We start from the raw sequence: 56,392 nt of genomic DNA, 5'->3' as shown, positions 1-56,392 counted from the left end.
TCGACCAACCTGATCGCGCTGGAGTTCATGGCCAAGGAGTATCTGGCCAATGCGGACACGCAGGACATGCTGGCGGAGCTGGCGCGGCAGCTGTAGCGCCGGCTGCTTGCTGTGGGAGCGGCGTAGGCCGCGACCGCGGGGCTGCGAAGTGCGGCGCGATCCGGCTGTCGGGACGATGATCGGGGTGGCGAAGCGTTCGCCGGGTATGCGGTGGCGCGATCGCGGCTTACGCCGCTCCCACAGAAGGCCGCCGGACAGTGGGAGCAGAAGGCCGAACGGTGGGCCAGCAGAAGGTCGGACAGTGGGCCAGGAAGCGCAACGCCCGGCCTGGGCCGGGCGCTGCGATGCCGCCGATTCGACCGATCAGGCCGGTTCGACCACCACCGGAATCTTGCCGATCCGCGCCTGCCATTCCTTGGGTCCGGTCTTGTGCACCGACTCGCCGGCGCTGTCGACCGCGACCGTCACCGGCATGTCCTGCACGGTGAACTCGTAGATCGCTTCCATGCCCAGGTCGGCGAAACCGACCACGCGCGAGGCCTTGATCGCCTTCGACACCAGGTAGGCCGCGCCGCCGACCGCCATCAGATAGACCGAGCGGTGTTTCTTGATCGCCTCGATCGCGACCGGGCCACGCTCGGCCTTGCCGACCATGCCGAGCAGGCCGGTCTGCGCCAGTACCTGTTCGGTGAACTTGTCCATGCGCGTGGCGGTGGTCGGGCCGGCCGGGCCGACGACCTCGTCGCGCACCGGATCGACCGGGCCGACGTAATAGATGAAGCGGCCCTTGAAATCGACCGGCAGCGCCTCGCCCTTGTTGAGCATGTCGACCATGCGCTTGTGCGCGGCGTCGCGGCCGGTCAGCAGCTTGCCGTTGAGCAGCAGCACTTCGCCGGGCTTCCAGCTGGCGACTTCTTCCGGGGTGACGCTGTCCAGATCGACGCGGCGGCCCTTGGACGAGTCGTAGGTCAGCTTCGGCCAGTCTTCCAGCGACGGCGGATCCAGCATCACCGGGCCGCTGCCGTCGAGGGTGAAGTGCGCATGCCGGGTGGCCGCGCAGTTCGGGATCATCGCCACCGGCAGGTTGGCGGCGTGGGTCGGGTAATCCTTGACCTTGATGTCCAGCACCGTGGTCAGGCCACCCAGGCCCTGGGCGCCGATGCCGAGCGCGTTGACCTTTTCGTACAGCTCCAGACGCAGCTCTTCGGCACGATTACTGGCGCCGCGCGCCTGCAGTTCGGTGATGTCGATCGGCTCCATCAGCGATTCCTTGGCCAGCAGCATCGCTTTCTCGGCGGTGCCGCCGATGCCGATGCCGAGCATGCCCGGCGGGCACCAGCCCGCGCCCATGGTCGGCACGGTCTTGAGGACCCAGTCGACGATGGAGTCGGACGGGTTGAGCATGGCGAACTTCGACTTGGCCTCGGAACCGCCGCCCTTGGCCGCGACGATCACGTCGACCGTGTTGCCGGGCACGACCTTGACGTTGACCACGGCAGGCGTGTTGTCCTTGGTGTTGCTGCGCTTGCCGGCCGGATCGGCGAGCACGCTGGCGCGCAGCTTGTTGTCGGGGTGGTTGTAGGCGCGGCGCACGCCCTCGTTGACCATGTCTTCCACGCCCATGGTCGCGCCGTCCCAGCGCACGTCCATGCCGATTTCCAGGAACACGGTGACGATGCCGGTGTCCTGGCAGATCGGCCGATGACCTTCGGCGCACATGCGCGAGTTGATCAGGATCTGCGCGATCGCGTCCTTGGCCGCGACGCTTTCCTCGCGCTCGTAGGCGGCGGCGAGGTTCTTGATGTAGTCGACCGGGTGGTAGTAGCTGATGTATTGCAGGCCATCGGCGATGGATTGGATCAGGTCGTCCTGGCGGATGACGACCGGGCCGCTGGAGGCGGCAGGAGACGGGCTGGCGGTCACGGCGGGCTGCGGGCTGGCGGTGGGGATTCCCATTCTACCCGTCGTGCGCAGCGCGGCCGCGCGCAGGCCTGGAAGGCGGCGAATCGCGGCGCATAAGCCCTTGATCCTGGGCCGGAATGGGCGCGTGCCCTGCCCGAGGTCCGGTGGCGATGCTGGCGCGGCCGCAATGGACGCCGGTGCTGGCCGTCCGGGGCCTGTGGCCGCTGCGGCTATGGGCCTGAGCGACCGCAGACGCGGCACAGCTCGCTGCACCACGCTTCCGCGTTCGGAACCTCAGCCGCCGCAGCCGATGCGGCGGCGCTGCTGACAGAAGCTGTCAGCGCCCGGGCTTAGCGTGTCGCAACGCCCACGACCGTATAGGAACAGCCGCATGCCGTATCCCACCACCGTCCTGCTGCACGGCGCCGGCGTCGGCGCCTGGGTCTGGGCCTGCGTGATCGAGCGCATGGCCACGCCGGCGCTCGCTCTGGATGTCCCCTGCCGGCACCCCGGCGCGACGCCCGAGCAATGCGCGCAGGAACTGATCGCCGAACTCGACCGCCGCGGTATCGACGAGGTGGTGATCGTCGCCCACTCGCTCGCCGGTGTGCTGATGCCGGAACTCGCGGCGCGCCTGGGGGCGCGACTGCGGCACTGTGTCTACCTGTCGGCGGTGGTGCCGCCATCGGGCGGCGCGTTCGTGGATGCGCTGGGCCCGGTCGAACGCACGCTGCTGCGGCTGCTGTTCCGCTTCAATCGCAATGGACTCAAGCCTGGGCCTGCAATGATCCGCAGGGAGCTGTGCGACGATCTAGACGAAGCGACGGCCATGCAGGTGGTATCGCGCTATGCCGCCGAATTCCCGGGGCTCTACCTGACGCCCTGTCGCGCACAGCCGGTGCGCGTGCCTTCGACCTATCTGCGCCCGCTGCGCGACCGCAGCCTGGCGCCGTCGCGTCAGGACGCGATGATCGCGCGGCTGCAAGACCCGCAGGTGCGCGACCTCGACGCCGGCCATCTGGCCATGCTGTCGATGCCGGCGCAGGTCGCGCGGCAGCTGACGGCGATCGCGCTGGCGTCCGGCCAGGAGCGCGCCGCGGCCTGATCGCGGCGCGAGCGAGCGAGCGCGCAGACGCATTCGCGCTAGCACCCGACGACACCGACACGGCTATGCTGCGCTCGACACCCAGCCGCGATGCCGCCGCGATGACGCACAGCCTCGACCCCGCCTTGCCCGCTGCGATCGGGCCCCTGCCGCTGGCCATGCGCTACCTGCGCGTGGACCACGCCGGCGAGTTCGGCGCGATCCAGATCTACCGCGCCCAGATCCTGATCGGCCGCCTGCTGCGGCGTCCGTACGTGGCGCTGTTGCAGGACTTCCTGAGCCATGAGCGCACCCACCTGGCCACCTTCGGCGATCTCCTCGCCGCACGCGGCGTTCGACGCTGCCGCAGCTTCCTGCTGTGCGGGATCGGCGGCTACGCACTTGGACTGAGCACGGCGGTACTCGGCGAGCGCGCGGTGATGGCTTGCACGCGCGCGGTGGAAACCGTGGTCAACCGTCATCTGCAGGAACAGCTGGCGCATCTGATCGACACCGATCCGCAGGCGCATGCGGCCGTGGCTTCGATCGTCCGCGATGAACTCGAACACCGCGATGTCGCCGCCGAGCGCGTCGGCGCGGACGGTCCGCTGACCCGCGCGGTCGATGCGGTAGTCGCGATCTCGACCGAGTCGGTGATCTGGCTGGGCCTGCGGCTTTGAGCGCCTGCGCGCACCAGCCTGCTTTCACCATCCGCCAACCGGTCCCAGGCACAATCCGAGCATGTCCTCCCCCGTCGAAGCCGTCCCGCCCTCGTCCAGTCCCAGGACCGACCGTTCCGGAGGCAAGCCGAGTCTGCGCGAACGCTTCGACGCGCTGCGCAATCTGCCGCCGTTCCTGCGCCAGATCTGGAGCACCAGCCCGAGCCTGACCCTGCTCACCCTGGGGCTGCGCCTGGTCCGCGCGTTCCTGCCGATCGCGACCCTGTACGTGGGCAAGCTGATCATCGACGAAGCGGTGCGGCTGGTCGCGGCCGGCGTCGCCTTCGAATCGGTGGGCGCGGCGCTGAGCGGCGGCCAGCTCACCACCCTGCTCGGCCTGCTGGCCTTGGAATTCGGCCTGGCGATCGGCTCCGATCTGCTCGGGCGCATGGTCAGCTACGGCGATTCGCTGCTGTCGGAACTGTTCACCAACGCCACCAGCGTGCGCCTGATGGAGCATGCGGCGACCCTGGACCTGGAAGACTTCGAAGACCCGGACCTGCAGGACAAGCTCGACCGCGCGCGGCGCCAGACCATGGGCCGCATGAACCTGATGAGCCAGTTGTTCGGCCAGGTCCAGGACGCGATCACGGTGATCAGCTTCGCGGTCGGCCTGCTGGTCTACGCGCCGTGGCTGATCCTGCTGCTGGCGGTGGCGCTGATACCCGCCTTCGTCGGCGAAGCGCATTTCAATGCCCTGGGCTACTCGCTCAACTTCGCCTGGACGCCCGAGCGCCGCCAGCTCGAGTACGTGCGCCAGATGGGCGCCAGCGTCGAGACCGCCAAGGAGGTGAAGATCTTCAACCTCCACCGTTATCTCATCGCCAAATATCGCGAACTCGCGGACAAGTTCTTCAAGGCCAACCGTTCGCTGGCGCGGCGGCGCGCGGTCTGGGGCACCCTGCTCGCGGCGCTGGGCACGCTGGGCTACTACGTCGCCTACGCCTATATCGCCTGGCGCACGGTCAAGGGCGATTTCAGCATCGGCGACCTGACTTTCCTGGCCGGCAGCTTCCGGCGCCTGCGCCAGTTGCTCGAAGGCTTGCTGGTCGGTTTCTCGCAGGTCGCCGGGCAGGCGCTGTACCTGGACGATCTGTTCTCGTTCTTCGAGATCGAACCGGAGATCGTGTCGCCGGCGAATCCGCGCCCGGTGCCGAGGCCGATCGCGAGCGGCTTCGTGTTCGAGAACGTCGGCTTCCGCTATCCCGATGCCGAGCGCTGGGCGCTGCGCGGGCTGAACTTCGAACTGCATGCCGGCGAAGTGCTGGCCCTGGTCGGCGAGAACGGCGCCGGCAAGACCACCCTGGTCAAGCTGCTGGCGCGCCTGTACGACCCCGACGAGGGCCGCATCCTGCTCGACGGCCACGACCTGCGCGAGTACGACCTGGATCAGCTGCGCGCCAACATCGGGGTGATCTTCCAGGACTTCGTGCGCTATCACCTCACCGCCGGCGAGAACATCGGCGTCGGCCAGATCGACGCCATGCACGACCAGGAGCGGATCCGCAGCGCGGCCCGGCGCGCGCTCGCCGACCAGGTCATCGATTCGCTGCCGCAGGGCTACGACCAGCAGATCGGGCGCCGCTTCAAGACCGGCGTCGATCTCTCCGGCGGGCAGTGGCAGAAGATCGCGATCGCGCGCGCCTACATGCGCGACGCCCAGGTCATGATCCTCGACGAGCCGACCGCGGCCCTGGACGCGCGTTCGGAATTCGAAGTGTTCCAGCGCTTCAAGGAACTGTCGGACGACCGCACCGCGGTGCTGATCTCGCACCGCTTCAGCAGCGTGCGCATGGCCGACCGTATCCTGGTACTCGCCGAAGGCCGCCTGGAGGCCAGCGGCACGCATACCGAGCTGCTCGCGCAAGGCGGGCGCTACGCCGAACTGTTCGAATTGCAGGCCGCCGGTTACCGCTAAGGAGACTCCCCGCATGCCAGTCCGCCCCCACCGCCTCCCTCTCGTCCTCGTGCTCGCGCTGAGCCTGGCCGCGTGCGACAAGACGCCCGCCCAGAATGCGGCTGCCGCACGGCCCGCACCCGCCAAACAAAGCGGCCAGCAGCTCGCCAGCGAACGCGGTGCGGTCCAGCTCACCCGGATCGCCGAGGGCCTGGAACATCCCTGGAGCGTGGCCCTGCTGCCCGACGGCGGATTCCTGGTCAGCGAACGGCCCGGGCGGCTGCGCCGGATCGGCGCCGACGGCGCGATCTCGGCGCCGCTGGCGAACCTGCCCGAGGTCTGGGCCAAGGGCCAGGGCGGCTTGCTCGACGTCGTGCTGGCCCCGGACTTCGCCAGCAGCAAACGCATCTATCTCAGCTATGCCGAGCCCGGCCCCGACGGCAGCGCCGGCACCGCGGTCGCTACCGCCACGCTGGGCGAATCGGGGCTGAGCGATGTCGCCGTGATCTACCGCCAGCAGCCCAAGCTGGTCGGGCCGAATCATTTCGGTTCGCGCATCGCCTTCGACGGACACGGGCATGTCTTCATCACCCAGGGCGAGCGTCAGGAGCGCATGGCCTCGCAGGACTTGAAGATGCTGCAGGGCAAGCTGGTGCGCCTGAACCTGGACGGCAGCGTGCCGAGCGACAATCCCTATGCCGGCCGCAGCGACGCGCGCGCAGAGATCTGGAGCTACGGCCATCGCAACATGCAGTCGCTGGCGACCGACCCGCGCAGCGGCAAGATCTGGGAGGCCGAACACGGCCCGCGCGGCGGCGACGAGATCAACCTCCCCGAGGCCGGCAAGAACTACGGCTGGCCGATCATCACCAACGGCATCGATTACAGCGGTCTGCCCATCTCCGAAGCCGAAGGCAAAAGCAAGCCCGGCATGGAATCGCCTTACCACGTATGGGAAAAATCGCCGGGCCTATCGGGCATGGCCTTCTACACCGGCCACCCCGGCTCGCCGTGGAACGACAGCCTGTTCCTGGGCGCGCTCGCCGACGGAAATCTGATCCGCCTCAGCCTGGACGGCGACAAGATCGTCAAGGAAGAACGGCTGCTGGGCGAGCTGGGCAAGCGCATCCGCGACGTGCGCGTGAGCGCGGACGGCAAGGTGTATGTCTTGACGGACGAGCAGAACGGCGAGTTGCTGCGCCTGGATCCCCCGGCAGGCAAGCCGTAAGGCGACACACGCCCCACGCCGCGTACGCGTACCCGCGTCAGTTCGAATCCCCGCCATGGCGGGGATTCTTCTATGGGCCGCGGGAGGCGCCTATCGTTTCGAGGCCGCGCGACCGATGCGGTTCGCCTTCGGCTCACCGCATCCTACGAACCGGCGTTCGCGATCAACTCTTTTGTTTGGCCCGCGCGAAGGCGTCGGCCAAGGCCCCGCCCATCGGCGCAGCCGCCTTGCCCGCCGATGCGAACGAGCCGCCGCGCGGTGCCTGGTCGCGGCGCCCGCCGCGGCCGCCGTCGTTGCCACGGCCGCCGCCGCGATCGGCGTTGGCGCGGTCCGCACCGCCGCCCGGCGCGCGCGGCGCCGGCACCGCCTCGTCGAGGCGGCGCGTCAAGGCGATGCGCTTGCGTGCGATGTCGACCTCCAGCACCCGCACCTTGACCACGTCGCCGGCCTTGACCGCCTCGCGCGGGTCCTTGATGTACTTGTCCGACAGCGCCGAGATGTGGATCAGGCCGTCCTGGTGCACGCCGATGTCGACGAAGGCGCCGAACGCGGCGACGTTGCTGATCACGCCTTCCAGGATCATGCCGACCTTGAGGTCCTTGAGATCCTCGACGCCGTCGGCGAAACGCGCGGCTTTGAATTCCGGGCGCGGGTCGCGGCCAGGCTTCTCCATTTCCTTGAGGATGTCGCGCACGGTCGGCAGGCCGAAGGTGTCGTCGGTGTACTGCTCGGGCTTGAGCCCGCGCACGAACTGCGGATCGCCGAGCAACTGCTTCACCTCGCGGCCGCATTGCTTGACGATGCGTTCGACCACCGGATAGGCCTCCGGGTGCACCGCCGAGGCGTCCAGCGGTTGCTCGCCGCCGACGATGCGCAGGAAGCCGGCGCACTGCTCGAAGGTCTTCTCGCCCAGGCGCGGCACTTTCAGCAGGGCCTTGCGCGAGGCGAACGGGCCGTTCTCGTCGCGGTGGCGGACGATGTTCTCGGCGACCGTGCTCGACAGACCCGACACCCGCGCCAGCAGCGCCGCGGAGGCAGTATTGACGTAGACGCCGACCGCGTTCACGCAGTCTTCGACGCGGGCGTCGAGCGCGCGCGCGAGGCGGTACTGGTCGACGTCGTGCTGGTACTGGCCGACACCGATCGCCTTGGGGTCGATCTTGACCAGCTCGGCGAGCGGGTCCTGCAAGCGCCGCGCGATCGAGACCGCGCCGCGGATGCTGACGTCCAGGCCCGGGAATTCCTTGGCGGCGAACTCTGAGGCCGAGTACACGGAAGCGCCGGCCTCGCTGACCACGATCTTGGTCAGGTTCAGCTCCGGCGCGAGCTTCATCAGGTCGCCGGCGAGCTTGTCGGTTTCACGCGAGGCGGTGCCGTTGCCGATCGAGATCAGTTCGACCGCGTGCTTGGCGCACAGCGCGCGCAGCGTGTGCAGCGACTGGTCCCACTGCTTGCGCGGCTCGTGCGGGTAGATGGTGTCGGTGGCGACCAGCTTGCCGGTGGCGTCGACCACCGCGACCTTGACCCCGGTACGCAGGCCCGGGTCGAGGCCGAGCACGGCGCGCGGACCGGCCGGCGCGGCCAACAGCAGGTCCTTGAGGTTGTCGCCGAACACGTCGATGGCTTCGGCTTCGGCCTTTTCGCGGGCCTGGCCGAACAGGTCCAGCAGCAGGTGCAGGTGCAGCTTGGCGCGCCAGGTCATGCGGCAGGCGTCGAGCAGCCAGCGGTCGGCGGCGCGGCCACGATCGGCGACGCCGGCGTGCAGCGCGACCCGGCCCTCGCCGTAGGCATGGCCGGCGGCCGGATCGGCGGTGGGTTCCAGGTCGAGGTACAGCACTTCCTCGCGGCGCGCGCGGAACAGCGCCAGCAAGCGGTGTGAGGGAATCTTGGCCAGGGCCTCGGCGTGGTCGAAGTAGTCGCGGTACTTGGCGCCTTCGTTCTCCTTGCCTTCGACCACGCGGGCGCGGATCACGCCGGTCTGGTGTAGCCAGGTGCGCAGTTCGCCGACCAGCGCTGCGTCTTCGCCCCAACGCTCCATCAGGATCGCGCGCGCGCCGTCGAGCGCGGCCTTGACGTCGGCGACCTGCTTGTCTTCGCTGACGAAACCGGCGGCGAACGCTTCCGGTTGCAGCGTCGGATCGGCGAGCAGCCCGTCGGCCAGCGGCTCCAGGCCGGCTTCGCGCGCGATCTGCGCCTTGGTGCGGCGCTTGGGCTTGTACGGCAGGTACAGATCTTCCAGGCGCGCCTTGCTGTCGGCGGCTTCGATGTCGGCGCGCAGCGCGTCGCTGAGCTTGCCCTGTTCGGCGATGCTGTCCAGCACCGCGGCGCGGCGGTCCTCGAGCTCGCGCAGGTAGCGCAGGCGGGTTTCGAGGTCGCGCAGTTGGGTGTCGTCGAGGCCGCCGGTGACTTCCTTGCGGTAGCGCGCGATGAACGGCACGGTCGCGCCTTCGTCGAGCAGGGCGATGGCGGAACGGGCCTGGGCGGGTTGCGCACCGATCTCGGCGGCGATGGTGCGTGCGATCTGTTCGGCGATCTGCGGTGCGGACTTCGAATTCGTGTCTTGCATTGCGTCCAATCGGTCTGGCACCCGCTGGCTGCGGGCTGACCCGATTGTCGCAACGCCGGGCGGCAGGGGAAACCCGTTGACAGCGGCGGCGGAAGCGGGGCCGATTCCACGGCGGCACTTCAAAGTACGAATCGCGGCACGGGCTAGGCGAATCCTCGCGACCGCGGTCGCCAGGCAGCAGATGAGAGTCACTCTCATCGATCGGCTACAATGCGGCCCCGGCTCCACTCCCCTGCCCCGCATGTCCTCCGCATTTGGCACCGAGACGGTGCTGGACGTCCGTCACTGGACCGACGACTACTTCAGCTTCACCACCACCCGCGACGACGGTTTCCGTTTCGAGAACGGGCAGTTCGTGATGATCGGACTGCAGGTTCCGCAGGCGGACGGTTCGTCCAAGCCCCTGCTGCGCGCGTATTCGATCGCCAGCGCGAACTGGGAAGAGCAGCTGGAGTTCTTCAGCATCAAGGTTCCGAACGGGCCGCTGACTTCGCGCCTGAAGGAAATCCAGCCGGGCGACCAGGTGCTGATCGGGCGCAAACCCACCGGCACCCTGCTGATCCACGATCTGCATCCGGGCCGCAACCTGTACCTGCTGGGCACCGGCACCGGCTTCGCGCCGTGGCTGTCGGTGATCAAGGACCCGGAGACCTACGAGCGCTTCGAGCGGGTGATCCTGTGCCACGGCGTGCGCAGCGTCCAGGACCTGGCCTACCGCGACTACATCGTCAACGAGCTGCCCAAGCACGAGTTCCTCGGCGAGCAGATCGCCAGGCAGCTGCATTACTACCCGGCGGTGAGCCGCGAGACCTTCGACTTCGCCGGCCGCGATCAGCGCGGGCGCCTGACCGAGATGATGGCCGACGGCCGGATGATGGCGCAGCTCGGAATCGAGCCGCTGGACGCCGAGCACGACCGCGCCATGATCTGCGGCAGCCCGCAGATGCTGGCCGACTTCCGCGAACTGCTGGACGGCCGCGGCTTCAGCGCCGCGCCGCGCATCGGCACGCCGGGGCAGTACGTCTACGAGCGTGCGTTCGTCGAGAAATGAGCGCGCGTCCGCTCTCGTCGCTACGCGCCGCGCTAGGCCGGCTGTCGGCGGCCGTGCTGATGTCGCTGTGCCTGGGCGCGGCGCTGGCTCCGGCGGCCGCAGCCGACGACGCGAGCACCTCGAACACCGCGAACACCGCGAAAACAGGCGCACAGGCGCCGCAAGTCGGCGACCTTCCGCCCGACTGGCTGGGCCTGGACCGCGACGGCCGCTCGATACGGGTCAGCCAGTACCGCGGCAAAGTCGTGCTGGTGGTGTTCTGGGCCGGCTGGTGCGAACAATGCCGGCGCGAACTGCCGCAGTTGGCGGCTTTGCAGGCCGGCGTCGGTCGCCAGCGCCTGGAGATCGTCGCGATCAACTACGCCGAGCCGCAGCGCGACTACGACGCGTTCCTGCGCCTGAACCCCAGGCTGGACCTGACCTACCTCCGCGATCCGGGCACGGTCGCGCGCTACTACCGCGTGCGCGCCGTGCCCAACGCCTTCCTGATCGACACCCATGGCCGGATCGCGCACGTGCAGCGCGGCTACACGCCGCAGAAGGTCGAACGCCTGGTGCGCGAGCTGCACGCCCTGTTGCCGCCGGCACCGGCCGGGCGCGACTAGCGCGGCTCAGGCGGCGCGGCGTTCCTGGCGCAGCGCGCCGCGGTAGCGCCGGCTGCACGGGATCCGGGTGCCGTCGCTCATGGTGATGCGCGCGTCGCCGCTTTCCAGCGGCTCGATCTCGCCGACGCAATCCAGGTTGACCATATAGGAGCGGTGCACGCGCACGAAGCGGGCCGGGTCGAGCTGGGTCTCGATCGTGGCCATGGTGGTGCGCAGCGGGTAGTCGCGGCCACGCAGGTGCAGGTTCACGTAGTTGGACGAGGCCTGCAGCCATTCGACTTCGCCGGCGGCGATCAGGAACTCCTTGCCCAGCTTGCGCACCAGGAAGCGCTCGGGACGCTCGGGCATGGCCGGCTCGGGCAGGTCGTCGGGCGGCGCCAGCAGGCTGGCCTCGCCCTGCCAACGCCGCAGCAGCAAGCGGTAGCCTTCGATCCACAGCACCATATAGGTGTAGGAACGCACGTCCTTCAGGTACTCGTAGACGAAGCCCATGCCCCAGGAGCCGAAGTCGTAGGACTCGCCCAGGCCGGCGTAGACCAGCTTGCGCAGGCCGACCATCAGACTCACATGCAGCAGCGACCAGACCACGCTGCCGAGCAGGTGCAGGCCCAGCGCCCGCCGCCAGGTATCGATGTGGAACGGGACCTTGCGGGTGTACCGGACCAGGGCCGGGACCAGGGCCAGCGCGACCGCGCAGCTGGTCGCCTCCCAGATCGCCGGCGCCCAGTCGGGGATGTCCAGCCCGACCCGGTGGATGTCGATGATCGTGGTCAGGGTGCCCGCGACCGCGTTGACCGAGAACAGCAGCACCCAGCTCGCGATTTCGAGGACGCGCCGCCACGGCTGGTAGCGGTCCCAGGCACTGGGCGGGACGAGCGGCTGGGCCGGCGGGATGGCGTTGTCGGCGTCGGCCATCCGGGCCGCGGTCGGTTCGTAGTTCATACCCGCATTCTCGCCTGTGCGGGTGCAGTCGCGGCAACCGGCCGTCCCCGAAGCCCGCGATTCGTCCCCGCGGGCCCACCGCCGGTCACCTCGGCGCTGCGCCGCGGGGCCGTCGCGGCAAGGCTGTGCGCTCCACCACTGCCGCGGACCGACCCATGCAACGCCGCCACGATATCGACGCCCTGCGCGCGATCGCCTTCGCCCTGCTGATCCTCTACCACTGCGCCATGCTCTATGTCGCCGAGTGGGACTGGCATCTGAAAAGCACGCACCTGTCCGAGCCGCTGCAGATCCCGATGCTGTTCATGAACCGCTGGCGCATGGACCTGATCTTCCTGATCTCGGGCCTGTCGGTGCACTTCCTGCTGCGCGGCACCTCGCTGGGGCGCTTCGTGGTCCAGCGCAGCTGGCGCCTGCTGCTGCCGCTGACCTTCGGCTGCCTGGTGGTGGTGCCGATTCAGCCCTATGCCCAGGGCGTGGCCAACGGCCTGGTCGAGCCGGGCTTCGTCGACTTCCTGCTGCGCTACTACCAGTTCCAGCCCTGGCCCAAGGATGCCTTCGACGGCTGGGAGTACGGCTTCACCTGGAACCACCTGTGGTACCTGGCCTACCTGTGGGTCTATACCGTCGTCCTGGCCGCCCTGCTGCCGCTGTTCCGCAACGGCCTGGGCCGGCGCCTGCACGCGCGGGTGGCCGGGCTGCGCGGCTGGAAGCTGCTGATCCTGCCGGCGCTGCCGCTGGCGGTGGCGACCATGCTGCTGCAGCCGCATTTCGAGGAAACCGGCGACCTGATCCACGACTGGTACCGCCACGCGATCTATTTCAGCGTGTTCCTCTACGGCTACTGGCTGGGCAACGACAGCGGCCTGTGGAACGAGCTGGTGCGGCTGCGCAAATGGAGCCTGGGCCTGGCCCTGGGCCTGTTCGGCTTCTACCTGACCCTGGCGCTGGCGTTGCCGGACGACATCCCGGACGTGCTGCAGAAGAGCGTGTGGCTGCTGCGCAACCTGTACATCTGGTTCGCGATCTCGGCGATCCTGGGCTGGGGCCATGCCCTGCTCAACCGCCCGTTCCGCTGGCTGCCCTGGGCCAACGAGGCGGTCTATCCCTGGTACGTGCTGCACCAGAGCCTGATCGTGCTGATCGCGTACTGGATCCTGCCGCTGCACCTGGGCCCGGTGAGCGAGCCGGTGATCGTGGTGGTCGGCACCGTGCTGGGCTGCTGGGGGCTGCACGCGATCATCCGCCGGGTGCCGCTGCTGCGGCCGTGCTTCGGGCTGAAGATGCGGCCGCGGGAGACCGTGAAGGCGGCGGTTCCGGTGCAACTGCAAGCGGCCAACGACGTGGCATAGGCCAGTGTGGGAGCAGCGTGAGCCGCGATGAATCCCAGCCTGGGACGAAATCGCGACTCACGTCGCTCCCCCAGAAGGCAACGGCCGCCGATTTCGACTTGGGGTAGGAGCGGCGTGAGCCGCGACCCGTGAGATCGAGCGGCTGCGAAACTTTCGCTGCGCCCGCGTGTTGCGGTCGCGGCTTACGCCGCTCCTACCCCAAAGCGCGATGCGGGTTTGGGTTCAGGCCAGCGCCTTCTCGATATCCGCCGCGATCGACTCGGGCTTGTCGGTCGGGGCGTAGCGCTTGACGACCTTGCCGTCGCGGCCGACCAGGAACTTGCTGAAATTCCACTTGATCGCGTCGATGCCGAGGAAGCCGCCCTTTTCGTCCTTCAGCCACTTCCACAGCGGATGCGCCTTGTCGCCGTTGACGTCGATCTTGGCGTACATCGGGAAGCTCACCTCGTAGGTCAGCGAGCAGAACTCCTTGATCTCGGCCTCGTTGCCCGGCTCCTGATGACCGAACTGGTCGCAGGGGAAGCCCAGCACTTCGAAGCCTTGCCCCGAGTATTTGCGCTCGAGCTGCTCCAGGCCGGTGTACTGCGGGGTAAAGCCGCACTGCGAGGCGACGTTGACGATCAGCAGCACCTTGCCGCGGTACTCGTCCAGCGAGCGCGACTGGCCGTCGATATCGGTGGCGGTGAAATCGTAGGCGGTAGTCATGGGACGGGCTCCGAGGGGGCTGGACGCACGATAACGCGTTGCGTGCGCGCCAGCCTAGCGAGCCGGCGGTAAAGGACGCGGCAAGGCCGCCGCCCTGCCCGCAGGCCCGAAAAAAAGAACGGCCCGCGCGAGGCGGGCCGTTCGGCTGCTGCATCGGCAGGCGGCGTACCGCCCTGCCCGGCCTCAGAAACCGGCCTTGAACTCCAGGCCCACGATGCGCGGCTCGTTGACGAAGCCGGTCAGGTTGTTGAAGTCGATCGCGCCGACCGCCTGCACCTTGTCGAGGATGTTGCGGCCGTACAGCGCCAGCTCGTACTTGCCGTCGTCCCAGCCGTAGCCCACGCGCAGGCCGCCTTCGAGCAGGGCCTTGCCGCGGAACTCCTTGGCCTCGTACAGGAAGAAGTTCACTTCGCTGCGGTAGGCCCAGTCGGTGTAGACGAAGAACTCGCCGCCGTCGCCGACCGGCAGCGAATAGCGCGCGGTCAGGTTGTAGACCCACTTCGGTGCCTGCGGCAGCGGGTTGCCGTCGATGCGCGCAAGCACAGCACCCGTGATCGGATCAATGACGGGCGGATCGGTGACCGTGCACATGCCGCTGCCGCAGGGCGCGACGGCGAGGTTGGCGTCCTTGATCTCGGTGTCGTTGTAGCTGGCGCCGAGGGTGATCATCAGGTTGTCGGTGACGTAGGCATCGAAGTCCAACTCGAAGCCCTGGCCCACGGTCTTGTCGGCGTTGAGCAGCACGGTCTGGTTACGCGCGCCGCCAACGGCGTTGAGCTGCTGGTTGTCGACGTTGTAATGGAACACCGCGAAGCCCAGGCGCGCGCGCTTGTCCCACAGGTCGGCCTTGACGCCGGCTTCGTAGGAAATGACCTTCTCGGCGTCGGCCACGGACGGCTGCGGCGGCACCTGGAACAGCAGGCGGCCCTGGATCGACGGGGCGCGGAAGCCCTTGGCGACGCGGGCGTACAGGTTCACGTCGGGGGTGACCTGGTAGACCGCGCTGGCGTCCCAGCTGACGTCGTCGACGTCGGTGTGGACCGGGAACGGACCCGACACCGGCGCACCGAACGGCGCGCTCTGCAGCACGCTGGCGGTGAAGTCCTTCTTGTCCTGGGTGTAGCGCAGGCCGCCGCGCAGGGTCAGCTTGTCGGTGACCGCGTAGTCCAGCGAGCCGTACGCCGCCCAGGCCTTGTTGCGCTGCTTCTGCTGCGCCCAGCCGGCCTGCACGCCGCCGCCGAGGGTGTCGTAGTTGAAGCTGTCGACGGTGATGTCTTCGTCGAAGTAGAACAGGCCGGCCTGCCAGTTCAGCGGGCCGCTGTAGTTCGACTCCAGGCGGAACTCCTGGGTCCACTGGCGGTGGTCGGGCAGACCGTCGGCGGATTCGGCGGTGAACGGGATCACGCCGGGGCCGGACGGCGGTGCGAACACCGCGCCCACGCCGCCGTCGATGTCGCCGCGGCTGAGCGAGTCGGCCGACTCGTAGCCGGTGATCGAGTACAGGGTGAGGTCGTTGCCGAAGTCCCAGCTCAGGCGCGCGCTGGCGCCGAAGGTGTCGAGCTGCTGGAAGTTGCGGCCGTCGATGGCGATCTTTTCGTCGTCGAAGCCGTCGACCAGATCGTTGGTGCCCGGCTTGAAGATGTTGGCGCGGAACAGGCGCGCGGTGCCGTTGAGGTGGCGCGCGTGCACGTTGAACAGGGCGTGGAAGGTCTCGCTGCCGTCGTACTGCAGCTGCAGGCGCGCGGCCGACTCGTCGTAGCCTTCCAGCTTGGGATTGGTGCGGGCGTTCGGGTTGGTGTTGGTCACCCACTCGTCGCGGCGCTGGTACAGCACCGAAGCGCGCGCCGACCAGTTCGGGCCCAGCGGGCCGCTGATCGCGCCTTCGATGTTGGTGGTGCCGTGGGTGCCGTAGGCGATCTGGCCGTAGCCTTCGAGTTCGCGGGTCGGCTTGGCCGATTCGAACTTGACCACGCCGGCCGGCGTATTGCGACCGAACAGCGTGCCCTGCGGGCCGCGCAGCAGTTCGACGTTCTCCATGTCGAACACCGGGAAGCCCTTCAGCAGCGGGTTCTCCAGGACGATGTCGTCGTACACCAGCGAGACCGGCTGCGAGGCGTTGAGGTCGAAGTCGGTGTTGCCCAGGCCGCGGATGTAGAAGCGCGGGAAGGCGCGGCCGAACGAGGACTCGATGTTCAGGCTGGGCAGACGGCCGGACAGGTAGCGGATGTCGCCGCCGCCGGAACCGAGCACGTGCAGCTTCTCGGCGTCGACGGTGGTCAGCGCCATCGGCACGTCCTTGGCGCGTTCGACGCGGCGCTGCGCGGTCACCATCAGCGCATCCAGGGTTTTGGCCTCGGATTCGGCGGCGGGCGTCGTCTCGGCGGCGGCGGCGGGCGCGTCCTGCGCGAAGGCGGCGGCGGAAGTCAGGCTGATCGCGACGGCGATGGCCAGGGCATGGCTGCGGGGAGCACGGACGTGCTGACGCATGGCGGGGGTTCTCGATGAAAGCGGCGGCCCGGGATCGGGGCACCTGGGTTCGTAAGAAGCCGGGCTGGGCATGCGCCTGGCATGCGGCTCGGCGACGGGACGACTGCGACGTCGGTCCGACCGTCCCCTGACGGCCGTAGCGCGGACTGCCCGCGCCGGTGGCGGCTCTTTGTCCGGTGAATGTTACCAAATCATTAAAAGAATCAGTACTCGAAGGTATGCGGTTTAGGCATATCCAGTCCACATTCTGGATGCGTTCCCGACTGAGAAATACACCTCAATCCATTGAAATTAATGATATTTGTAAAAATTCAGCGGGTCCCCGCAGAGGCGACGCCTTGGGGTAGGAGCGGCGTAAGCCGCGACCACGAACCCACACCGCGCACCTAAACCCACCTGCCATTCGCCGCTCCTGTGGGAGCGGCGTAAGCCGCGATCGCGACCTATCACGACCCGCGCAGGCCACCGCAGTGCCGCGGTCGCGGCTCACGCCGCTCCTACCCCAAGGCAGAACCGCTTCGCTTCGGGTCGGGCTGCGGCGGTCGTGGTTGCGCGATCGCGGCTTACGCCGCTCCCACAGAAGGCTCGCGGTTGCTGCGCGCTCGCCGCCGTCGATCGCGCCGTCGGCGCGCCGGCGACAGCGGCCGCCGCCATCGCGGCGACGGCCGACCGTGCGGCGCCCTGCGGCTGCCTCGCCCTGCAGCTGCCGCGCCTACTGCGCTACGCCGACCTTCACCGGCGCGGCGAACGGCTTGATTCCGAGCGCCTCGTCGATCTCGCTGGGGTAATAGGCGACCTCGCCCTTGAGCACCAGCGCGACCTTGCGGATGTCGGCGATGTTCGCGGTCGGGTCGCCGTCGATCAGGATCAGGTCGGCGCGCTTGCCCGGGGTGACCGAACCGCGGTCTTCGAGCACGCGCGCGTACTTGGCGCCGTTCCAGGTCGCGACCTGCAGCGCCTGCGACGGGGTCAGGCCGGCCTGCACGTACAGCTCCAGCTCGCGCTGCAGGGTAAAGCCGGGAAGCGCGTCGGTGCCGGCCACGAGCGGCACGCCGGCCTTGTACATGCGGCCGGCGAACTCGACCGCCTTCTCATAGGAGCGGTTGTAACGCGCGGCGGTGGCGTCGTCGGGGATGTTCATCTCGGCCACGCGCAGCCCGCGCTGCAGGTCCGGCGGCAGGTGCTCGGCGACCGCCGCGTAGGCCTGCGACAGCTCGCCCGGGCGCTGGCGCAGGAAGTCGAACGTGGCCAGGGTCGGATCGATCACGATCTGCTTCTTGGCCAGCAGCGCGATGAAGTCCTGCACCGGCTTGGAGTCGAAATCCAGGTCGGCGGTCTTGTCGGCGACCAGGTAGAAACGCGTCAGGGTGCGGGTGTCGGTCTTGTCGTCGACGAAGAAGTTCAGCAGCACCTGGTTGATGTGCTGGATCTCGTCGTAACCCTGCTCGACCACGTCCTGCGCGCGCATGAAGGCCGGCACATGGCCGCTCACGCGCATGCCCTTGCTGTGGGCGTAGGCGGCGGTATCGCGCAGCAGGTCCTTGGGGAAGGAGTTGTAGATCTTGACCTGCGGGTAGCCGTGCTCGGCGTACCAGTCGACCGCCTTCTTGGCGCCGTCCAGGTCCTTGATCACGAAGCCGTTGCGCGCCGAGAAGTTGCTCTCGCCCTCGATGAAGCCGGCCGGCACCACGTCGGGCGACATCAGCTTGCCCTCGCGGATTTCGCCGATGATCTGCTGCAGGGTGGCGTTGTCGTTGCCCATGTCGCGCACGGTGGTGACGCCGGCGGCGAGGTTGAGGCCGCCGTCCCAGCGGCCGACGTGGCCGTGCATGTCGAACAGGCCCGGCAGCAGCACCTTTCCGGCCGCGTCGATGTCGCGGTCGGCCTTGACCTTGATCGCACCGCCGGCCTCGACCGAGACGATGCGGCCGTCGCGCAGCAGCACGTCGGAGACCGGGCCGAGCTTGGCGTGCTCGCTGTCGAACACGCGCGCATTGCGGATCAGGGTGCTGCCGGCGATGGGATGGCCCAGGCGCTTGCGCAGATCGACCAGGGCCTCGCCCTCGGCGAGCTTCTGCTGGGTTTCCAGCGCGTCGGCGTTGCCCTGCCAGCCTTCCTCGATCAGCTGCAGGAAGCCCGGGAAGATGTAGGCGAACAGGCGCGGGTTCTCGCCCTGGGTGGCCCAGGCGAAGGTCGGAGTCAGGCCGACGCCGGTCATCGCGACCAGCTGCACCTTCTGCTTCTTGCCGTCGCGGACGACCTCGGCCTCGCCGATCTTGCGCACGGTCAGGTTGCCGCTGGGGATCAGCGGCAGCTTGCCGTCGCTGCGCTTGCTCAACGCTGCCAGGGCGATGCTGAAACCGGCCGGGGTGCCGCCCAGCGGCGAGTACAGCGCGCCGGGCGCCGCGGCCTGCTCGCCCTGGTCGGAAGTCGACTTCCACCGGGCCTTGCCATCGGCGATCGAAAAGCTTTCGTCCACCGGCGCGCCGAAGGTCGAGCTGCCCTTGACCGCGTAGGTCTTGTAGGTGCCGTCGGCGGCCAGGGTGTAGGTCTCCTTGAGCTCGGGCCCGCGGCCGTTGTCCTTGAAGATGAAATCGACGTTGATCGTGCCGTCGTCGGCACGGGTCACGGTCTGGTGGCCGGCCTGCTTGCCGCCGTCGACCAGGGCCAGGTAGCGGGTGGTTTCGGCGGCCAGCGCGTTGCCTGCGAAGCAGGCGCCCAGGCACAGACCCAGCGCCAGCCGGCCCAGGGAGGTGCGGGAACGGCGCGTTTGCGCGGCGGTGATCGGCGAGGCAGCGGTCAGCATGGAAGTCATCGTCGGTTCGCTCGTCGTTGGAGTGCGGATAAGGACGCGCGCGCGGCGGCGGATGTGACCGCCGCGCGGGCTCACAGGTGGGTGACCATGCAGATATAGCCGTCGGCGTCGGCGACGCGGAACTCGCCGTGCGGACGGTAGAACGGATAGCCGATCGCCCCGACCGTCACGCCGGCCGCGCGCAGGAGCGCGTGCATGGCCGCGACGTCGTCGCAATAGACGTAGAACAGGACGGCCTGGACGCTGTCGTCGACCGGCCCGTCGGCGAGCACCAGCATCAACTCGGCGCCGCCGGGATGCTGCAGCGCGACCCAGACCGGCTTGTCGCCGTGGCGCGGATCGTGGTGCCGGCGCTCGATCCCGAAGCCCATCAGGGCGTAGAAGGCGGCCGCGCGCAGCACGTCGGCGACGTGCAGCATCGGCGTGAACGCGCGTACCGAAGGCGCGCTCATGCCCGCCTCCCTGCCGGACCGCGCGCCCGAGGCGACTGCGGCCCACGACCCACCTCGCGCTGTCCCATGCGCCCTGCCCCGGCCTGTGCGTGCCGGCAGTGTAAGCCAGGGTCGCCGCGGCGCATGTGCCGCAAGTCCCCGGTTCGGGCCTGGCGGCCTTGCCGCAGCGGCCGGTCCGCGGCAACCATGCCTTTAGTCATACGCCGCCCCGGACCCCATCCGGTAGGCTTCGGGGTTCCTTTTGACGAGGTCCGTCCGATGAAGCACCCCCTCGCCCTGGCGCTGGCCGTGGCATTGAGCGTAACCGCCCCCACGTATGCCGCGTCCCCCGCCAAGAAAGCAGACACCGCCGTGAGCGCGCAAACCGCCAATCCGTTCTACGCCGAGAGCCCGCTGCCGCTGCAGTACCCGCAGTTCGACAAGATCAAGGACAGCGACTTCGCCCCGGCCTTCGATCGCGGCATGGCCGACCAGCTCAAGGAAGTCGAGGCGATCGCCAACAATCCGGACGCGCCCACCTTCGACAACACCATCGTCGCGATGGAGCAGTCCGGCCGCATCCTCGGCCGCTCGACCTCGGTGTTCTTCAACCTGGTCGGCACCGACACCAACCCGACCCGCGAAAAACTGCAGGCCGAATACGCGCCCAAGCTGTCGGCGCACCGCGACGCGATCGCGCTGAACCCGAAGCTGTTCGCGCGGGTCAAGAAGCTGTACGAAACCCGCGACTCGCTCGGCCTCGACGCCCAGGGCGTGCGCCTGATCGAGCGCTACTACACCGACTTCGTGCGCGGCGGCGCCAACCTGTCCGAGGCCGACAAGGCCAAGCTCAAGGCGATGAACGCCGAACTCGCCGGCCTGGCGACCAAGTTCAGCCAGAACGTGCTGGGCGAGGTCAACGCCTCGGCGATCACCGTCGACACCAAGGAAGAGCTGGCCGGCCTGTCCGACGAGCGCATCGCCGCGGCCGCCGAAGCGGCCAAGACGCGCAAGCTCGACGGCAAGTACGTGCTGACCCTGCTCAACACCACCGGCCAGCCGCCCGAGACCGACCTCGACAACCGCGCCCTGCGCGAGAAGCTGTACCGCGCCTCGGTCGCGCGCGGCAGCCGTGGCAACGAGTTCGACAACACCGCCATCGTCGCCAAGGTCACCAAGCTGCGCGCCGAGCGGGCCAAGATGATGGGCTATCCGAACTACGCCGCGTTCGTGCTCGAGGACGAGACCGCCAAGACCCCGCAGGCGGTCAACGCCATGCTCGGCCAGCTCGCTCCGGCCGCGGTCGCCAACGCCAAGCGCGAAGCCGCCGACCTGCAGGCCATGATCGACAAGGAACAGGCCGCCAAGGGCCAGCCTTCGTTCAAGCTCGAGCCCTGGGACTGGGCCTACTACGCCGAGAAGGTGCGCCAGGAGAAGTACGCGTTCGACGAAGCGCAGCTCAAGCCGTACTTCGAGATGAACAACGTGCTCGAAAACGGCGTGTTCTACGCCGCCGGCCAGCTCTACGGCCTGAAGTTCAAGCGCCGCACCGACCTGCCGCTGTACCACCCCGACACCGCGGTGTACGACGTGTTCGACGCCAACGGCAAGCAGCTGGCGATCTTCATCGCCGACATGTACGCCCGCGACAGCAAGCGCGGCGGCGCCTGGATGAACTCCTACGTCGACCAGTCCGAGCTGTACGGCACCCTGCCGGTCGTGGCCAACCACCTCAACATTCCCAAGCCGCCGGCCGGCAAGCCGACCCTGATGACCTGGGACGAGGTCACCACGATGTTCCATGAGTTCGGCCATGCCCTGCACGGCATGTTCTCGAACGTGAAGTATCCGTACTTCTCCGGCACCAACGTGCCGCGCGACTTCGTCGAGTTCCCGTCGCAGGTCAACGAAATGTGGGCCGACTGGCCGTCGATCCTGGCCAACTACGCCAAGCACTACCAGACCGGCGAGCCGATGCCGAAGGAACTGCTGGACAAGGTCCTGGCTGCATCCAAGTTCAACCAGGGCTTCACCACCACCGAGTACCTCGGTGCGGCGATGCTGGACCAGAACTGGCACCAGATCGGCAGCCCCGACCAGGTCCCGGCGGCCAAGGACGTGATGTCCTTCGAAGCCGCGGCGCTGCAGAAGGACGGCGTCAGCTACGCGCCGGTCCCGCCGCGCTACAAGACCCCGTACTTCAGCCACATCATGGGCGGCTACGCGGCCGGCTACTACGCCTACATCTGGTCGGAAGTGCTGGACGCGAACACGGTCAAGTGGATCAAGGAGCACGGCGGCCTGACCCGCGAGAACGGCGACCGCTTCCGCGCCACCCTGCTGTCGCAGGGCGGCAGCAAGGACGCGCTGCAGCTGTTCCGCGACTTCTCCGGTCATGAGCCGCAGATCCAGCCGCTGCTGGAGCGTCGCGGCCTGACCGCACCGGCCGGCGGCGAGGTCAAGACCGGCGCCGCCAAACAGTAAACCCGCTTTCGCACCGAATTGCCGCCCGGAGCGATCCGGGCGGCTTTTTTTTGCGCGCTCGTTGGCGCTTCATACGCGACCGGCCGACGCCGCCGCCTGTGGGAGCGGCGTAAGCCGCGATCGCGCCACTCCGCGGCCTGCGCCAGCCGCCGCAGCCACGCATCGCGGCTCACGCCGCTCCCACAGCAAGCCCGCAACCGCGTCGTGCTTTGGGGTAGGAGCGGCGTAAGCCGCGACCGCAAAGCCACCACTGTCGCACCGCACCGGCGCGATGGCGCCGCTCCAACGCTCTGTGGGAGCGGCGTAAGCCGCGATGGCCACTCCGCGGCTTGCGCCAGCGGCCGCAGCCCTGCATCGCGGCTCACGCCGCTCCTACAGAAAGCCCGCAACCGCGTCGTGCTTTGGGGTAGGAGCGGCGTAAGCCGCGACCGCAAAGCCACCACTGTCGCACCGCACCGGTGCGATGGCGCCGCTCCAACGCTCGGTGCGATGGCGCCGCTCCAACGCTCGGTGGGATGGCCGGCTCCAACGCTCTGTGGGAGCTGCGTAAGCCGCGATCGCGCCACTCCGCGGCCTGCGCCAGCCACCGCAGCCACGCATCGTGGCTCACGCCGCTCCTACAGAAAGCCCGCAACCGCGTCGTGCTTTGGGGCGGGAGCGGGACTTGCGCAAACCATCGCCTGCGCCGCTCTAGAATGACGGCATGACCGGCCAGCCCTCCGACATCCAGCCTTTCGACGCCGATGCATTCGCCGCCGCGCAAACGCTGCGCGATTGGCTGGGCGCGCATCGGCGCGTGTTCGTGCTGACCGGCGCCGGCATCAGCACCGGCTCGGGCATCCCGCATTACCGCGGCGAGGACGGCCAGTGGCAACGCAAGCCGCCGGTCACCTACCAGGCCTTCGTCGGCGACGCCGCGATGCGGGCGCGCTACTGGGCGCGCAGCTTCGTCGGCTGGCCCTCGTTCGCAGGCGCGCTTCCGAACCCCGGCCACGCCGCGCTCGCGCGCTGGCAAGGGCGCGGCGGGCTGAAACGCCTGCTGACCCAGAACGTCGACGGCCTGCATCAGCGCGCCGGCAGCACCGAGGTGATCGACCTGCATGGCCGCCTCGACGAAGCGGTCTGCCTGGACTGCGGCGCGCGCCGTGCGCGCGCGGCAGTGCAGGAGGAACTGGCGGCGAACAATCCCGACTGGCGCCATCTGAGCGCGCGGAGCGCTCCGGACGGCGACGCCGATCTGGAAGGCGTGCGCTTCGAGGATTTCGCACCGCCGCGCTGCGAGGTCTGCGGCGGCCTGCTCAAGCCCGACGTGGTGTTCTTCGGCGAGAACGTGCCACGCGCCCGGGTCGCAGCCGCGCACGAGGCCCTGCGCGAAGCCGATGCGATGCTGGTCGTGGGTTCGTCGCTGATGGTGTATTCCGGCTACCGCTTCGCCCGCGCCGCGCGCGAGGCCGGCCTGCCGCTGGCCCTGCTCAACCGCGGCGTGACCCGCGCGGACGACATCGCCACGCTGAAGATCGAGGCCGATTGCGCGGCGACGTTGGACGCCGCGCTGGCGGCGTGACTTCCGATTCCTGCGCGCCGCCTCCTGCGCCGCTCCCACAGAAGTCGCCGATGCGTCGCACTGGATCTGGCGCGATCGCGGCTTACGCCGCTCCCACAGAGAGCTCGAACCCGCTCCTACCCCAAGGCAGGTTTCGATTCGGGCGGCTCGCACCGCCCTGCTCCTAGGCAAAGACAGGGCGCAGCCTCAACGCTCGCGCAGCGGGCGGTGCAGGTCGAGGAAGATCTCGCGCGCGGCGACGCCGATGTCGGGCTGGTCGGTGAAGAAGCCCTGCACGCCCAGGCCGTAGAGCTGCACGGCCTCGGCCAGCGCGGTCTGCGGGATGCCGTTCGGGCTCAAGCTCAGGAACGGTTCTTCGGCGCGCACCGTATACGGATGCACCACCAACCCCGCCTTCAGCGCCCAGGCCAGCATCGGATGGACGACGCCGGTGTTGCGTGTGCCCAGTTCGGCCTTGCCGTCGCCGTCGGCGTCGAGCTTGGGATCCAAAGCCAGGCGCGGCAGCAGGCTGCTCTTGGACGGACCGACGCCGCTGGCGTAGTTCGCCTTCATCCAGCGCAGCACCGGCTCGCTGGCCAGGTCGCCGTAGCGTGTGTTCGCGCCCAGGCCGCCCTCGGCCTGCTGGGCCAGGCCGCCGTAGATCGCGCCCAGATCGGCGCCATGGGCGAGGTTATAGGCCAGGTCGTAGGGCCTGCGGCTCTGGAAGTCGTCGTACAACTGCACCAGCGGCAGATCGACGCCGGCACGCGGCATGATCCGGGTCTTGAGCTCGATCAGGTTCTCGAATTCGAAGCTCTGGATGTAGACCCGGCGCGGGTCGGTGAAGCCTTCGGCGACCAGGGTTTCGATCAGCTTGGCGCCCAGCGAGATCGCGATCGGCGTGCCGTCCAGGCGCCGGCCTTCGCGGGCGAAATAGGTCGGATGCTTGGTTTCCGGATAAATGCCGATGCGGCGGCCGCCGCGACTCTCGCGCTGGGCCAGGCGCACGACCTCGGCGAAGGTCGGTATCTGGTACATGCCGTCGAAGCGCGCGTTGGCCGGACGGATCGCCGGAATGCGCTCCTTGGCGCGCAAGGTCTTGAGTTCGGCCAGGGTGAAGTCTTCGGTGAACCAGCCGGTGACCGCGGCGCCGTCGAGGGTCTTGGTGGTGCGGCGGTCGGCGAACTCGGGATGCGCGGCGACGTCGGTGGTGCCGGAAATCTCGTTCTCGTGGCGCGCGACCAGCACGCCGTCGCGGGTCGCGACCAGGTCGGGCTCGATGAAGTCGGCGCCCATGCGGATCGCCAGGCGGTAGGACTCCAGAGTGTGTTCGGGACGGTAGCCGCTGGCGCCGCGGTGGCCGATCACGATCAGGCCATGGCGGTCGGGGGCGTGCCGGTCGGGCGTACGGTCGGTCACGGCGGGCATCTCGGCGCAGGCGGCGGCGCTGACGGCGGACAGCAGCAACGCGCCGAACAGCCGGGCCAGCTTAGTGCAATGCGGGGTCATGGCGGGCAACCTCGGGCATGGGGGAAGGCCGGCTCCCCTGCGTGCCGGCATCGCCATGCTCGCCGGCGAAGATTGCGCGGACTTGACCGTCGTCCGCCGCGATCGCCGGACTGCGACCGCGCTCGCATTCCGCGCCAGCCGCGGCCGCGCACGGCGACAACGCACGCGGCCGCGGCCGGCCCTGCCTCTTGGCGGCCCGGCATCGCGCCGGGCCGCGCCTGCCTTCAGTGCGCGCTCTTCCAGGCGTTGATCGCGGTCACCGTGCCGTCGCAGACGGTGATGCCGAGCCGGTCCTCGCTGCGCTTGCCGCTGGGATAGATCTCGATGCCGTTGGCGCTGGTCGCCCATTTCTGGGCGACGATCCCGTTCTGCTTCAGGATCAGCAGCCATTGGTTGACCTGGTCGCCGTCCACCGGCTCGGTTTCGGTGCACAGGGTGTCGATGGTCTGCAGCGTCGCCTCGGCGGCGACCGGATTGTCGAGCTTGGAGATCTTCTTGTCGGTGACATCTTTAACGTATTCGTAGGTCATGGTGCTGGCTCCGGGCGCACGGCGCCCTTGCGATGGACTAAGCGGTGGAGGCCGCGACCGCCACGGCGGTCGCGGATGCGATCACTCTTCGAGCACCGAGAAGTGGGTCTGGCCCGGCCATACGCCCGACATCTCGATGTGGCGCTGGCCGCTCAGCCACTGCCCCAGCGGCCGCGCCCAATGACGGCGGTAGTGATCGGAATTGACCAGGCCGACGAAGGTCACGTGGAGATCGATGTCGGTGGCGTCGAGCGGGATGTTGCCGATCGTGCGCGACAGGCCGCCGCTGATCTCGAACTGTTCGCGGCGCTGGCCGTTGGGCGTGTTGTAGGTCAGCAGGATGCGGGTGATGTAGGTGCTGCCGGGACGGTTGTTGAAGAAGATCTGGAAGCCGCCGAGCTTGCCGATCCAGTTCGGCATCAGCAGGCGTCCGTCGAAGGAAGCGAACGAATAGGCGATCGGCACCGGTTCGACCGGCCGCGTGTTGGCCTGGTCCGGCCACAGGTGGCGGTCGACGTCGCGCGCCTTGCGGATCGAACTGAACGAGCCTTTGCCGCTGGCGCCGCCGAGCATTTCCTGGACCGCGCTGGCGCGGCCGGCGATCGAGAACGAGGCATCGTCGGACTGCGAGCCGACGTTGAGGCCGCTGTTGGCGAAAATCACGTTGGTGACCACGCCGAAGCCCTGGGCGATCTCGCCGCGCCCGCCGAAGCCGACCGACGCGGCCTGCTCGGCCAGCCAGTCGACGCTGCGCTCGACCACCGTCATGTCGTTCAGGAAGGACTCCTGACGCAGCGAGAACTCCGAGGCGATCGAGTTGCTGTTGGCCATCGACCAACTCACTTCCAAGCCGGCCTCGCCCTTGATGCCGGAGTCCGGATCGGTGGCCTCGGCGCTGACGTCGACGCTGGCCTCGGTGCGCGAGACTCTTTCCGACGTCAGCTGCCAGGAGCTCGAGGTCGCGGTGTGCCGGATATCGACATCGGGCAGCCGCTCCCGGACCAATCGGAAGTCGCCCGACTCCGGATCGACGATGCCGACCGCACCGGGTTGGATCTGGGCGTTGAGCGCCCAGTTGCCCCAAAATGCCGGGCGGCTGCGCCGGATCAGGTCGGAAAAGGTGCGGTTCCAGCGGATGCTCATTGAATCTCTCCTGTCGTGGCCTGTTGGCCCGGTGACAGGAAAAACGAACCACGCCCGCGGTTGTGACGCGCCCGGAGTGGCCGCATGCAACCGCCCATGCGCCACCGTCCGGCGCGGCAGCGGCTATGATGCTGCGATCACTGGGGAGGACAGCGGATGAGCCTGTTGGCGCGTATCTTGCGGCACAAGTCGGTGGAACAACTTCAGGCCGACATCGGCAAACGTTCGGATTTCCGCCGCGTGCTCGGGCTATGGCAGCTCACCGCGATCGGCATCGGCGGCATCATCGGCGTCGGCGTGTTCGTACTGGCCGGCCAACAGGCAGCCGAGAACGCCGGTCCCGCAGTCGCGCTGTCGTTCCTGATCGCCGGCATCGCCAGCGCCGCGGCGGCGCTGTGCTACGCCGAATTCGCCGGCATGATTCCGGTCACCGGTAGCGCCTACACCTACAGCTACGCCACCCTGGGCGAGCTCGCGGCCTGGCTGATCGGCTGGGACCTGTTGCTGGAGTACGCCCTGATCGTGGCGGTGGTGGCGATCGGCTGGTCGGGCTATGTGCAGGTCCTGCTGGAAGGCGTCGGCATCCATTTGCCGGTGTGGGCGCAAGGCGCGATGGGCACCGGCGAAGGCCGGGTGTTCAATGTGATCGCCGCCGGCGTCACCCTCGCCGTCTCGGCGCTGCTGGTGTTCCGCACCGAGTGGGGCGCACGCTTCAACACCCTGATCGTCGCGATCAAGGTGCTGGCGGTGCTGCTGGTGATCGGCGTGGGCGTGTTCTACATCGACACCGCCAACTGGACGCCGTTCATTCCCGAGCGCGTGATCGGCGCCGACGGCGTCGGCCACTTCGGCTTCGCCGGTGTCGGCACCGCGGCGGCCGTGGTGTTCTTCGCGGTGTTCGGCTACGACACCCTGACCACCGCGGCCGAGGAATCCAAGAACCCGCAGCGCGACCTGCCGCGCGCGGTGCTGCTGTCGCTGGGCGTGTCGATGGTCCTGTACCTGGCGGTGTCGCTGGTGCTGACCGGTATCGCCCACTACTCGACCCTGGGCGGCGACGCGCCGGTGTCGGACGCGTTCGCCGCGCTGGGCCTGCCGTGGATCGCCAAGGCCATCGCGTTCTCGGCGGTGATCGGCATCGCCAGCGTGCTGTTCGCCTTCATGCTGGGCGCGGCGCGGATCTGGTTCTCGCTCGCGCGCGACGGCCTGCTGCCGGGCTGGTTCGCTAAGATCCACCCGCGCTACGGCACCCCGCACCGCCCGACCATCGCCCTGGGCGTGTTCACCGCCCTGGTCGCCGGCCTGCTGCCGATCGGCGAGGTCGCCAAGCTGGTCAACATCGGCGTGCTGTCGGCCTTCATCGTGATCTGCGCCTCGGTGTGGCTGCTGCGGGTGCGCAAGCCGGGCCTGCACCGTGCGTTCCGCACCCCGCTGGTCCCGCTGATCCCGATCGTCGGCATCGGCTTCTCGATCTGGCTGTTGTCCGAACTGCAGGCGATCACCTGGCTGATCTTCGTGATCTGGCTGTCGCTGGGACTGCTGGTGTACTTCGGCTACGGCATCCGCCACAGCAAGCTGGCGCAGGAACAGCAAAGCGCCGGCTGAGTTTCGCTGGGATGGAGACGGCGGCTCTGCGGGGCCGTCGTCGTCGCTGGGTTTTCGCGATCGCGGCTTACGCCGCTCCCACAGAAAGCGGTGCGACTCTCACCGTGGGAGCGGCGTAAGCCGCGATCGCGCCACCACGACACACCGCGCACGCAAGGCACGCTGCCCGCTGGCCGCTAGCGCGGCGCCACATACCCGCCGGGCACCCCTTCCGGCGACAGCACCAACTGCCACAGCTGCGCATGACGGCTGCGGAAGCTGGCCATGGCGCCGGCCAGGTAGAAGCGCCACATGCGCTTGAAGCGCTCGTCGTAGCGCGCGTCCAGCTCCGGCCAGGCGCGCTCGACGTTGCTGCGCCAGGCCTGCAAGGTCAGGTCGTAGTCGGCGCTGAAGTTATGCCAGTCCTCGATCACGAAGCGCTGCTCGACCGCCGCGGCGATCTGTTGCGCCGAAGGCAGCATCGAATTCGGGAAGATGTACTTGCCGATCCACGGATCGGTGTGGGTAACCGACTGGTTGCCGCCGATGGTGTGCAGCAGGAACAGGCCGTCGGGTTTCAGGCAGCGCCGCGCGGCGTCGAAATAGACGGCGTAATTGCGCACGCCGACGTGCTCGAACATGCCCAGCGAGAACACCCGGTCGAAGCGCGGGTCGGCCTCGCCGCTACCGCTGTCGCCCAGCGCGCCCTCGCCCAGATCGCGGTAGTCCTGCAACAGGATCTCCACCGGCAGCCCCGCGCACAGCTCGCGTGCGTACTCGGCCTGCTCGCGCGAGATGGTCACGCCGACGCCGCTCACCCCGTAGCGTTCGGCGGCGAACTTCAGGCCCTCGCCCCAGCCGCAGCCGATGTCGAGCACGCGCATGCCCGGAAGCAGGCCCAGCTTGCGGCAGACCAGGTCGAGCTTGGCCTCCTGGGCGGCGTCCAGATCGTGCAGCGGCGCGCCGTCGCGGTCGCGCCAGTAGCCGCAGCTGTAGACCAGGCGCGAGCCCAGCATGGCCCGGTAGAGGTCGTTGCCCAGGTCGTAGTGGCGTTCGCCGACGGTGAAGGCGCGCTTGCGGCTCTGCAGGTTGATCAGATGCGCGCGCAGGCCGTCGAACAGCGCGCTCCAGCCGTGCACGCGTTCGTCCACGTGCGCGCGCAGCAGGCGGAACAGCATCCCGTCCAGCGACTCGCAGCGCCACCAGCCGTCCATGTAGGACTCGCCCAGGCCCAGGGAGCCCTGGGCGATCACGCGCGAAAAGAAATGCTCGTCGTCGACCTGGATGTCCCAGGGCCGATCGCCGCCGACGCGGACGTCGGCTAGCGCCAGCAAGGCTACGACGCGATTGCGCAACGTGGCGGGCATGGGGGCCTCGGGGGGGCGGGGCTAGCGGCTAGCTAGTACTAGTAAATAGTCGCTAGGAATTAGTAATGGTAGTGAGTGGCGAGAGTGGGAATGGCTGGCGGGGGGCTATTTGCTATTTGCTATTTGCTATTTGCTATTTGCTATTTGCTATTTGCTATTTGCTATTTGCTATTTGCTATTTGCTATTTGCTATTTGCTATTTGCTCGTTACTGGCCCCGGCGAACAGCGTCTTGTAGGCCGGCGCCACGAACGGCAGCAGCACGCTGGCCGGCACTTCCACGGTCTGGGTGCCGTCGGAGTACGGGCCGACCTCGTAGGGCGGGAACACGAAGCGCAGTGCGGTCATCTTGCCGTCGACTGCGACCACCGGTTCGAACAGGGCGAAGTTGGCCGGGTCGGCGCCGGTGCCGTCGTCGATCATGCGGCCGGCGTTCTCGACGACTTCGGCGCGCTCGGCCGGCGCCAGGTCGTCGGCATCGACGCGCTGCGACAGCGCCGAATGCAACTGCTCGCGCACGTAACGCGAGATCGCGTCCCAACCCTTCTTGTCCGGCACCAGGTCGGTGGCCCGGAGCAGCTTGTTCTGCTGCGGCAGCCACACGAAGCGTGCGATCAGCGGCGAGCCGTGAGCGCCGCCGGTGTAGCTGCTGCCCTCGGCGGCGACCGCGACCAGGCTCGGCGAATCCAGCACCTCGGTGAAATTCAGCGACAGGTCGTAGGGCGCGCTGCCCTCGCCTTTCTTGCGCGCCTGCGCGGCCTCGATCAGGTCGGTGCGGGCGGCGTCGGCATAGCGCTTGAGCTCGGTCGCCAGGCCCGGGTACTTCGCGGCCGGGGTCTGGTAACTGATGCCGATCACGTAGTCGGGCGTGGTCTCGGCCACGTCCTTGAGTTCGACCTCAGGCACGGCCGCGGCGGTGGCGGCGGCTTCGGGCGTCGTGCCCGGCGCCGTGGCGGTCGTGGGGGTGGCGGCCTCGCGCTTGCACGCGACCATGGCCAGGCAAAGCACGGTAACGGCGACGGCGCGCCGGGCGACGACATACTTCATGGGGGGCAGTCCTTTGGTGTTCCGCGGACATTATCGTCCAAACCGTGATGCCCACATGTAAATGCGCGACGAAATTGCGCTACGCGCGGCGACCGGTCACCACTGGGTGCGGTGCGGCAGCAGCCCCTGCAATTCGGCGTCGGTCAGGTTGCGCCACTGGCCGGGCTTGAGGTACGCCAACTTGACGTTGCCGATGCGCACCCGCATCAGCTGCTTGACCCGGAAACCGAAGTACTCGGCCATCAGCCGGATCTGTCGGTTCAGGCCCTGCACCAGCACGATCCGGAAACCGAAGCGGTTGAGCTTGCCGGTCTTGCACGGCAGCGTGATCTGGCCGTGGATCGGCACCCCGCGGCTCATGCCGCGCAGGAACTCCGGGGTGACCTCGTGGTTCACCGCGACCAGGTATTCCTTCTCCAGCTTGTTCTCGGCGCGCAGGATCTCGTTGACGATGTCGCCGTTGCTGGTCAGCAGGATCAGGCCCTCGGACTCCTTGTCCAGGCGCCCGATCGGGAAGATCCGGCGCTCGTGGCCGACGAAGTCGACGATGTTGCCCTTGACCGAGGACTCGGTGGTGCAGGTCACGCCGGTCGGCTTGTTGAGCGCGATGTAGACGTGCTGGCGCTGGCCCTTGATCGCGGCGCGGGTGCGCAGCTTCTGGCCGTCGACCAGCACCTCGTCGTCCTCGCCGACCTCCGCGCCGATGCGGGCGCGGACGCCGTTCACGGCCACCCGGCCCTCGGCGATGAGGCGGTCGGCCTCGCGTCGCGAGCAATGGCCGGTGTCGCTGATGTGTTTGTTCAGGCGCATGCGGGAGTGGTCGCGGGGGGCGCGGGTCGGGGACGGGCGCGCATGCTGTCACACCTTGGGCTGCGCTGCAGCGTCGGCTCAGCCCAGCAGGTCGGAAAATTCAGGATGGCGCTCGATCCAGGCCGCCGCGTAGGAGCAGGCCGGGCGCACCTTGAGGCCGGCGGCACGGGCGTGTTCGAACGCCGCCCGGACCAGGTGTCCGGCGATGCCGCGGCCGCCGATGGCGTCCGGCACCCAGGTGTGGGTGATCACCAGGTGGTCGCCGTCCAGGCGCGAGTCGAGGTAGGCGATCTCGCCGTCGACGGTGGTGGAGAAGCGGCCTTGAGCGGCGTCGTGCTGGATGTCGGGCATATAGGTTCCTGGTGGGGGGGACGGAGCCCGCGCCTGGCGGGCTCCGTATACGTCGGCTCAGCGATTATCGCGCTTGCCCTGGTTACGTCGATCCTGGGTGCCGATACTGCCCTGGATCGCCTGCATCCGGCTCTCGGCGGCGTGCAGTTCCTCGGCCTTGGCCTCGGCGCCCGGCGATTGCGCGCCCTGCTTCGGGACTTGGCCGTGCTGCGAGTCCAGCTGCTGCCAGGGCGGCGGTTGGCGGTCGTGCTCCTGCTTGGCCTCGAGCAGCTGGCGGGTGTTGGCCAGGGCCTGCTCGGGGGTGATCGGACTGCCGCGCTCGGCCTCGCTGGCCTCGGCGTTCGCGGCTTCCTCGCCCGATGCCGACGCCGCGGGCGCGAGCGGCTCCGAACGCGGCCGGGTCGGCACCGGTGCCGAGGCGGTGGCCGGCTTCTCGACCGGAGCCTTGGCGGCCGGCGCGCGCGCGGCGACGGTCGGGACGGCGACGGCCGAGGTCGCGGCGGGCGCGGTGGCGCTCGGGGTCACGGCCGGGCCGGCCGGGCTGCGACGCGGGGCCGGCTTCGCCGCGGGCGCGGCGCTGGGCTGCGCTGCGACCGGCGTCCGGGACGGCGCCTGCTTCGGCGACGGCTTGGCGGCGGCCCTGGGCACGGGTGTCTGCGGCGCGGTCTTCTTGAGCTCGGGCTTCGGTAGCGCCTGCTTGGCGACGGGCTGCCTGGCGACGGGCTTCTCGGCTACGGGTTTCTTGACGGCCACCTTCTTCACAGCCGCCTTCTTCACGGCCGCCTGCTTGGCCATGGGCTGCTTCGACGCCGCTTTCTTGGCCACGGGTTTCTTGACGGCGGCCTGCTTGGCGGTGCGCTTGACGGCCTTCTTCGCCGTCTTGGCGGCCGGCTTGGCGACCGCGGTGCGCTTGCTCGCCGTCTTCTTCACGACCTTCTTGGCCGCTTTCTTCACGGTCTTCTTGGCCGCCGGCCGGGCGGCCTTCTTCACGGCCTTGCTCGTCGCCGGTTTCGCAGTCTTGCGCGCCGGCGCCTTTGCGGCGGTCTTGCGGACCGTTTTCTTGGCGGCGGCCTTGCCGGCCGCGGCCTTCTTGACGGTCTTGGCGGCTTTCTTGGTCGCCATGCCTTGCCTCCTGTCGTGTCTCCGAACGGACGGCGGCGCGGTGCCACCGCTACCCAGGTGGTAGCACGCGGGGCATTCAAGCCGGGTGAGCGAGGACCCGGCCGACACGCCCCATCGCGTCAGCCCCGGCGGGCCCTGGACGGCCAGCGTTGACGCCGTGCGTCACATATTCGGGGTGATGGAGGCCCCAAACGCTGGCACAGTTTCTGCGTCGTTCCCGTTACCAGAGGGAAAGCGAACGAGAGGAAAGGGCCATGTCGATGAACCTGCCCATGAACGCCGTCAGCGATGACGTCCTGGTCACCCGCCTGTACGACCTGGTCCGCGCCGGCGAAGGCGATGCCCAGGAACTGATGCAGCTCGACGCCGCCATCTACGGCCGCCTCGCCGAAGCCTATGGCGAGACCATTCCGGAACTGGAAACCCTGCCCCGCATCGAAAACCGCTGGGCCGCCTGAACCCGTCTACGAGGGACGGGCGCGATCAGCGGAATTGGGGGTTTGTTAGCTGCTGCAGGAAGAACGGGCCGATCCGCGAATCCACCAGCAGCATGAACAGCACGCCGTAGATCGCGCCCGATAGATGGGCGCTGTGGTTGACGTTGTCGCCGCCGCGCCGATCCATCCAGAACGAATAGCCCATGTAACCGACCGCGTACACGATCGCCGGCATCGGGATCGGTATGTAGATCAGCGTCCAGGGCGCCAGCAGGATAAAGGCGAACAGCACCGCCGAGACCCCGCCCGAGGCGCCCAGGCTGCTGTAGTTGGCGTCGTTGCGATGGCGCAGGTAGGTCGGCAGGATCGCGACGATGATCGCGGTCACATAGAAGAACACGAAGCCCAGCGGCCCTATCAGCGTGTCCAGCACCGGTTCGATCTGGCTGCCGAAGAGGTACAGGGTCAGCATGTTGAACAGCAGGTGCGGCCAGTCGGCGTGGATGAAGCCGTGGGTCAGCAGGCGCTCGTACTGGCGCTGCCGCTCCACCGCCGGCGGCCACAGGATCAGCCGCTGCATCAGTTTGGGTTTATCGAACGCCAGCCACGACACCAGCACGGTCACGGCGATCAGGACGAAGGTCAGCATCGGGCGGAATCTCGCGCTTGCGCTCAGGCGGCTCGGTAGTGGTCCTGCATCGGGTAGCGGCGCGCGTATAGAGCGAACGCGGCCGCGGCGACGAAGGCGAAGCCGGCGAAGAAGAACATCAGGAACGCGTTTTCGCTGAGCCCGGTGCCGGCGATGTGCGAGGTCACGGCCGGGTTGCGCACCGCGGCGTTGGTCAGCATCACCCACAGGTTGCCGAAGGTGCTGGTCAGGTACCACAAGGCCATGATCACGCCCTTCATCGCATGCGGTGCCTGGCTATAGGCGAATTCCAACGCGGTCGCCGAGACCAGGATCTCGCCGAAGGTCAGCAGGACATAGGGAACGACCTGCCAGGCCAACGACATGGGGTGGCCTGCGTCCATATACAACTGCAGCACCGCCGCGACGATCCAGGACAGGCCCGAGATCGCGATGCCGAAGCCCATGCGCCGCAGCGGCGTGGGATTGAGGCCGACCCGGCGCAGCGCCGGATACAGCAGCAGGTTGTTGAACGGGATCAGCAGCATCACCAGCAGCGGATTGATCGCCTGCATCTGCGAGGCCGCGGCGCGCGCGCCGCCTTCGGCGGAGATCAGCCAGCTGGGCCACCACCATAGGTCGGTCGGCACCACCATCTTCTGGCCCTGCAGCACCCAGGTCGACGCCTTCTGGTCGAACAGCGACCAGAACGGGGTCACCAGGGCGAACACGATCACGATACGCAGCACCGCGCGCACGCCGTCGACGGCTGCGTCCGCATGCTTGCCGCGCGCGCGGTCGAGCTGCAGCGAAATGCCGTAGCCGCCGAAACCGATCAGCAGGCCCAGCGCCAGGCAGGCGCTTTTGACGAAGCCCATCGCCGGCACGAAGCTCAGCGACAGCGCGCCGATGGCCAGCGCCACGCCCAGGCCGGCCACGATCGCGCCGGGGTTGCCCTGCCCGGCGACCTTGCCGCTCAGCGCGGTGCGGGCGACGTTGAAGAACGAATCCGGATCGGGCGCCTCGCGGGTAGGCGGTACCCGCACGTAGCGGTTCCGGCCCAGCCAGAAGATCAAGGTGGCCAGGAACATCAGCGCGCCGGGAATGCCGAAGGCGATGCTGGGGCCGTACTCGCGCAGGAAGATCGGCATCAGCAGGGACGCGAACAGCGAGCCGAAGTTGATCGTCCAATAGAACGCGTCGAACACCAGCTTGGCCTTGTGCTTGTTGCTCTGGTCGAACTGGTCGCCGCAGAACGACACCACCAGCGGTTTTATCCCGCCCGCGCCGAAGGCGATCAGGAACAGGCCGGTGTAGAACCCGGTCTGGCTGTGCTCGAACATCGCCAGGCAGGCGTGGCCGGCGCAGTAGATCAGCGAGAACCAGATGACGGTGTTGTACTTGCCGAAGTAGCGGTCGGCCAGCCAGCCGCCCAGCAGCGGGAAGAAGTAGGTGCCGATCATGAAGCTGTGGAACACCTCCTTGGCCAGGTGCTCGCGCTCGGCCAGGTCGGAGGTGGACGCCAGCAGCAAGGTCCCGACCAGGAACGAGGTCAGGATGTTGCGCATGCCGTAGAAGCTGAAGCGCTCGGCCGCCTCGTTGCCGATGATGAAAGCGATCTGGCGGGGCATCCGCCCCTGCGAATCGGCAATGGCGGTGGCGGCTTGGCTCATCTACGACGGTCCTGCGGTTGCGGTCCGCTAAGCCTAACCGATCGTCGCAGCCGCACCGCCGGGGCCGGGGCCGCCCTTCGGCGGGCGGCGGCGGACGGCGCCGCATCCGGCCCGATGCGGCACAGCCCGGCTCGGGCCGGCTTGTCTGACCAGCAGGTCAGGCCGGCTTTTCAGGCCGCGCTCAGGCCCATTCGCTCAGGCCTTCGCGCTCGTACAGGGTCCGGAACGAAGGCCGCGCCTTCATGCGCCGGGCCAGCTCCCCCAGGTGCGGCCAGTCGTGCGCGGGGCGCGGGGTGTTGCGGCTCCAGCGCATCAGCATGGTCAGGTAGAAATCGGCGATGCCGGGCGCCTCGCCCAGCAGGTAGGGGCCGTGCTCGGCCAAGTGGGCGTCGATGCGCTGCCAGGCCGCCTCGACGCGCTCGGCGATCGAGGCGCGCACCGCATCGGGCTCGGCGCCGGCGATGTCGCCCGGGTACCACCACAGCCGCAGCGGCGACTGCACGGCATTGGCCAGGTACAGCATCCACTGGTAGTAGCTGCCGCGGCGCGGGTCGGACGGCAGCGGCGCGAAGCCGGCCTCGGGATGGCGGTCGCCGAGCAGCAGCAACAGGCCGGCGGTTTCGTGGAGCGCCTCGCCGTCGACGATCAGGGTCGGAATGCGGCCGGCAGGATTCAGCGCCAGATAGTCGGGACGCCGGTGCGCGCCGCTGTCGATGTCGGTCAGGCGCAGTTCGTGCGGCTGGTTCAGTTCGATCAGCAGCCAATGCACGACCAGACTGGCGGCGCCGGGCGAATAATAGAGCGCGTACATGCGGTCGATCCTGCAGGCGGCGGAGCAGTCTATGCCAGCCGCGCATCCGTACGCACGCGCGTGGAACGCGACCCCGCATGTGCTGACGCCGGCTGTCAGTAGTGTGCAAGCGATGCACAGCTGCGGCAGCAAGGCTCCGTTACCATTCGGGCTGACCTGGGAGACCCCGCATGACCCGCACGCTACTGCTCGCCGCGCTGCTCGCCACCGCCCTGCCCGCCGCGGCCGATACCTCGCTCAGTACCGTTGCCGAACGCAGCGGCTTCATCAAGACCGGCCGCTACGACGAGGTGATCGCCCTGTGCGAGGCCTATGCCCAGCGCTACCCGGACGCGGTGCGCTGCAGCGACTTCGGCAACTCGCCCGAAGGCCGGCCGATGAAGGTGCTGATCGTGTCGCCGGCCGGCGCCTTCACTGCGCAGGCGGCCAAGGCCAAGAACCTGCCGGTGACCCTGATCCAGGGCGGCATCCACTCCGGCGAGATCGACGGCAAGGACGCCGGCTTCCTGGCCCTGCGTCAGGCCCTCGACGGCGAGGCGGCGCCGGGCGCGCTGGCCAAGCAGGTGCTGCTGTTCGTGCCGGTGTTCAACGTCGACGGCCACGAGCGCTACGCGCGCTGGAACCGACCCAACCAGCGCGGTCCGGAGGAAATGGGCTGGCGCACCACCGCCCAGAACTACAACCTCAACCGCGACTACCTCAAGGCCGACAGCGCCGAGATGCAGTCCATGCTCAAGCTGGTCGGCGAATGGGACCCGCTGGTCTACGTCGACCTGCACGTCACCGACGGCGCCAAGTTCGAACACGATGTTTCGATCCAGGTCGAACCGGTGAAATCCGGCGACCTGCCTTTGCGCAAGGCCGGCATCGCGCTGCGCGACGGCGTGATCGGGCAGCTGGCCAAGCAGGGCTCGCTGCCGCTGCCGTACTACCCCTCGTTCGTGCGCAACGACGACCCCTCCTCCGGTTTCGAGGACGCGGTCGCGCCGCCGCGCTTTTCGCACGGCTATTTCCAACTGCGCAACCGCCTGGGCATGCTGGTCGAAACCCACTCCTGGAAGGACTACCCGACCCGGGTGCGGATCACCCGCAACACCATCGTCGCCGTGCTCGAAGGCGTCGCCGCCAACGGCGCGGCCTGGCAGCGCGAAGCCGCCGCCGCCGACCAGCGCGCGGCCAAACTCGCCGGCCAGCCGGTGGCGCTGGACTACAAGGCCGGCGCCAGGACCCGCACCGTCGCCTTCCGCGGCTACGCCTACACGCGCACGCCGTCGGAGATTTCCGGCGCGCTGATGACGCGCTACGACGAGAACACCCCGCAGGTCTGGAACCTGCCGATGAAGGACGACGTCCAGCCCAGCCTGACCCTCAAGGCGCCGCGCGGCGGCTACCTGGTGCCGGCCGCGCACGCGGCCTGGGTCGCGGCCAAGCTCGACGTGCACGGCATCGCCTACCGTCGCCTCGACGGCGCCCTGCCCAAGGCCCGGGTCGAAACCTTCCGCGCCGACCAGGCCGACTTCGCCGCGCAATCGGTCGAAGGCCACCAGCGCCTGACCGCCAGCGGCGATTGGAAGCCGGAAGTCCGCAACGTCGCCGCCGGCGCCTTGTTCGTGCCGATCGCCCAGCCCAAAGCGCGCCTGGCGATGGCGCTGCTGGAACCGCAGGCGCCGGACGCGCTCGCCGCCTGGGGCGAGTTCAACAACGCCTTCGAGCGCAAGGAGTACATGGAGGACTACGTGGCCGAGGACGTCGCCCGCGAGATGCTCGCCGCCGATCCCAAGCTCAAGGCCGCGTTCGAGCAGAAGCTGAAGTCCGACCCGGCCTTCGCCAAGGACCCGCAGGCGCGGCTGGAGTTCTTCTACCGCCGCCACTCGTCCTGGGACGACAGCTACCGCCTGTACCCGGTGCTGCGCATCGGCACGGTGCCGCGTTGAGCCAGCGGGCGGCCAGCCGGCCCGCGCTGCGCCACCTCGTCGCGCGGCTGCTGACGACCGTCGCCGTGCTGGCGGCGGTCGCGGCCGCGCCGGTCCATGCCGCCGGACGCAAGGCGCATTCCTCCGGTCGCGACCCGGCAGACCGCATAGGCTCGGCAAGCATGCTCTCCGTCGTCACCCTCAACCTCTGGCACGACAAGGGCGATTGGCCGGCGCGGCAGCGCCAGATCGTCGCCGAACTGCGCCGACTGCAGCCCGACGTGATCGCGCTGCAGGAAGTGCTGCAGCACGAGAACCTGCCCAACCAGGCGCAAACCCTGGCCGACGCCCTGGGGTACCGCGCCTACTTCGTCTCGGTCGACACCGCCGACGCGCCGCGCCGCTACGGCAACGCGATCCTGAGCCGGCGCCCGCTGCTGGCGCTGGACTGGAAGCCGCTGCAGCCCGCCGACGACTACCGCACCGTCGCCCATGCCCGCATCGCCGTGGACGGACGCACGGTCAATCTCTACGCCACCCACCTGCACTACAAACCCGAAGGCGGCGCGATCCGCAAACGCCAGATCGACGACCTGCTGGCCTACATCGACGCCAGCGCCGACGGCGCGCCCAGCCTCGTCGCCGGCGACTTCAACGCGCCCGAGCACGCGCCCGAGTTCGCCCAATTCCGCCAGCGCTTCGATAACGCCTACGGCCGCCTGCACCCGGGCATCGCCGACGACGCGCGCGAGCACAGCACCCTCAACCTCAACCAGTACGCGCCGCTGCGCATCGACCATATATGGTACGAACCGGCGGCGTTCGCGGCCGAATCGGCGCAGATCCTGTTCAGCGCGCCCGACGCCGACGGCGTCTGGGCTTCCGACCACTACGGGGTGCATGCCCTGCTGCGGATGCTGCCGCCGCCGGGGCGCTGAGCGAGCGCTCGTAGGACGCTGACAGCCGCGGTTGCGCCGCGGGGCGATGGCCTCCTCGCTTTCTGTAGGAGCGGCGTAAGCCGCGACCGCGCCATCGCAACTACGACGAATGGCGCAGTGCAGCGAGGGATGCCGGTCGCGACTCACGTCGCTCCTACCCCGAAGCGGCAAGCGGTTTCGATGGCGTCGTCGCGCGCACGACGCCCTCCTCCCGATCAGCGCTCCATGTATTTCCAGTTGCGCTGCTTGCCTTCGGCCAGCCATTCCACCGTCTGCTCGACGCGCTTGAGCCGGGTCGCCTCGCGCTTGGCCTCGGTGATCCATTCCACGTACTCGCGGCGATGGCTGGGCGCGAACGCATCGAAGGCCTTGCGCGCCTTGGCGTTCTTCTTCAGCGCCGCGGCCAGGTCCGGCGGCACCTCCACCGGCGGCTTGGGCGTCGCGCTCTTGCTCGAAGACCGCTTCACGCCGGCGTCGATCAGGGCCATGGCCTGCTTCACATAGCCGGACAGCACACGCTTGCCCGGCAGATCCTTCACGCCGGTCAGGCGTCCGAACTGGCCCATGGCCTCGTCGCCCTTGCTGCCGTCCGGACCGACAATATGGGCGCCCTGCCAGAAACCGAAGCTGGCGTGCTGCTTGAACGCGGCCATGCCGCACAGGATCCGGCCGTGGTAGACGAAGCTGGGCATGCCCCACTTCACGGTCTCCTCGACCTCGGGGCAGGCGCTGCGGATCACGCCGCGCAGATGGGTGAGCAGCGGCCGGGCGAACTCCGCCGATCGGGCGATGTAGGCGTCGATGCGCGGATCGGGCTGGCCCATGACGGCCTCCGTGGCGAAGACGGCCTTATTCTGCCCCGCTCACTCCGCCAACGGCCACTGCCCCAGCACAGTGTAAGCGTTGCGGCTGCCGAGCTGGCTGTGGATCAGGGCGAAATCCGCGACCCGCCAGCGGATCGGCTCGACCGCGACCGGCGGATGCAGCGGGCCGGCGGCGTCGCGCACGATGGTCACGTGCGGCGTCAGGCCATGCCCGCCCTCCACCCGCACGCCGCGTTTGGCCAGGGCCACGCCGAGCCGCTCCCACAGCGCCTGCAATCCGGCCGGCGTGCGCTCGCAGCCCAGCCACCACGGAATCAAGCGATTGCGGAAACTGCCGGCGCGGTCCAGGCACAGGTCGAACGCGTTCGCGGCGACATCGGCCGCGGCCGCCTGCGCGGCTTGCGCGCGCTCCTCCTGGAAACGGTCGGCATCGCCGAGGAACTGCAAGGTCAGGTGATAGCGATGCGCGCCGATCAGACGGCCGCCGGCGTCGTGACGCTGACGCAGGGCCGAGGCGAGCTCGGCCATGCGTTCGCGCGTGGCCGCATCGGGCAGCAGGGCGAAGAACAAACGGTGGATATCGGCAGACGCCGCGGGCGCTGCGCCGAACAGGTTCTGTTGCATGTCCGGCAGTTTAGCGCCCGCGGCCTGCGACCGACTCAGCTCTTCGGCGCGGCAGCGGCGACCACCGGCGTTTCCGCCTCGCGCTTGCGCGTGTCCTCGATCAGCACATCGCGCGCGGCGCGGCGCAGCGACTCGGGGTCGGACTGGCGCAGATCGCCGCTGGCCGGCAGACCGAGCTTGGCCTGCACGTCGGCGATCACGCGCTTGTTCGCGTACGGATGCGGGTGATCGGGCTCATCGTCCTGGCTGCGGTAGAAGCGGTCGATCAACTTGATCCGGGTGTTGTCGGCCTTGGCCAGCTCGACCAGCTTGGCGCGGTATTCCAGCGCCCACGCCGGCATGTCGGGCCAGCGCTTCATGTCGGCGTAGTGCTGGGATTCGTGGCCGAGAAAACTGACCTGGAAGTCCTCGCCCTTCAGGTCGCCGTAGGCCGAGCGCACCGCGTACAGGCCTTCGGGCTTGGCCCAACCGGCCGCGCCGGTGGAACCGCAGGCGCTGTAGTGGGCCCAGCCGCGGCTGAGCCAGCCGTCCATCACGAACACCTTGACCGGTTGTTGTTCGCCGCCGGGCAAGGCGACGGTGTAGTCGCGCTCCTCCTGCTCGCCCCACAGGAACAGGTCGTACAGCGGCGGCGTGCGGCCCTGCAAAGGATGCAGCCCGCTGGCGCGCAATTTGACGTTGATCCGTTCGCTCAAGGCGTCGAAGGCCTCGTCGCCGTCGGCCGGCGGCTGCTCGCCGATCGCGGCGGCCAGATCGGCCTTGAGTTTGGCGTCCTCGGCGGGCCGCTGGGCCGGGTCGCGGACCGCATGCCACCAGTAGCGCTGATAGATATCGAGCACGCGCCGGGCCAGCGGATCGCTGACCTCGCCGGCCGGCGGCGGCGGCGAATTGCGCTCGTGACGATCGAGCATGCAGCTGCGGAACGCCGTGTCCTTGGCGTTGAACTGTTCGGCCGGCGCCGCCTTCAAGGCCGTCAATGCGGTCGGCACGTCGGCGCGCAGCGAGGCGCCGATCGCTTCGCTGACCGCCTTGGCGGCGAGCGGGCCGCTGGGCTCCGGCGTCGGCGCCGGGGTCTCGGCGGAACCGCCCAGCGCCCAGGCCATCAGCAGGGGCAAAGCGGTGGCGGCGGACAACAGGGAAAGTTTCATCGCGAAGACTCCAAAGGCGCGGGGGGCGCGTTGGAGCCATTAGGCCGCGATGGCGGCGTGCCGGTCTTGTACGTACTTGATCTGCAGCCGCAGCCGCGCCGGCGTGCAGCCGGCATGGGCGACGACGATCCGGTGCAGATGGCTCTGATCGGCGAAACCCGCCGCCGCGGCCACCTCGGCCAGTGGCAGCGCGCCGCCGAGCAACTGCAGGGCGCGACGCCAGCGCGCCTCGCGGCGCAAGGCGCGCGGCGACATGCCATAGCTGCGGCTCAAAGCGCGGCTGGCGTGCTCGGCCGAGACGCCGAGCCCGCGCGCGAGCACGGCGATGTCGTGTTCGGACTCGGCCATGGTGCGCAGCAGCTCGCCCTGCCAGTCGGGCAGTTCGACGGCGGCTTGCGGCCGGGCGCAGGCCAGCAGTTCCGACAGGCGCTGCGGGCAACGTTCGAACACCTCGGCCGCCTCGCGCAGGTCGTGCACCTGCCAGGCGCTGGCGGCGAATTCGAAGCTTCCTGGCGCGAGTTCGATATTGATCGCGCTCGCGCCGAGTCCGCCGAAGCGGTCGCCGTGGGCGTGATACGCCGGATGCAGGACCAAGGTGCCGGGTCGGCACGGCAGCGGGCCGTCGATGCTGGATTCGGTGTAGTCGCCGTCCAGCACCAGGGCGGCGTAAGGCGCGCTATGGCGATGCGTCGCCAGGGTCGCTCCGCGCTCGTGGCGGGTGCGGTAGGCCGCGCCGGCAGGATTCACTCGCTCGGCTCCGAGGGTGTGCGTTGCGTGTTTTCGGTTTGGGAACCGCTGCGCTGCGAACCGGCGCGCTCGCCGCCGGAAGCACCGGCACCAGCACCGGCTGCGCCCCAGCGGTTACCCGGCTTGCGCAGGTAATCGGCCAGACCGAGCAGTTGCAGCCCCTGGACCTTGTCGACCACCGGCGCGAATTTGCTCAGATCGTCCGGCGTGTAGCCGCCGGCGCGATAGCTCAGGGTGATGCGGGTGCCGCCGCCGTCGGCCGGCGCCAGGCGGAATTCCATCGCGCCGCTCAGTCCCATGCCCTGCAGCGGGCCCAGCCCGCCGAGCAGGCGCAGGGTCTTGCCGGGATCGACGAAGGCCACAGTCATGTGCAGCGCCTGCCGCTGGCCGTCGAGATTGGCTTCGCAGAAGCAGCCGCCGGCACGCGGCTCGATCGAGAGCCTGGATTGCGCGCCCCACCAGGTGTGGTCCTTCGGCCACCAGCGATCGACGTCGCCGACCAGCGCCTTCCAGGCCGTCGCCTGATCGACCGGCACGACCTGCTCGTTCTCGATGCTGAAACCATTCGCGGCGACATCCTTGACCGCGGCCGAGGCCGCAGCGCTGGTCCCCAGCAGCAGCGCCGCCGCGCATGCTATTGCGATCCGATCCATAGCCGCCATCCTCTCGCCGAGCCCGCGCCGGGCCGATGCGGCGATTAGGAACCGGCGCCGTGCCGGCGCGCAAGCGACGGAAGTCGGGGGTGCCGCATCGGTGGACGTCTGTGGGAGCGGCGTAAGCCGCGATAACGCAGTCGCCCGTCGCTGTGCCCGCCCGGGAAAATCGCGATGACGGCGACGCGACGCTGACTGCGAACGAAACCGACGCGGTGAGTCGGGATGCGCGTCGCGGCTTACGCCGCTCCTACCCCAAGGCCGCTCAACCTTCGAGCAGATCGACCGCTTTGGGGTAGGAGCGGCGTAAGCCGCGATTGCGTAACACCGATCGCGGTGCCATCCAGAGCAAACCGCGACCCAGCACCCTCACCTACCGCCGAGCCCGCTCAGCCCTCGAGCTCGCTCCAACGGCCATAGGCACGGTCGAGTTCGGCCTGGGTCTTGGCGAGTTCGGCGTTGTGCGCCGCCATCGCCGCGGCATCGCGCTGGTAGAACGCGGGCTCGTTCATCTGCGCGGTCAATGCAGCGACGCGTGTTTCCAGGGTTTCGATCAGCGCCGGCAGTTGCTCCAGCTCACGCGCTTCCTTGTAGCTGAGCTTGCGCTTGGCCACCACCGGCGCGACGGCTTCGGCCTTGGCCGGCTCGGCCTTGCTCGCACCCGCAGCGGCCGCGCCCGGCTTGCCCGCGCCGACCGACGCCAGCGGACGCTGGCGCAGCCAGTCGGTATAGCCGCCGACGTATTCGCCGACCCGCCCCTCGCCTTCCATCACCAGGGTCGAGGTCACCACGTTGTCGAGGAAGTCGCGGTCGTGGCTGACCAGCAGCAAGGTGCCCGGGTAATCGCCGAGCAGTTCTTCCAGCAGCTCCAGCGTCTCCACGTCGAGGTCGTTGGTCGGTTCGTCCATCACCAGCAGGTTGGACGGCTGCGCGAACAGCTTGGCCAGCAGCAGGCGATTGCGCTCGCCGCCGGACAAGCGCGTGATCGGCGCGCGCGCACGTTCGGGCGTGAACAGGAAGTCCTGCAGGTAGCCGATCACGTGCTTGCTCTTGCCGCCGACCTCGACGAACTCGCGGCCCTCGGCGACGTTCTCGATCGCGTTCCAGTCCTCGCGCAAGGTCGCGCGGTACTGGTCGAAATAGGCGATCTGCAGCTTGCTGCCTTCGCGCACTTCGCCGGACTTGGGCTGCAGCTCGCCGAGCAGGATCTTGAGCAAGGTGGTCTTGCCGCTGCCGTTGGGTCCGATCAGGCCGATCCGGTCGCCGCGGAAGATCGTGGTCGAGACGTCGCGCAACAGCGGCTTGCCGCCGAAATCGAACGACACCGACTTGGTTTCGACGACCTTGCGGCCGGAGGCTTCGTTCTGGGCGAAATCCATGCGCACGTTGCCGACGGTGTCGCGCCGGGCCTGGCGCTCGACCCGCATCGCCTTGAGCCGGCGCACGCGGCCTTCGTCGCGGGTGCGGCGGGCCTTGATGCCCTGGCGAATCCAGACTTCTTCCTGCGCCAGCAACTTGTCGAACCGGGCGCTCTCCTGGGCCTCGGCGTTCAGGCGCTCCTCGCGGCGACGCACGTAGTTCTCCCAATCGCCGGGCCAGCTGGTGACCTGGCCGCGATCGATCTCGACGATCCGGGTCGCCAGCGCGCGCAGGAAGCGGCGGTCGTGGGTCACGAACACCAGCGCGCTCTGCCAAGACTTGAGGAACTGTTCGAGCCAGTCGATGGCTTCGATGTCGAGGTGGTTGGTCGGCTCGTCCAGCAGCAGCAGGTCCGGTGCCGACACCAGCGCGCGCGCCAGCAGCACGCGCCGCTTCATGCCGCCGGACAGGCCGGAGAATTCGACCTCGCCGTCCAGGTCGAGCCGGGTCAGGGTCTCGGTGACGCGCTGATCCAGGCCCCAGCCCTGCGCGGCCTCGATCTTGGTCTGCACGTTGGCGACCGCATCGGCGTCGTAGGTGTCGGCGTGGGTCAGGTGGTGGTATTCGGCCAGCCAGTGGCCGAGTTCGCCCAGGCCGTCGGCGACCACGTCGAAGACGGTGCCGTTGGCGCCGGGCGGGACTTCCTGTTCGAGCCGGGCGATGCGGGTATTGCCGTCGCGGCGTCCGCCGTCGACCAGGATGCGGCCGTCGTCGGGCTGGATTTCCCCGGCGAGCAATTTCATGAGCGTGGACTTGCCCGCGCCGTTGCGACCGATCAGGGCGATGCGCTCGCCCGGTTCGATGGACAGTTCGACGTTTTCGAGCAGGAGCGGGCCGCCGACGCTGTAGTCGACGTTCTGAACGGTGATCAAAGGCATCCGACCATTGTAGCCGGCGCACGCCCCTGGGCGCCGTCCGGACGCGCACCGGACGCCGGCGCGGCGCATACTGCGGCCTAGCCGCCGGCATCGGGCCGCGGCCACCGCCACCGAATCGAGGAGCCTGCCATGAGCAAGGGCTTGGACCGCAAGAAGGAAACCAAGAAGAAACCGACCAAGACGATCAAGGAAAAGCGCGCCGAAAAGAACGAAAAGAAGGCCACCAAGGGCTTCGCGCCGACCTGATCGGGTCGATCCGATCCGTCGCCACCCGCGCCCGCGCGTTCGCGCGGGCCGCGTACCGGGCCCGCCCGCCTACACCGGCACGCCGCCCACTTCCTCGAACAAGGCCACCAGTTTGGGCCGCTGCAGCAGCCGGCCGGTGTACGCCTGCAAGCTCTCCGGCAGCGCCACGCCGCTGAGCCGTCCCCAGATCAGGGTGCCGCCGATCATCACATCGGCCGCGGTGAAGCGTTCGCCGAACAGGAAGGGGCCATGCCCGAGCTGGCCCTCCACGAACGCCAGCTCCTGCGCGACCGTGCCCCAGCCCACTTCGACCGGCACGGTCTTGCGCTTGAAGATCCAGTCCGAGATCGACGGATCCAGCGCCGCGCTGGCGTGCACCATCAGGGCCAGGTAACGCGGCCGTTCCGGCTCGTCGCCGGCCAGGGCGAGGCGGCCGGTCGAATAGCGGTCGCCCAGGTACAGGCAGATCGCGGCCGTCTCGTTCATGACCTGGCCGTTGATCTCCAGCGACGGAGTCTTGCCCAGCGGATTGATCTTCAGATACGCCGGCTGCTTGTGTTCGCCCTGCTCGCGGTCCAGGCGCACCAGCTCGTAGGGCTGTTCGAGTTCTTCCAGCAGCCAGCGCGGCAGCCAGGAACGTCCGGGAATGAAGTACAGGCGCAGCATCGCCGCGGCTCAGCGATGGCCCAGGTGCAGGGTTTCGTGCTCGGACAGGTCGGTCGGGTCGTTGCTGACCGCACTGATCAGGAAATTCAGCGCATTGCCGACCAGGGTGCCCGGCCCGTCCCAGTATTCGGCGGTGTCGACCGCGACCCGGATCAGGCGCAGTTGCGGGTCGTCCTTGCCGCCGGGGAAGAACAGCTTCATCGCCGGCGACCATATCTCGTCGATCTTGGCGCGGTCGTCGACCAGGCTGGCGGTGCCGGACACCGAGACGTAGACGTTCTTGCCGCGCGAGGCGTAGGCGACATTGACCCGCGGATCGTCGGCGATCTCGCGCGCCTTGGCGCTGTCGGCGGCGGTCGCGAACCACAGGTCGCCGTCGAACTCGACCTGCTGCGTGCCCAGCGGACGGCTCACCAGGCGGCCGTCGGCGGCGTGGGTGGTGAACATCGCGATCTCGACGTCCTCGATCAGGGCGGCGAGCTTGCGCACCGCGGCATTGCGCTCGGTCATGACGGTCTCCTGCGGCGACGCGACGCATCGCCGTGTCCGCATCAGACCGCGGCGGCGGCTAAGGCCGGGTGAAAAAACCGTAGCCGGCGTCGCTAGGCGCCTGTGGCGCGACGTGGCACGATCGCGCCGATGAACAGCCGACCCGCCGCGGAGCAGCACCTGCGCGACCTCGCACGCCTGCGCCGCGTCCGCGACCGGATCGACCGCGAGTACGCGCAGCCGCTCGATGTCGAGGCATTGGCCCAGGGCGTGCACATGTCGGCCGGGCACCTCAGCCGCCAGTTCAAGCTGGCCTACGGCGAGTCGGTCTACGCTTACCTGATGACGCGGCGCATCGAACGGGCGATGGCGCTGCTGCGTTGCGGCGAGCTCAGCGTGACCCAGGTCTGCTTCGCCGTCGGCTGCTCGTCGCTGGGCACCTTCAGCACCCGTTTCACCGAACTGGTCGGGGTATCGCCCAGCGTCTACCGGCGCGAGCAGACGCTGGCGACGCAGGGCATGCCGGCCTGCATCGCCAAACAAGTGACGCGACCGGTCAGGAATCGAGAAGCATCGGCCCCCGAACCCGACCTAGCATGAGGTCTCACCCACCACCTCAGTGACGACACCATGGACCTGCGCATTCACGCCAGCTTTCTTCCCCACTCCGATCCGGAGGCCGCGCTGGCCTTCTACCGCGACACCCTCGGCTTCGAGGTCCGCAAGGACGTCGGCTACAAGGGCCTGCGCTGGATCACGGTCGGCCCGAGCGGCCAGCCCGGCACCTCCATCGTGCTGCACCCGCCGACCGCGACCCCCGGCATCACCGACGAGGAGCGTCGCGTGATCGCGGAGATGATGGCCAAGGGCACCTACGCCATCATCACCCTGGCCACGCCCGATCTGGACGCCACCTTCGCGCGCCTGCAGGCCGGCGGCACCGAGATCGTGCAGGAACCGACCGACCAGCCCTACGGCGTGCGCGACTGCGCCGTGCGCGACCCGTCCGGCAACCTGATCCGGATCAACCAGCTCGCCTGAGCCATTCCACCGAGCCGTACGGCGGCCGCGATCGCGGCCGCCGCAGGCGCCGCTCGCCGGCGGACGCCTACGAACTGCACGACAGCATCGAGCAACCGGCGCGGTCGCGCGCCCACTCGGGGCGGCGCTGCGCATAGGCCTCGCGCCCCGGCTGGTCGTCGTAGGGCCGGCGCATCACGTCCAACAGTTCGTGCACGCCGTCCAGGTCGCCCTGCTCGGCGCGGTCGATGGTCTGCTGGGCCAGGTAGTTGCGCAGCACGTAGCGCGGGTTGGCCGCCCGCATGCGCGCGCTGCGCTCGCCCGCGGGCCATGCGTCGGCGGCGATGCGGGCGCGGTAGCGCAGCAGCCAGGCCAGCAGCGCGGGTTCGTGCTCGGCGCGGCGTTCGGGGCTGTAGAACGCCTGCGCGAACGGCTGCAACGAAGGCTCGGACGACGCTAGGTCGAGATCCGACAGGGCGCGGAACCACAGCGTCATGTCGATCTCGGCCGCGCGCATCAGCTCGCGCAGCGCGTCCATCAGCGCCAGATCCTCGTCGCCGCAGTCGCGCAGGCCGAGCTTGCGCGCGACGACATCGCGCTCGGCCGCGTTCCAGGCTGCGACGTAACGGCGCAGGCCGTCCTGCAGCGGCGCCACGTCGGCGAACAGCGGCGACAGCGCGCCGGCCAGGCGCGACAGGTTCCAGTACGCGACCTGCGGCTGCGCCCCGAAGCGGTAGCGGCGTCCGCCGGCGTCGGTGGTGTTCGGGGTCCAGTCCGGATCGTAGTCGTCGATCCAGCCGTAGGGGCCGTAGTCGATGGTCAGGCCGAGGATGGACAGGTTGTCGGTGTTCATCACCCCGTGCACGAAGCCGACCCGCATCCAATGCGCCATCGTGATCGCGGTGCGCTCGCAGACTTCGGCGAACCAGGCCGCGTACAGGGCTTCGCCGGCGCCGGACAGGTGCGGGAAGTCGCGGCGGATGCAGAATTCTGTCAGGCGCCGCAGCAGGTCGGTCTCGCCGCGCGAGGCCGGCAGTTCGAAATGGCCGAAGCGCAGGAACGAGGGCGCGACCCGGCACACGATCGCGCCGGGTTCGGCCTTGGGGTGGCCGTCGTAGAACATGTCGCGGACCACCTCCTCGCCGGTGCCGACCAGGCTCAGCGCGCGCGTGGTCGGCACGCCCAGGTGGTGCATGGCCTCGCTGCACAGGAACTCGCGCACCGACGAGCGCAGCACCGCGCGACCGTCGGCGGTGCGCGAGTACGGGGTCGGGCCGGCGCCCTTGAGCTGCAGCTCCCAGCGCTCGCCGGCGGCGTTGACGACTTCGCCCAGGCCGATCGCGCGGCCGTCGCCGAGCTGCCCGGCCCAATGCCCGAACTGGTGGCCGCCGTAGTTGGACGCGAACGGCTGCATGCCAGGCAGCAGCGCATTGCCGCCGAACACCCGGGCGAACTCGGGCGAGCGCACGGCGGCCTCGTCCAGGCCCAGGCGCGCCGCCATCTCGGCCGAGTACGCGAGCAGGCGCGGCGCCGCCACCGGCGTCGGCTGCACCCACGAGTACAGCGCGCCGGCGACCTGGCGCACGCCCGGGCCCGGCTCGGGATCACCGGGCAGGTCGCGCACGAAGGCGTTGTCGAAGTCGAAACCGAACATCTCAGCCGAGCACGTCGAAGGGACCGCCGCGCTCCAGTGCGCGCTGGTAGGCGGGGCGCGCGTGGATGCGCTCAAGGAAGGCGCGCATGCGCGGACGGCCGCCGCCGCCGCGCGCGACCGCGGCCTCGACCGGGAAGCTCATCTGGATGTCGGCGATGCCGAAGCGCTCGCCCGCGAACCAGGGGTGGCGGCCCAGTTCGGCCTCGATGTAGTCCAGGTGCAGTTTCAGCTGCGGGCCGACGAAAGCCGCCATCGTCTTGTCGGCGATGCCGCGCGCCACCGGCTTGGCGAAGAACGGCATCGGCGCGCGCTTGATCCGCGCGAACACCAGGCTCAGCAGCAAGGGCGGCATCGCCGAACCCTCAGCGTAGTGCAGCCAGTAGCGGCAGCGCAGCCGCTCCGGCGCGTCGGCCGGCAGCGGCGGCGGCGAGAACCGGTGTTCGCCGTCGTAGCGCTCGGCCAGGTATTCCAGGATCGCGGCCGACTCGGCCAGCACCCGGCCCTCGTCCTCCAGCACCGGCGACTTGCCCAGCGGATGCACCTGGCGCAGCTCCGGCGGCGCCAGCATGGTCTGGGCGTCGCGCTGGTAGCGCACGACTTCGTACGGCAGTTCCAGCTCCTCCAGCAGCCACAGCACGCGCTGGGAACGGGAGTTGTTCAGGTGGTGAACGCGGATCATGGGCGGCTACGCGGTGGGGTCGGCCCCCATGGTAACGGTGCCGGCGCGCCCGGGATTCGGCCCGAAGGCCGCGCATGGCCTAGACTGGCGGCATTCCCCATCGAGAACGCCATTCATGGCCAAGCCCAACTACTCGTTCGAAAAGCGCCAGCGCGAGATCGCCAAGAAGAAGAAGCAGGACGAAAAGGCGGCCAAGAAGGCCGCAGCCAAGGATTCGGGCACGGCGTCCGACAGCAGCGGCACCCCGCCGCGCGACGGCGAACGCGGCAACGGCTGAGCCGCGCAGCGCCCAGGCGGCCGCTGGCGCCCGACCCGGCGCCGCCGCTGCCGGCGCGCGGACCCTGCGTCCGCCCCGACACCCCGGGCCAGGCCATCGCGGCCGTGCCCTGAACTCGCCGCCATGACCGACACGCCCACCCCTGCCCCGCAGATCTGGGTCGACGCCGACGCCTGCCCCGGCGTGATCCGCGAGATCCTGTTCCGCGCCGCCGAACGCGCGCGCGTCCAGGTGACCCTGGTCGCCAACCAATGGCTGCGCACGCCCGGTTCGCGCTACGTGCGCGCGATCCAGGTCCCGTCCGGGCTGGACGTGGCCGACACCGAGATCGTGCAGCGGGTCGCGCCCGGCGACCTGGTGGTCACCCAGGACATTCCGCTGGCGGCGCTGGTGCTGGAAAAGCGCGCGGTCGCGCTGAACCCGCGCGGCGACCTCTACACCGCCGACAACATCGCCCAGCGCCTGTCGATGCGTAACTTCATGGACGAGCTGCGCGGCGCCGGGGTCCAGACCGGCGGCCCGCCGGTGTTCCACGCGCGCGACCGCCAGGCCTTCGCCAACCAGCTCGACCGCTGGATCGCGCAGCGGCCGCGCTGAGCGACCCGGCGAGCGCCGCCGCGCCGTAACGCACACGGCGGGCTCGCCGCCGCGACACCGCCACGCCAGGCAAACACCGAGCCGCCCGACGCGCCCGCGGCGCCGGGTATGCTCGGGGCTTCGTGCCCAGCCGACCCGACCCGATGAGCCCCAGCGCGCGCCGCCGTCCCTTGTCCCGCCTCTCCTGGTGCATGCCGGCCGCGCTCGCCTGCGCCGTCCTGGCCTGCCTGCCGCTGGCCGCCGCCGCGCAAACGTCCGCGCAGGCATCCACGAAAAACGCCGACTGGACCCTGGTCCACGCCGGCCATCTGCTCGACCGTCCCGGCCAGGCCCCGCGCGGCGCCAGCACCCTGCTGCTGCGCGCCGGCCGGGTCGAAGCGGTGCGCGACGGTTACCAGGACGCCGCCGCGTTCGCCGGCGTGCCCGCGGACGCGCAGGTGGTCAACCTGCGCGACCGCTACGTGCTGCCGGGCCTGATCGACTGCCACGTGCACCTGGTCTCGGACAAGGCCGGCGTCGAAGGCCAGCTCGACAGCGTCGCCGGCAGCGTCGCCGACCACGCCTACGAGGCCGCGGTGAACGCGCGCAAGACCCTGCATGCCGGCTTCACCACCGTGCGCAACCTCGGCGACGACGACGGCGTAACCCTGGCCCTGCGCGACGCGGTCGCGGCCGGCAAACTGCCCGGTCCGCGCATCCTCGACGCCGGCTCGGCGATCTCCACCACCGCCGGCCACATGGACCCGACCCTGGGTTTCCGCGAGGAACTGCACGCCGCGCTCGACGTGCACGGCAACACCTGCGACGGCGCCGACGACTGCCGGCGCGCGGTGCGGCGCCAGGTCGCGCGCGGCGTCGACGTGATCAAGATAGCCACCACCGGCGGCGTCAACAGCCGCATCGGCGCCGGCCTGGGCCAGCAGATGTTCGACGACGAGGCGCGCGCCATCGTCGAGACCGCGCACCTGTACCGCAAGAAGGTCGCCGTCCACGCGCACGGCGCCGACGGCATCGCGGTGGCGCTGCGCGCCGGCGCCGATTCGATCGAGCACGGCACCCTGCTCGACCGCGAGGACATCGCCCTGTTCCGCAAGACCGGCGCCTACTACGTCCCGACCTTGTCGACGGTCAACGGCTACAAGGAACGCCTGGCCCGCAACCCCGACGCCTACACCGGCGAGGTCCGGACCAAGATCGAATGGCGCATCGGCATCACCGGCAAAACCCTGGAAGCGGCGGTGCCGGCGGGCGTCAAGATCGCCTTCGGCACCGACGCCGGGGTCAGCCTGCACGGCCGCAACGCCGACGAGTTCGAACTGATGGTCGCCCATGGCATGACCGCGCCGCAGGCGATCCAGGCCGCGACCGTCAACGCCGCCGACCTGCTCGGCCTGTCCGACCAGGTCGGCAGCCTGGAACCGGGCAAACGCGCCGACCTGATCGCGGTCGCCGGCGACCCGCTGCAGGACGTGAGCGTGCTCAAGCGGGTCGAGTTCGTGATGAAGGACGGGCGGGTCGAAAAGGACGCGCGGGCGCGCTGAAGCCGGCGGCCCCGGGGATCTTCCTCCTGCTGGGACTTGCTTCCTGCTGGGCCTTGCTCCCTGCCGGAACCTGCTCCCCTGTTGGAACTGGTTCCCTGCCGGAACCTGCTCCCCTGCTGGGCCTTGCTCCCTGCCGGAACCTGCTCCCTGTGGGAGCGGCGTAAGCCGCGATCGGCCCGCCGGGAGGCGTACGCAGGCGCGCGGGGCCCAATCGCGGCTTACGCCGCTCCCACAGGGCTCCTACAGGAATCCCATTGGACTCCCGCAGCCCCGCAGCCCGCGGCCCCGAACTGCAGCCGCCCTTCACCCTATGCCGAACCCGCCCGATCCCGCACAATCCGCTGTATTTCCCGCACGCTGAGCCGGTGCTCCACCCACGTCCGGTACACTAGGCGGTCTTCCGACCGGCCTCCGCCGGCGCTGCCGAGCCGCCCCATGAGCGCCGAGACGCCCAGTTCCAACGCTTCCGATCCCGCTTCCACCCCCGACGCCCCGTCGCTGAAATTCACCGACCTGGCCCTGTCCGAGCCGCTACTGCGCGCGCTGTCCGACGTCGGCTACGAATCGCCCTCGCCGATCCAGGCCGCGACCATCCCGCCGCTGCTGGAAGGCCGCGACGTGCTCGGCCAGGCCCAGACCGGCACCGGCAAGACCGCCGCGTTCGCGCTGCCGATCCTGGCCCAGATCGATCCCAAGCAGTTCAAGCCGCAGGCCCTGGTGCTGGCGCCGACCCGCGAGCTGGCGATCCAGGTCGCCGAAGCGTTCCAGAAGTACGCCGTGCACCTGCCTGGCTTCCACGTCCTGCCGATCTACGGCGGCCAGAGCTACTACCCGCAGCTGCAGGCGCTCAAGCGCGGCGTGCACGTGGTGGTCGGCACCCCGGGCCGGGTCATCGACCACCTCGATCGCGGCACCCTGGACCTGTCCGAACTGCGTTGCCTGGTGCTGGACGAAGCCGACGAAATGCTGCGCATGGGCTTCATCGACGACGTCGAGAACGTCCTCAAGAAGACCCCGGAAACGCGCCAGGTCGCGCTGTTCTCGGCGACCATGCCGGCGCCGATCAAGCGCATCGCCCAGACCTACCTGAAGCAACCGGTCGAGATCGCGATCAAGGCCAAGACCACCACCGCGGCCAACATCCGCCAGCGCTACTGGTCGGTCAGCGGCGTGCACAAGCTCGACGCCCTGACCCGCATCCTCGAAGCCGAAACCTTCGACGCGATGATCGTGTTCTCGCGCACCAAGCTGGGCACCGAGGAACTGGCCGAGAAGCTGTCCGCCAGGGGCATCTCCGCCGCCGCGATCAACGGCGACGTGCAGCAGGCGCAGCGCGAGAAGACCATCCAGAACCTCAAGGACGGCAAGATCGACGTCCTGGTCGCCACCGACGTGGCCGCGCGCGGCCTCGACGTGGAGCGCATCAGCCACGTGCTGAACTACGACATTCCCTACGACACCGAAAGCTACGTCCACCGCATCGGCCGCACCGGCCGCGCCGGGCGCAAGGGCGAAGCGATCCTGTTCGTGACCCCGCGCGAGCGCGGCATGCTGCGCGCGATCGAACGCGCCACGCGCCAGCCGATCGAGCCGATGGAGCTGCCCAGCGTCGAGACCGTCAACGAGCAGCGCGTGTCGCGCTTCCTCGGCCGCATCAGCGACGCCCTGGAAAGCAGCGACCTGAGCCTGTTCCGCGACATGGTCGAGCGTTACGAGCGCGAGAAGAACGTGCCCGCGGTCGAGATCGCCGCGGCCCTGGCCAAGCTGGTGCAGGGCGACAACCCGCTGCTGCTGACCCCGCCGCCGGCCGCGCGCTACCAGCGCGAGGAACGCGACGGTCCGCGCGAACACCGCGGCGCGGCGACGCGCAAGTTCGTCGAGCGCGACAACGCCTCCAATGCCGGCGCCCATCGTCGCGAGCATCCGCGCGCGGACGCGCCGCGACCGCCGCGCGACAGCGGCTACGCACCGCGCGAGGACGCAGCGCCGGCACCGCGCCACGAGACCCGCCAGTTCACGCCGCCGTCGCCGTCGCGTTCGGTCAACGCCGCCGAGTCGTTCTTCGACGACGAGGCGCCCGCGCCGCGCGTCGAGCGCGAGCGCGCGCCGCGTCCGCCGCAGGCCGGCGCCGAAGTCGGCATGGAGACCTTCCGCATCGAAGTCGGCCACAGCCACGGCGTGCAGCCGGGCAACATCGTCGGCGCGATCGCCAACGAGGCGGACCTGGAAAGCCGCTACATCGGCCGCATCGACATCCGCGACGAATACACCCTGGTCGACCTGCCCGAAGGCATGCCGCGCGAGCTGATGGAGCACCTGAAGAAGGTGCGCGTGGCCGGCCAGCCGCTGCGCATCCAGCGCGCCGAACCCGGCGACAGCGAAGGCGGCCGCAGCCGCCGTCCCAGCGGCCCGGGTGGCCCGGGCGCGCATCGTGGTCCGGGTGGCCCTGGCGCGTCGCGCGGCCCCGGCGGCCCGCGTGGTCCCGGCGGTCCGCGGCCGGCCGGCGGCAAGCCGCACGGTACCGGCCCGCGCAAGCCGTTCAAGCCGCGCGATCCGCGCTGAGCGGGAACGTCCAGTAGTCCGCCGCCCCTTCTCCCGCTCGCGGGAGAAGGTACCCGAAGGGCGGATGAGGGCCCGGGTTGAGGTGCTGCTGCATGCTTGCGCCGCCCTCCCAACCCCTCTCCCGCCAGCGGGAGAGGGGCTCAACACCACGTAACTTTTGATCCTCCCGTCTCCCGCTCGCGGGAGAAGGTGCCCGAAGGGCGGATGAGGGCCCGGGATGAGGCGGTGCTGCGCGCTCGCGCCGCCCTCACCCCAACCCCTCTCCCGCCAGCGGGAGAGGGGCTCAACACCTGACTTCGATCCTCCCTTCTCCCGCTCGCGGCGCCCGCAGGGTGTCCAGAGGGGAGAAGGTGCCCGAAGGGCGGATGAGGGCCGCTTTACCAACTCACCCCGTCAAGCAACCAATCGTCATAAGCCCGCCTCCCCCGGCGCGGCCCGGCTTTGGCATAGTCCCGAGGTAAGCCGCCGCCTCGCCGTCCCATGCCCCGCATCCTGGTCTTCCAACACGTCGCCGCCGAGCCCCTGGGCACGCTGGATCCCTTGATCCGCCGTCGCGGCCACCGCATCCGTTTCACCAACTTCGAGCGCGACCCCGAGGCCCAGCCCAACGTCGACCGCTACCGCGGCCTGATCGTGCTCGGCGGGCCGATGAACGTCGAGGATCAGGCCCAGCGCCCGCACCTGCGCACCGAGCT

49 protein-coding genes (2 of these 49 cut by a window edge) are annotated in these 56,392 nt (G+C 69.2%); 21 read left to right on the top strand and 28 right to left on the bottom strand.

The annotated features are described in order from the left end of the window. A protein-coding gene (locus tag ASD78_RS13195; protein ID WP_056102133.1) for a patatin-like phospholipase family protein crosses the window boundary here: on the top strand, window positions 1-96 show its 3' portion. Its footprint begins 861 nt before the window's first position; 96 of the gene's 957 nt are visible here — the last part of the coding sequence; its start codon lies beyond the left edge, outside the window; its stop codon occupies window positions 94-96. A gap of 267 nt (window positions 97-363) precedes the next feature. Here the strand turns inward: ASD78_RS13195 and ASD78_RS13190 are convergent, their stop codons facing one another. Further along, a complete protein-coding gene (locus tag ASD78_RS13190; protein ID WP_235565861.1) occupies window positions 364-1,956 on the bottom strand; it encodes a fumarate hydratase in 1,593 nt (530 codons plus the stop codon). 337 nt (window positions 1,957-2,293) lie between these two features. Here ASD78_RS13190 and ASD78_RS13185 point away from each other — a divergent pair, with 337 nt between their 5' ends. The 4 genes from ASD78_RS13185 to ASD78_RS13170 all read left to right on the top strand — a co-directional run bounded on the left by ASD78_RS13185 (window position 2,294) and on the right by ASD78_RS13170 (window position 6,830). Further along, window positions 2,294-3,007, top strand: coding sequence for an alpha/beta fold hydrolase (locus ASD78_RS13185; protein WP_056102132.1), 714 nt, complete (start codon window positions 2,294-2,296; stop codon window positions 3,005-3,007). A gap of 65 nt (window positions 3,008-3,072) precedes the next feature. After that, entirely contained in the window at window positions 3,073-3,666 is a 594-nt protein-coding gene (locus ASD78_RS13180; protein WP_056102129.1) for a demethoxyubiquinone hydroxylase family protein, read from the top strand. A 61-nt stretch (window positions 3,667-3,727) separates the two neighbouring features. Then, on the top strand, window positions 3,728-5,623 hold the full coding sequence (locus tag ASD78_RS13175; RefSeq protein ID WP_056102126.1) for an ABC transporter ATP-binding protein: 1,896 nt from the start codon (window positions 3,728-3,730) through the stop codon (window positions 5,621-5,623). Between the two features lie 13 nt (window positions 5,624-5,636). Next, window positions 5,637-6,830 (top strand): PQQ-dependent sugar dehydrogenase, encoded by a 1,194-nt coding sequence (locus ASD78_RS13170; RefSeq protein ID WP_056102123.1) that lies wholly within the window; start codon window positions 5,637-5,639, stop codon window positions 6,828-6,830. Between the two features lie 163 nt (window positions 6,831-6,993). Here ASD78_RS13170 and ASD78_RS13165 read toward each other — a convergent pair whose 3' ends face one another. Next, window positions 6,994-9,396, bottom strand: coding sequence for a Tex family protein (locus ASD78_RS13165; protein ID WP_056102120.1), 2,403 nt, complete (start codon window positions 9,394-9,396; stop codon window positions 6,994-6,996). 241 nt (window positions 9,397-9,637) lie between these two features. Here ASD78_RS13165 and ASD78_RS13160 point away from each other — a divergent pair, with 241 nt between their 5' ends. Both ASD78_RS13160 and ASD78_RS13155 read left to right on the top strand, forming a co-directional pair. Then, complete coding sequence (locus tag ASD78_RS13160) at window positions 9,638-10,447, top strand: ferredoxin--NADP reductase (RefSeq protein ID WP_055906228.1); 810 nt, start codon at window positions 9,638-9,640, stop codon at window positions 10,445-10,447. Continuing rightward, complete coding sequence (locus tag ASD78_RS13155; RefSeq protein ID WP_056102117.1) at window positions 10,444-11,052, top strand: TlpA disulfide reductase family protein; 609 nt, start codon at window positions 10,444-10,446, stop codon at window positions 11,050-11,052. Before ASD78_RS13160 ends, ASD78_RS13155 begins: the two co-directional genes overlap by 4 nt. 6 nt (window positions 11,053-11,058) lie before the next feature. Here ASD78_RS13155 and ASD78_RS13150 read toward each other — a convergent pair whose 3' ends face one another. Continuing rightward, complete coding sequence (locus tag ASD78_RS13150; protein ID WP_235565860.1) at window positions 11,059-11,994, bottom strand: LytTR family DNA-binding domain-containing protein; 936 nt, start codon at window positions 11,992-11,994, stop codon at window positions 11,059-11,061. A gap of 155 nt (window positions 11,995-12,149) precedes the next feature. Here ASD78_RS13150 and ASD78_RS13145 point away from each other — a divergent pair, with 155 nt between their 5' ends. Beyond that, window positions 12,150-13,346, top strand: coding sequence for an acyltransferase family protein (locus ASD78_RS13145; RefSeq protein WP_056102114.1), 1,197 nt, complete (start codon window positions 12,150-12,152; stop codon window positions 13,344-13,346). Window positions 13,347-13,568: 222 nt separating this feature from the next. Here the strand turns inward: ASD78_RS13145 and ASD78_RS13140 are convergent, their stop codons facing one another. The 4 genes from ASD78_RS13140 to ASD78_RS13125 all read right to left on the bottom strand — a co-directional run bounded on the left by ASD78_RS13140 (window position 13,569) and on the right by ASD78_RS13125 (window position 19,805). Then, window positions 13,569-14,051, bottom strand: coding sequence for a glutathione peroxidase (locus ASD78_RS13140; protein ID WP_055906216.1), 483 nt, complete (start codon window positions 14,049-14,051; stop codon window positions 13,569-13,571). 183 nt (window positions 14,052-14,234) lie between these two features. Beyond that, entirely contained in the window at window positions 14,235-16,538 is a 2,304-nt protein-coding gene (locus tag ASD78_RS13135; protein WP_056102110.1) for a TonB-dependent receptor, read from the bottom strand. 712 nt (window positions 16,539-17,250) lie between these two features. After that, on the bottom strand, window positions 17,251-19,353 hold the full coding sequence (locus tag ASD78_RS13130; RefSeq protein ID WP_235566499.1) for an amidohydrolase family protein: 2,103 nt from the start codon (window positions 19,351-19,353) through the stop codon (window positions 17,251-17,253). 71 nt (window positions 19,354-19,424) lie between these two features. Beyond that, window positions 19,425-19,805: a VOC family protein gene (locus ASD78_RS13125; RefSeq protein ID WP_056102106.1), complete on the bottom strand. Its 381-nt coding sequence runs from the start codon at window positions 19,803-19,805 to the stop codon at window positions 19,425-19,427. Between the two features lie 258 nt (window positions 19,806-20,063). On the opposite strand from ASD78_RS13125, the gene ASD78_RS13120 reads away from it, so the two are divergent. Together ASD78_RS13120 and ASD78_RS13115 are read left to right on the top strand one after the other, a co-directional pair. After that, window positions 20,064-22,268, top strand: a complete 2,205-nt coding sequence (locus tag ASD78_RS13120; protein WP_056102104.1) for a M3 family metallopeptidase — start codon at window positions 20,064-20,066, stop codon at window positions 22,266-22,268. Between the two features lie 703 nt (window positions 22,269-22,971). Next, window positions 22,972-23,832: an NAD-dependent protein deacetylase gene (locus ASD78_RS13115; protein WP_082575619.1), complete on the top strand. Its 861-nt coding sequence runs from the start codon at window positions 22,972-22,974 to the stop codon at window positions 23,830-23,832. 186 nt (window positions 23,833-24,018) lie between these two features. Here ASD78_RS13115 and ASD78_RS13110 read toward each other — a convergent pair whose 3' ends face one another. From ASD78_RS13110 to ASD78_RS13100, 3 genes are all read right to left on the bottom strand, one after another. Further along, window positions 24,019-25,320 carry a glycerophosphodiester phosphodiesterase family protein gene (locus ASD78_RS13110; RefSeq protein ID WP_082575618.1) on the bottom strand — a complete coding sequence of 434 codons (1,302 nt, stop codon included), beginning with the start codon at window positions 25,318-25,320 and terminating at the stop codon, window positions 24,019-24,021. Window positions 25,321-25,544: 224 nt separating this feature from the next. Continuing rightward, a complete protein-coding gene (locus ASD78_RS13105; RefSeq protein WP_056102101.1) occupies window positions 25,545-25,850 on the bottom strand; it encodes a hypothetical protein in 306 nt (101 codons plus the stop codon). An 81-nt stretch (window positions 25,851-25,931) separates the two neighbouring features. Beyond that, window positions 25,932-26,993: a hypothetical protein gene (locus tag ASD78_RS13100; protein ID WP_200944198.1), complete on the bottom strand. Its 1,062-nt coding sequence runs from the start codon at window positions 26,991-26,993 to the stop codon at window positions 25,932-25,934. Between the two features lie 156 nt (window positions 26,994-27,149). Between ASD78_RS13100 and ASD78_RS13095 the strand changes: the two genes are divergently transcribed. After that, the gene (locus ASD78_RS13095; RefSeq protein ID WP_055906198.1) at window positions 27,150-28,598 is read left to right on the top strand and encodes an amino acid permease; all 1,449 of its coding nucleotides are present in this window, start codon (window positions 27,150-27,152) and stop codon (window positions 28,596-28,598) included. A gap of 176 nt (window positions 28,599-28,774) precedes the next feature. On the opposite strand, the gene cfa is transcribed toward ASD78_RS13095, so the two are convergent. From cfa to ASD78_RS20765, 5 genes are all read right to left on the bottom strand, one after another. Next, complete coding sequence (cfa, locus tag ASD78_RS13090) at window positions 28,775-29,944, bottom strand: cyclopropane fatty acyl phospholipid synthase (protein ID WP_056102098.1); 1,170 nt, start codon at window positions 29,942-29,944, stop codon at window positions 28,775-28,777. A 182-nt stretch (window positions 29,945-30,126) separates the two neighbouring features. Next, a complete protein-coding gene (locus ASD78_RS13085) occupies window positions 30,127-30,990 on the bottom strand; it encodes a DUF3298 and DUF4163 domain-containing protein (RefSeq protein WP_056102096.1) in 864 nt (287 codons plus the stop codon). Between the two features lie 96 nt (window positions 30,991-31,086). After that, complete coding sequence (locus tag ASD78_RS13080) at window positions 31,087-31,800, bottom strand: pseudouridine synthase (protein WP_055906188.1); 714 nt, start codon at window positions 31,798-31,800, stop codon at window positions 31,087-31,089. 78 nt (window positions 31,801-31,878) lie between these two features. Further along, on the bottom strand, window positions 31,879-32,151 hold the full coding sequence (locus tag ASD78_RS13075) for a GNAT family N-acetyltransferase (protein WP_055906185.1): 273 nt from the start codon (window positions 32,149-32,151) through the stop codon (window positions 31,879-31,881). Between the two features lie 57 nt (window positions 32,152-32,208). After that, a complete protein-coding gene (locus ASD78_RS20765) occupies window positions 32,209-33,273 on the bottom strand; it encodes a hypothetical protein (RefSeq protein ID WP_056102093.1) in 1,065 nt (354 codons plus the stop codon). A 254-nt stretch (window positions 33,274-33,527) separates the two neighbouring features. Between ASD78_RS20765 and ASD78_RS13065 the strand changes: the two genes are divergently transcribed. Further along, window positions 33,528-33,731: a hypothetical protein gene (locus ASD78_RS13065; RefSeq protein ID WP_056102090.1), complete on the top strand. Its 204-nt coding sequence runs from the start codon at window positions 33,528-33,530 to the stop codon at window positions 33,729-33,731. Window positions 33,732-33,756: 25 nt separating this feature from the next. Here the strand turns inward: ASD78_RS13065 and ASD78_RS13060 are convergent, their stop codons facing one another. From ASD78_RS13060 to ASD78_RS13050, 3 genes are all read right to left on the bottom strand, one after another. Continuing rightward, window positions 33,757-34,359, bottom strand: a complete 603-nt coding sequence (locus ASD78_RS13060; RefSeq protein WP_056102086.1) for a rhomboid family intramembrane serine protease — start codon at window positions 34,357-34,359, stop codon at window positions 33,757-33,759. Window positions 34,360-34,382: 23 nt separating this feature from the next. Continuing rightward, window positions 34,383-36,011, bottom strand: a complete 1,629-nt coding sequence (locus ASD78_RS13055) for an oligopeptide:H+ symporter (RefSeq protein WP_056102083.1) — start codon at window positions 36,009-36,011, stop codon at window positions 34,383-34,385. A gap of 181 nt (window positions 36,012-36,192) precedes the next feature. Next, window positions 36,193-36,822 carry a glutathione S-transferase gene (locus tag ASD78_RS13050; protein WP_056102080.1) on the bottom strand — a complete coding sequence of 210 codons (630 nt, stop codon included), beginning with the start codon at window positions 36,820-36,822 and terminating at the stop codon, window positions 36,193-36,195. A gap of 170 nt (window positions 36,823-36,992) precedes the next feature. On the opposite strand from ASD78_RS13050, the gene ASD78_RS13045 reads away from it, so the two are divergent. After that, a complete protein-coding gene (locus tag ASD78_RS13045; protein WP_056102075.1) occupies window positions 36,993-38,756 on the top strand; it encodes a M14 family metallopeptidase in 1,764 nt (587 codons plus the stop codon). Further along, window positions 38,753-39,673 (top strand): endonuclease/exonuclease/phosphatase family protein, encoded by a 921-nt coding sequence (locus ASD78_RS13040; protein ID WP_056102072.1) that lies wholly within the window; start codon window positions 38,753-38,755, stop codon window positions 39,671-39,673. The genes ASD78_RS13045 and ASD78_RS13040 overlap by 4 nt, the downstream gene beginning before the upstream one ends. 215 nt (window positions 39,674-39,888) lie before the next feature. Here ASD78_RS13040 and ASD78_RS13035 read toward each other — a convergent pair whose 3' ends face one another. From ASD78_RS13035 to ASD78_RS13000, 8 genes are all read right to left on the bottom strand, one after another. After that, entirely contained in the window at window positions 39,889-40,497 is a 609-nt protein-coding gene (locus ASD78_RS13035) for a YdeI/OmpD-associated family protein (protein WP_056102069.1), read from the bottom strand. A gap of 39 nt (window positions 40,498-40,536) precedes the next feature. Beyond that, complete coding sequence (gene thpR / locus ASD78_RS13030; RefSeq protein WP_056102066.1) at window positions 40,537-41,121, bottom strand: RNA 2',3'-cyclic phosphodiesterase; 585 nt, start codon at window positions 41,119-41,121, stop codon at window positions 40,537-40,539. Between the two features lie 35 nt (window positions 41,122-41,156). Beyond that, window positions 41,157-42,269, bottom strand: coding sequence for a hypothetical protein (locus ASD78_RS13025; protein WP_056102063.1), 1,113 nt, complete (start codon window positions 42,267-42,269; stop codon window positions 41,157-41,159). Between the two features lie 39 nt (window positions 42,270-42,308). Then, window positions 42,309-43,016: a helix-turn-helix domain-containing protein gene (locus tag ASD78_RS13020; protein WP_055906149.1), complete on the bottom strand. Its 708-nt coding sequence runs from the start codon at window positions 43,014-43,016 to the stop codon at window positions 42,309-42,311. Next, window positions 43,013-43,669 (bottom strand): SRPBCC domain-containing protein, encoded by a 657-nt coding sequence (locus ASD78_RS13015; RefSeq protein WP_200944196.1) that lies wholly within the window; start codon window positions 43,667-43,669, stop codon window positions 43,013-43,015. Before ASD78_RS13015 ends, ASD78_RS13020 begins: the two co-directional genes overlap by 4 nt. Window positions 43,670-44,058: 389 nt before the next feature. Next, a complete protein-coding gene (locus ASD78_RS13010; protein ID WP_056102060.1) occupies window positions 44,059-45,966 on the bottom strand; it encodes an ATP-binding cassette domain-containing protein in 1,908 nt (635 codons plus the stop codon). 315 nt (window positions 45,967-46,281) lie between these two features. After that, a complete protein-coding gene (locus ASD78_RS13005) occupies window positions 46,282-46,878 on the bottom strand; it encodes a glutathione S-transferase family protein (RefSeq protein ID WP_055906144.1) in 597 nt (198 codons plus the stop codon). A 9-nt stretch (window positions 46,879-46,887) separates the two neighbouring features. Beyond that, window positions 46,888-47,388, bottom strand: a complete 501-nt coding sequence (locus ASD78_RS13000) for a pyridoxamine 5'-phosphate oxidase family protein (protein WP_056102058.1) — start codon at window positions 47,386-47,388, stop codon at window positions 46,888-46,890. A 129-nt stretch (window positions 47,389-47,517) separates the two neighbouring features. Here ASD78_RS13000 and ASD78_RS12995 point away from each other — a divergent pair, with 129 nt between their 5' ends. Together ASD78_RS12995 and ASD78_RS12990 are read left to right on the top strand one after the other, a co-directional pair. Beyond that, window positions 47,518-47,967, top strand: a complete 450-nt coding sequence (locus ASD78_RS12995; protein ID WP_055906137.1) for a helix-turn-helix transcriptional regulator — start codon at window positions 47,518-47,520, stop codon at window positions 47,965-47,967. Between the two features lie 30 nt (window positions 47,968-47,997). Continuing rightward, window positions 47,998-48,408: a VOC family protein gene (locus ASD78_RS12990; protein ID WP_055906134.1), complete on the top strand. Its 411-nt coding sequence runs from the start codon at window positions 47,998-48,000 to the stop codon at window positions 48,406-48,408. Window positions 48,409-48,475: 67 nt separating this feature from the next. Here ASD78_RS12990 and ASD78_RS12985 read toward each other — a convergent pair whose 3' ends face one another. Continuing rightward, entirely contained in the window at window positions 48,476-50,041 is a 1,566-nt protein-coding gene (locus tag ASD78_RS12985) for a YdiU family protein (protein WP_056102055.1), read from the bottom strand. Window position 50,042: 1 nt separating this feature from the next. Then, the gene (locus ASD78_RS12980; RefSeq protein WP_056102052.1) at window positions 50,043-50,720 is read right to left on the bottom strand and encodes a glutathione S-transferase; all 678 of its coding nucleotides are present in this window, start codon (window positions 50,718-50,720) and stop codon (window positions 50,043-50,045) included. 115 nt (window positions 50,721-50,835) lie between these two features. Between ASD78_RS12980 and ASD78_RS21230 the strand changes: the two genes are divergently transcribed. The 5 genes from ASD78_RS21230 to ASD78_RS12960 all read left to right on the top strand — a co-directional run. Further along, on the top strand, window positions 50,836-50,997 hold the full coding sequence (locus ASD78_RS21230; RefSeq protein ID WP_200944194.1) for a hypothetical protein: 162 nt from the start codon (window positions 50,836-50,838) through the stop codon (window positions 50,995-50,997). 123 nt (window positions 50,998-51,120) lie between these two features. Next, window positions 51,121-51,594, top strand: coding sequence for a YaiI/YqxD family protein (locus ASD78_RS12975; RefSeq protein ID WP_055906125.1), 474 nt, complete (start codon window positions 51,121-51,123; stop codon window positions 51,592-51,594). A gap of 170 nt (window positions 51,595-51,764) precedes the next feature. After that, entirely contained in the window at window positions 51,765-53,135 is a 1,371-nt protein-coding gene (locus ASD78_RS12970; RefSeq protein ID WP_235566498.1) for an amidohydrolase family protein, read from the top strand. 435 nt (window positions 53,136-53,570) lie between these two features. Then, entirely contained in the window at window positions 53,571-55,697 is a 2,127-nt protein-coding gene (locus ASD78_RS12965; RefSeq protein WP_082575616.1) for a DEAD/DEAH box helicase, read from the top strand. A 480-nt stretch (window positions 55,698-56,177) separates the two neighbouring features. Continuing rightward, on the top strand, window positions 56,178-56,392 hold the start of the coding sequence (locus tag ASD78_RS12960) for a gamma-glutamyl-gamma-aminobutyrate hydrolase family protein (RefSeq protein ID WP_055906122.1). The gene runs 541 nt beyond the window's last position; the window shows 215 of its 756 coding nt (coding positions 1-215); it begins with the start codon at window positions 56,178-56,180; its stop codon lies beyond the right edge, outside the window.

The sequence above is a fragment of the Lysobacter sp. Root667 genome, from assembly GCF_001427715.1.
Taxonomy (GTDB): domain Bacteria; phylum Pseudomonadota; class Gammaproteobacteria; order Xanthomonadales; family Xanthomonadaceae; genus Lysobacter.
Note: the sequence above shows the minus strand (reverse complement) of the source record. Positions and strands in the feature narration are given on the sequence as shown.

Bases quoted from the DNA above. Each gene is read 5' to 3' on its own strand.
- ASD78_RS13190 (WP_235565861.1), bottom strand. From the start codon at position 1,956: ATGGGAATCCCCACCGCCAGCCCGCAGCCCGCCGTGACCGCCAGCCCG.
- ASD78_RS13185 (WP_056102132.1), top strand. From the start codon at position 2,294: ATGCCGTATCCCACCACCGTCCTGCTGCACGGCGCCGGCGTCGGCGCC.
- ASD78_RS13180 (WP_056102129.1), top strand. From the start codon at position 3,073: ATGCTGCGCTCGACACCCAGCCGCGATGCCGCCGCGATGACGCACAGC.
- ASD78_RS13175 (WP_056102126.1), top strand. From the start codon at position 3,728: ATGTCCTCCCCCGTCGAAGCCGTCCCGCCCTCGTCCAGTCCCAGGACC.
- ASD78_RS13170 (WP_056102123.1), top strand. From the start codon at position 5,637: ATGCCAGTCCGCCCCCACCGCCTCCCTCTCGTCCTCGTGCTCGCGCTG.
- ASD78_RS13165 (WP_056102120.1), bottom strand. From the start codon at position 9,396: ATGCAAGACACGAATTCGAAGTCCGCACCGCAGATCGCCGAACAGATC.
- ASD78_RS13160 (WP_055906228.1), top strand. From the start codon at position 9,638: ATGTCCTCCGCATTTGGCACCGAGACGGTGCTGGACGTCCGTCACTGG.
- ASD78_RS13155 (WP_056102117.1), top strand. From the start codon at position 10,444: ATGAGCGCGCGTCCGCTCTCGTCGCTACGCGCCGCGCTAGGCCGGCTG.
- ASD78_RS13150 (WP_235565860.1), bottom strand. From the start codon at position 11,994: ATGAACTACGAACCGACCGCGGCCCGGATGGCCGACGCCGACAACGCC.
- ASD78_RS13145 (WP_056102114.1), top strand. From the start codon at position 12,150: ATGCAACGCCGCCACGATATCGACGCCCTGCGCGCGATCGCCTTCGCC.
- ASD78_RS13140 (WP_055906216.1), bottom strand. From the start codon at position 14,051: ATGACTACCGCCTACGATTTCACCGCCACCGATATCGACGGCCAGTCG.
- ASD78_RS13135 (WP_056102110.1), bottom strand. From the start codon at position 16,538: ATGCGTCAGCACGTCCGTGCTCCCCGCAGCCATGCCCTGGCCATCGCC.
- ASD78_RS13130 (WP_235566499.1), bottom strand. From the start codon at position 19,353: ATGACTTCCATGCTGACCGCTGCCTCGCCGATCACCGCCGCGCAAACG.
- ASD78_RS13125 (WP_056102106.1), bottom strand. From the start codon at position 19,805: ATGAGCGCGCCTTCGGTACGCGCGTTCACGCCGATGCTGCACGTCGCC.
- ASD78_RS13120 (WP_056102104.1), top strand. From the start codon at position 20,064: ATGAAGCACCCCCTCGCCCTGGCGCTGGCCGTGGCATTGAGCGTAACC.
- ASD78_RS13115 (WP_082575619.1), top strand. From the start codon at position 22,972: ATGACCGGCCAGCCCTCCGACATCCAGCCTTTCGACGCCGATGCATTC.
- ASD78_RS13110 (WP_082575618.1), bottom strand. From the start codon at position 25,320: ATGACCCCGCATTGCACTAAGCTGGCCCGGCTGTTCGGCGCGTTGCTG.
- ASD78_RS13105 (WP_056102101.1), bottom strand. From the start codon at position 25,850: ATGACCTACGAATACGTTAAAGATGTCACCGACAAGAAGATCTCCAAG.
- ASD78_RS13100 (WP_200944198.1), bottom strand. From the start codon at position 26,993: ATGAGCATCCGCTGGAACCGCACCTTTTCCGACCTGATCCGGCGCAGC.
- ASD78_RS13095 (WP_055906198.1), top strand. From the start codon at position 27,150: ATGAGCCTGTTGGCGCGTATCTTGCGGCACAAGTCGGTGGAACAACTT.
- cfa (WP_056102098.1), bottom strand. From the start codon at position 29,944: ATGCCCGCCACGTTGCGCAATCGCGTCGTAGCCTTGCTGGCGCTAGCC.
- ASD78_RS13085 (WP_056102096.1), bottom strand. From the start codon at position 30,990: ATGAAGTATGTCGTCGCCCGGCGCGCCGTCGCCGTTACCGTGCTTTGC.
- ASD78_RS13080 (WP_055906188.1), bottom strand. From the start codon at position 31,800: ATGCGCCTGAACAAACACATCAGCGACACCGGCCATTGCTCGCGACGC.
- ASD78_RS13075 (WP_055906185.1), bottom strand. From the start codon at position 32,151: ATGCCCGACATCCAGCACGACGCCGCTCAAGGCCGCTTCTCCACCACC.
- ASD78_RS20765 (WP_056102093.1), bottom strand. From the start codon at position 33,273: ATGGCGACCAAGAAAGCCGCCAAGACCGTCAAGAAGGCCGCGGCCGGC.
- ASD78_RS13065 (WP_056102090.1), top strand. From the start codon at position 33,528: ATGTCGATGAACCTGCCCATGAACGCCGTCAGCGATGACGTCCTGGTC.
- ASD78_RS13060 (WP_056102086.1), bottom strand. From the start codon at position 34,359: ATGCTGACCTTCGTCCTGATCGCCGTGACCGTGCTGGTGTCGTGGCTG.
- ASD78_RS13055 (WP_056102083.1), bottom strand. From the start codon at position 36,011: ATGAGCCAAGCCGCCACCGCCATTGCCGATTCGCAGGGGCGGATGCCC.
- ASD78_RS13050 (WP_056102080.1), bottom strand. From the start codon at position 36,822: ATGTACGCGCTCTATTATTCGCCCGGCGCCGCCAGTCTGGTCGTGCAT.
- ASD78_RS13045 (WP_056102075.1), top strand. From the start codon at position 36,993: ATGACCCGCACGCTACTGCTCGCCGCGCTGCTCGCCACCGCCCTGCCC.
- ASD78_RS13035 (WP_056102069.1), bottom strand. From the start codon at position 40,497: ATGGGCCAGCCCGATCCGCGCATCGACGCCTACATCGCCCGATCGGCG.
- thpR (WP_056102066.1), bottom strand. From the start codon at position 41,121: ATGCAACAGAACCTGTTCGGCGCAGCGCCCGCGGCGTCTGCCGATATC.
- ASD78_RS13025 (WP_056102063.1), bottom strand. From the start codon at position 42,269: ATGAAACTTTCCCTGTTGTCCGCCGCCACCGCTTTGCCCCTGCTGATG.
- ASD78_RS13015 (WP_200944196.1), bottom strand. From the start codon at position 43,669: ATGGATCGGATCGCAATAGCATGCGCGGCGGCGCTGCTGCTGGGGACC.
- ASD78_RS13010 (WP_056102060.1), bottom strand. From the start codon at position 45,966: ATGCCTTTGATCACCGTTCAGAACGTCGACTACAGCGTCGGCGGCCCG.
- ASD78_RS13005 (WP_055906144.1), bottom strand. From the start codon at position 46,878: ATGCTGCGCCTGTACTTCATTCCCGGACGTTCCTGGCTGCCGCGCTGG.
- ASD78_RS13000 (WP_056102058.1), bottom strand. From the start codon at position 47,388: ATGACCGAGCGCAATGCCGCGGTGCGCAAGCTCGCCGCCCTGATCGAG.
- ASD78_RS12995 (WP_055906137.1), top strand. From the start codon at position 47,518: ATGAACAGCCGACCCGCCGCGGAGCAGCACCTGCGCGACCTCGCACGC.
- ASD78_RS12990 (WP_055906134.1), top strand. From the start codon at position 47,998: ATGGACCTGCGCATTCACGCCAGCTTTCTTCCCCACTCCGATCCGGAG.
- ASD78_RS12985 (WP_056102055.1), bottom strand. From the start codon at position 50,041: ATGTTCGGTTTCGACTTCGACAACGCCTTCGTGCGCGACCTGCCCGGT.
- ASD78_RS12980 (WP_056102052.1), bottom strand. From the start codon at position 50,720: ATGATCCGCGTTCACCACCTGAACAACTCCCGTTCCCAGCGCGTGCTG.
- ASD78_RS21230 (WP_200944194.1), top strand. From the start codon at position 50,836: ATGGCCAAGCCCAACTACTCGTTCGAAAAGCGCCAGCGCGAGATCGCC.
- ASD78_RS12975 (WP_055906125.1), top strand. From the start codon at position 51,121: ATGACCGACACGCCCACCCCTGCCCCGCAGATCTGGGTCGACGCCGAC.
- ASD78_RS12965 (WP_082575616.1), top strand. From the start codon at position 53,571: ATGAGCGCCGAGACGCCCAGTTCCAACGCTTCCGATCCCGCTTCCACC.